46 protein-coding genes and 5 pseudogenes are annotated in these 57,671 nt (G+C 39.2%); 20 read left to right on the top strand and 31 right to left on the bottom strand.

What is annotated here, in order from left to right; translation table 11 throughout:
- Positions 1-846: 846 nt before the first annotated feature.
- From tolB to ACFILY_RS04290, 11 genes and pseudogenes are all read right to left on the bottom strand, one after another.
- Positions 847-2,172 carry a Tol-Pal system beta propeller repeat protein TolB gene (gene tolB, locus ACFILY_RS04340; protein ID WP_375630936.1) on the bottom strand — a complete coding sequence of 442 codons (1,326 nt, stop codon included), beginning with the start codon at positions 2,170-2,172 and terminating at the stop codon, positions 847-849.
- Between the two features lie 38 nt (positions 2,173-2,210).
- A complete protein-coding gene (locus ACFILY_RS04335) occupies positions 2,211-3,635 on the bottom strand; it encodes a cell envelope biogenesis protein TolA (RefSeq protein ID WP_375673268.1) in 1,425 nt (474 codons plus the stop codon).
- 109 nt (positions 3,636-3,744) lie between these two features.
- Positions 3,745-4,200, bottom strand: coding sequence for a protein TolR (gene tolR / locus ACFILY_RS04330; protein WP_273790463.1), 456 nt, complete (start codon positions 4,198-4,200; stop codon positions 3,745-3,747).
- 14 nt (positions 4,201-4,214) lie between these two features.
- Entirely contained in the window at positions 4,215-4,928 is a 714-nt protein-coding gene (gene tolQ, locus ACFILY_RS04325) for a protein TolQ (RefSeq protein WP_273790464.1), read from the bottom strand.
- A gap of 1,680 nt (positions 4,929-6,608) precedes the next feature.
- Positions 6,609-7,049, bottom strand: coding sequence for a tol-pal system-associated acyl-CoA thioesterase (ybgC, locus tag ACFILY_RS04320; RefSeq protein ID WP_273790465.1), 441 nt, complete (start codon positions 7,047-7,049; stop codon positions 6,609-6,611).
- A gap of 224 nt (positions 7,050-7,273) precedes the next feature.
- A complete protein-coding gene (gene ruvB, locus ACFILY_RS04315) occupies positions 7,274-8,368 on the bottom strand; it encodes a Holliday junction branch migration DNA helicase RuvB (RefSeq protein ID WP_273790466.1) in 1,095 nt (364 codons plus the stop codon).
- Positions 8,369-8,381: 13 nt separating this feature from the next.
- Positions 8,382-8,996, bottom strand: coding sequence for a Holliday junction branch migration protein RuvA (gene ruvA / locus ACFILY_RS04310; protein ID WP_375626548.1), 615 nt, complete (start codon positions 8,994-8,996; stop codon positions 8,382-8,384).
- Positions 8,997-9,009: 13 nt separating this feature from the next.
- On the bottom strand, positions 9,010-9,525 hold the full coding sequence (gene ruvC, locus ACFILY_RS04305) for a crossover junction endodeoxyribonuclease RuvC (RefSeq protein WP_375637576.1): 516 nt from the start codon (positions 9,523-9,525) through the stop codon (positions 9,010-9,012).
- 1,266 nt (positions 9,526-10,791) lie between these two features.
- Positions 10,792-11,107, bottom strand: a pseudogene (locus ACFILY_RS04300) (DUF1465 family protein); the annotation flags it as partial.
- Between the two features lie 21 nt (positions 11,108-11,128).
- The gene (locus ACFILY_RS04295) at positions 11,129-11,647 is read right to left on the bottom strand and encodes a DUF1465 family protein (RefSeq protein WP_375630932.1); all 519 of its coding nucleotides are present in this window, start codon (positions 11,645-11,647) and stop codon (positions 11,129-11,131) included.
- 179 nt (positions 11,648-11,826) lie between these two features.
- A complete protein-coding gene (locus ACFILY_RS04290) occupies positions 11,827-12,969 on the bottom strand; it encodes an OpgC family protein (protein WP_375630931.1) in 1,143 nt (380 codons plus the stop codon).
- 365 nt (positions 12,970-13,334) lie between these two features.
- Here ACFILY_RS04290 and ACFILY_RS04285 point away from each other — a divergent pair, with 365 nt between their 5' ends.
- Together ACFILY_RS04285 and ACFILY_RS04280 are read left to right on the top strand one after the other, a co-directional pair.
- Entirely contained in the window at positions 13,335-13,997 is a 663-nt protein-coding gene (locus ACFILY_RS04285) for a thiamine phosphate synthase (RefSeq protein WP_375637575.1), read from the top strand.
- A gap of 311 nt (positions 13,998-14,308) precedes the next feature.
- Positions 14,309-15,049 (top strand): TIR domain-containing protein, encoded by a 741-nt coding sequence (locus ACFILY_RS04280; protein WP_375630929.1) that lies wholly within the window; start codon positions 14,309-14,311, stop codon positions 15,047-15,049.
- Between the two features lie 272 nt (positions 15,050-15,321).
- Here the strand turns inward: ACFILY_RS04280 and ACFILY_RS04275 are convergent, their stop codons facing one another.
- On the bottom strand, positions 15,322-15,630 hold the full coding sequence (locus tag ACFILY_RS04275) for a type II toxin-antitoxin system RelE/ParE family toxin (RefSeq protein WP_273790474.1): 309 nt from the start codon (positions 15,628-15,630) through the stop codon (positions 15,322-15,324).
- Positions 15,608-15,796, bottom strand: coding sequence for an antitoxin (locus tag ACFILY_RS04270; protein WP_375613201.1), 189 nt, complete (start codon positions 15,794-15,796; stop codon positions 15,608-15,610). The genes ACFILY_RS04275 and ACFILY_RS04270 overlap by 23 nt, the downstream gene beginning before the upstream one ends.
- 497 nt (positions 15,797-16,293) lie before the next feature.
- Here ACFILY_RS04270 and ACFILY_RS04265 point away from each other — a divergent pair, with 497 nt between their 5' ends.
- From ACFILY_RS04265 to ACFILY_RS04220, 10 genes and pseudogenes are all read left to right on the top strand, one after another.
- Complete coding sequence (locus ACFILY_RS04265; RefSeq protein ID WP_375630928.1) at positions 16,294-16,659, top strand: helix-turn-helix domain-containing protein; 366 nt, start codon at positions 16,294-16,296, stop codon at positions 16,657-16,659.
- A 344-nt stretch (positions 16,660-17,003) separates the two neighbouring features.
- The gene (locus tag ACFILY_RS04260) at positions 17,004-18,047 is read left to right on the top strand and encodes a tetratricopeptide repeat protein (RefSeq protein ID WP_375637574.1); all 1,044 of its coding nucleotides are present in this window, start codon (positions 17,004-17,006) and stop codon (positions 18,045-18,047) included.
- A gap of 607 nt (positions 18,048-18,654) precedes the next feature.
- Complete coding sequence (locus ACFILY_RS04255; RefSeq protein ID WP_375637573.1) at positions 18,655-19,023, top strand: helix-turn-helix domain-containing protein; 369 nt, start codon at positions 18,655-18,657, stop codon at positions 19,021-19,023.
- Positions 19,024-19,653: 630 nt separating this feature from the next.
- Entirely contained in the window at positions 19,654-20,052 is a 399-nt protein-coding gene (locus tag ACFILY_RS04250) for a hypothetical protein (RefSeq protein WP_375637572.1), read from the top strand.
- A gap of 347 nt (positions 20,053-20,399) precedes the next feature.
- Positions 20,400-20,783 carry a helix-turn-helix domain-containing protein gene (locus tag ACFILY_RS04245; RefSeq protein ID WP_375637585.1) on the top strand — a complete coding sequence of 128 codons (384 nt, stop codon included), beginning with the start codon at positions 20,400-20,402 and terminating at the stop codon, positions 20,781-20,783.
- Positions 20,784-21,213: 430 nt separating this feature from the next.
- On the top strand, positions 21,214-21,789 hold the full coding sequence (gene efp / locus ACFILY_RS04240) for an elongation factor P (RefSeq protein WP_015856958.1): 576 nt from the start codon (positions 21,214-21,216) through the stop codon (positions 21,787-21,789).
- 11 nt (positions 21,790-21,800) lie between these two features.
- On the top strand, positions 21,801-22,592 hold the full coding sequence (locus ACFILY_RS04235; RefSeq protein WP_273790481.1) for an inositol monophosphatase family protein: 792 nt from the start codon (positions 21,801-21,803) through the stop codon (positions 22,590-22,592).
- Positions 22,562-22,747 (top strand): annotated as a pseudogene (locus ACFILY_RS04230) (inositol monophosphatase family protein); the annotation flags it as partial. The gene ACFILY_RS04235 and the pseudogene ACFILY_RS04230, both read left to right, overlap by 31 nt.
- 40 nt (positions 22,748-22,787) lie before the next feature.
- The gene (locus tag ACFILY_RS04225) at positions 22,788-22,916 is read left to right on the top strand and encodes an inositol monophosphatase family protein (RefSeq protein ID WP_375673272.1); all 129 of its coding nucleotides are present in this window, start codon (positions 22,788-22,790) and stop codon (positions 22,914-22,916) included.
- 122 nt (positions 22,917-23,038) lie between these two features.
- Positions 23,039-23,299 carry an inositol monophosphatase family protein gene (locus tag ACFILY_RS04220; protein ID WP_375637571.1) on the top strand — a complete coding sequence of 87 codons (261 nt, stop codon included), beginning with the start codon at positions 23,039-23,041 and terminating at the stop codon, positions 23,297-23,299.
- Between the two features lie 332 nt (positions 23,300-23,631).
- Here the strand turns inward: ACFILY_RS04220 and ACFILY_RS04215 are convergent, their stop codons facing one another.
- From ACFILY_RS04215 to rpmE, 5 genes and pseudogenes are all read right to left on the bottom strand, one after another.
- Positions 23,632-25,407 (bottom strand): hypothetical protein, encoded by a 1,776-nt coding sequence (locus ACFILY_RS04215; RefSeq protein WP_375673266.1) that lies wholly within the window; start codon positions 25,405-25,407, stop codon positions 23,632-23,634.
- Positions 25,367-25,534 (bottom strand): hypothetical protein, encoded by a 168-nt coding sequence (locus tag ACFILY_RS04210; RefSeq protein WP_375630923.1) that lies wholly within the window; start codon positions 25,532-25,534, stop codon positions 25,367-25,369. Before ACFILY_RS04210 ends, ACFILY_RS04215 begins: the two co-directional genes overlap by 41 nt.
- A 929-nt stretch (positions 25,535-26,463) precedes the next feature.
- A pseudogene (locus ACFILY_RS04205) lies at positions 26,464-26,710 on the bottom strand (ABC transporter); the annotation flags it as partial.
- A gap of 260 nt (positions 26,711-26,970) precedes the next feature.
- Positions 26,971-27,155, bottom strand: a pseudogene (locus ACFILY_RS04200) (ATP-binding cassette domain-containing protein); the annotation flags it as partial.
- Positions 27,156-27,400: 245 nt separating this feature from the next.
- Positions 27,401-27,622, bottom strand: coding sequence for a 50S ribosomal protein L31 (rpmE, locus tag ACFILY_RS04195; protein ID WP_005774581.1), 222 nt, complete (start codon positions 27,620-27,622; stop codon positions 27,401-27,403).
- Positions 27,623-27,808: 186 nt separating this feature from the next.
- On the opposite strand from rpmE, the gene ACFILY_RS04190 reads away from it, so the two are divergent.
- On the top strand, positions 27,809-29,599 hold the full coding sequence (locus tag ACFILY_RS04190) for an ABC transporter transmembrane domain-containing protein (RefSeq protein WP_375637569.1): 1,791 nt from the start codon (positions 27,809-27,811) through the stop codon (positions 29,597-29,599).
- 1,959 nt (positions 29,600-31,558) lie between these two features.
- On the opposite strand, the gene ACFILY_RS04185 is transcribed toward ACFILY_RS04190, so the two are convergent.
- From ACFILY_RS04185 to tkt, 5 genes are all read right to left on the bottom strand, one after another.
- Positions 31,559-31,900: a hypothetical protein gene (locus ACFILY_RS04185; protein ID WP_375637568.1), complete on the bottom strand. Its 342-nt coding sequence runs from the start codon at positions 31,898-31,900 to the stop codon at positions 31,559-31,561.
- Between the two features lie 755 nt (positions 31,901-32,655).
- The gene (locus ACFILY_RS04180) at positions 32,656-33,687 is read right to left on the bottom strand and encodes a class I fructose-bisphosphate aldolase (RefSeq protein ID WP_273790486.1); all 1,032 of its coding nucleotides are present in this window, start codon (positions 33,685-33,687) and stop codon (positions 32,656-32,658) included.
- 109 nt (positions 33,688-33,796) lie between these two features.
- Positions 33,797-34,990, bottom strand: a complete 1,194-nt coding sequence (locus ACFILY_RS04175) for a phosphoglycerate kinase (RefSeq protein ID WP_375630978.1) — start codon at positions 34,988-34,990, stop codon at positions 33,797-33,799.
- Positions 34,991-35,511: 521 nt separating this feature from the next.
- Positions 35,512-36,519 carry a type I glyceraldehyde-3-phosphate dehydrogenase gene (gene gap / locus ACFILY_RS04170; protein WP_375611739.1) on the bottom strand — a complete coding sequence of 336 codons (1,008 nt, stop codon included), beginning with the start codon at positions 36,517-36,519 and terminating at the stop codon, positions 35,512-35,514.
- A 202-nt stretch (positions 36,520-36,721) separates the two neighbouring features.
- On the bottom strand, positions 36,722-38,728 hold the full coding sequence (tkt, locus tag ACFILY_RS04165) for a transketolase (RefSeq protein WP_375637567.1): 2,007 nt from the start codon (positions 38,726-38,728) through the stop codon (positions 36,722-36,724).
- 334 nt (positions 38,729-39,062) lie between these two features.
- On the opposite strand from tkt, the gene ACFILY_RS04160 reads away from it, so the two are divergent.
- Together ACFILY_RS04160 and ACFILY_RS04155 are read left to right on the top strand one after the other, a co-directional pair.
- Positions 39,063-39,338, top strand: coding sequence for a DUF4164 domain-containing protein (locus tag ACFILY_RS04160; protein ID WP_005774573.1), 276 nt, complete (start codon positions 39,063-39,065; stop codon positions 39,336-39,338).
- A 12-nt stretch (positions 39,339-39,350) separates the two neighbouring features.
- Positions 39,351-39,734, top strand: coding sequence for a cell division protein ZapA (locus tag ACFILY_RS04155; RefSeq protein ID WP_273790489.1), 384 nt, complete (start codon positions 39,351-39,353; stop codon positions 39,732-39,734).
- 1,474 nt (positions 39,735-41,208) lie between these two features.
- On the opposite strand, the gene pyk is transcribed toward ACFILY_RS04155, so the two are convergent.
- Complete coding sequence (pyk, locus tag ACFILY_RS04150) at positions 41,209-42,645, bottom strand: pyruvate kinase (protein WP_375637566.1); 1,437 nt, start codon at positions 42,643-42,645, stop codon at positions 41,209-41,211.
- Positions 42,642-43,130: a DUF1036 domain-containing protein gene (locus ACFILY_RS04145; protein WP_273790491.1), complete on the bottom strand. Its 489-nt coding sequence runs from the start codon at positions 43,128-43,130 to the stop codon at positions 42,642-42,644. Before ACFILY_RS04145 ends, pyk begins: the two co-directional genes overlap by 4 nt.
- Before the next feature lie 262 nt (positions 43,131-43,392).
- Here ACFILY_RS04145 and ACFILY_RS04140 point away from each other — a divergent pair, with 262 nt between their 5' ends.
- Positions 43,393-43,653, top strand: a complete 261-nt coding sequence (locus ACFILY_RS04140) for a DUF2312 domain-containing protein (RefSeq protein WP_005774567.1) — start codon at positions 43,393-43,395, stop codon at positions 43,651-43,653.
- 538 nt (positions 43,654-44,191) lie between these two features.
- Here the strand turns inward: ACFILY_RS04140 and rimJ are convergent.
- The 4 genes from rimJ to ACFILY_RS04120 form a co-directional block, all read right to left on the bottom strand.
- A complete protein-coding gene (gene rimJ, locus ACFILY_RS04135; RefSeq protein WP_375630918.1) occupies positions 44,192-44,755 on the bottom strand; it encodes a ribosomal protein S5-alanine N-acetyltransferase in 564 nt (187 codons plus the stop codon).
- A gap of 572 nt (positions 44,756-45,327) precedes the next feature.
- Positions 45,328-47,190, bottom strand: coding sequence for an ABC-F family ATP-binding cassette domain-containing protein (locus tag ACFILY_RS04130; protein ID WP_273790552.1), 1,863 nt, complete (start codon positions 47,188-47,190; stop codon positions 45,328-45,330).
- Entirely contained in the window at positions 47,190-47,576 is a 387-nt protein-coding gene (locus tag ACFILY_RS04125; RefSeq protein WP_273790493.1) for a hypothetical protein, read from the bottom strand. The genes ACFILY_RS04130 and ACFILY_RS04125 overlap by 1 nt, the downstream gene beginning before the upstream one ends.
- Positions 47,577-47,676: 100 nt before the next feature.
- Positions 47,677-48,312 carry a thiamine diphosphokinase gene (locus ACFILY_RS04120; protein WP_273790494.1) on the bottom strand — a complete coding sequence of 212 codons (636 nt, stop codon included), beginning with the start codon at positions 48,310-48,312 and terminating at the stop codon, positions 47,677-47,679.
- A gap of 147 nt (positions 48,313-48,459) precedes the next feature.
- Here ACFILY_RS04120 and ACFILY_RS04115 point away from each other — a divergent pair, with 147 nt between their 5' ends.
- Complete coding sequence (locus ACFILY_RS04115) at positions 48,460-50,037, top strand: M48 family metalloprotease (protein WP_375630917.1); 1,578 nt, start codon at positions 48,460-48,462, stop codon at positions 50,035-50,037.
- 309 nt (positions 50,038-50,346) lie between these two features.
- Here the strand turns inward: ACFILY_RS04115 and ACFILY_RS04110 are convergent, their stop codons facing one another.
- The gene (locus tag ACFILY_RS04110) at positions 50,347-51,258 is read right to left on the bottom strand and encodes an RNA polymerase factor sigma-32 (protein ID WP_015856975.1); all 912 of its coding nucleotides are present in this window, start codon (positions 51,256-51,258) and stop codon (positions 50,347-50,349) included.
- Between the two features lie 577 nt (positions 51,259-51,835).
- On the opposite strand from ACFILY_RS04110, the gene ACFILY_RS04105 reads away from it, so the two are divergent.
- From ACFILY_RS04105 to ACFILY_RS04095, 3 genes are all read left to right on the top strand, one after another.
- Entirely contained in the window at positions 51,836-53,416 is a 1,581-nt protein-coding gene (locus tag ACFILY_RS04105; RefSeq protein ID WP_375630916.1) for a hypothetical protein, read from the top strand.
- Positions 53,417-53,437: 21 nt separating this feature from the next.
- A complete protein-coding gene (gene fdxA, locus ACFILY_RS04100; RefSeq protein WP_273790498.1) occupies positions 53,438-53,779 on the top strand; it encodes a ferredoxin FdxA in 342 nt (113 codons plus the stop codon).
- 304 nt (positions 53,780-54,083) lie between these two features.
- Entirely contained in the window at positions 54,084-54,668 is a 585-nt protein-coding gene (locus tag ACFILY_RS04095; protein WP_273790499.1) for a CarD family transcriptional regulator, read from the top strand.
- Between the two features lie 903 nt (positions 54,669-55,571).
- Here the strand turns inward: ACFILY_RS04095 and ACFILY_RS04090 are convergent.
- Positions 55,572-56,293, bottom strand: a pseudogene (locus ACFILY_RS04090) (tyrosine-type recombinase/integrase); the annotation flags it as partial.
- Between the last annotated feature and the right edge of the window lie 1,378 nt (positions 56,294-57,671).

Here is a 57,671-nt window from a genome sequence, read left to right as displayed (position 1 = left end):
TCTTTTTGTTCTTTAAGATGAACCTCCTCTCCGCTCTCAAGTGATGAAAATGATCTAGCCTCTAAACAATTAGGATTTTCCTAACGTATTCCTATGACGAATCACCCATGGAATTCGCTTGAAACTTAAGGCTCAACAAACATGCACTCCCCTAAATATTCGCCACGCACTTAAAAACACTTAGAATATATCAAGGAGGTTTATACGTCCTATTTATACGCCCTATATCACCACACTTCAAAGGACAGTGTTTTTACAACATCACAGAATAAAAATAAGCAAATGGAAAGCCAGAGCTGATTGTTTAGCAAAGTATTGTACAAAAAGGCGGTACATCTCTCTAATCTGTTGCGGATAAATTTTTGACTTTATGGCATTAACTTTATGGCATCGTATATTTCTAAAATAACGTCATTTATCTTAAAAATCTGTCCTTTTGCTCTTACCAATCAATCAATATTCAGACCTAAAACAACCGCGTACTTGAATAAAACACATCAAAGAGCAACAGCCCCCCTGACAAGAGGACTCTTCACAAACAAAATCGAAGAGGAAGTTTAAAAAAATATATATAGCGACACTTTGAATAAAAAGTTGAAATCTAGAGATCTTAGAATTTTCGGCTCTATTTTTTCAAGGTATTGTTTTGAATTTTTTTAAGCATTTTCCCCCAAGGAAATTCCATTATCGATCAACAACCGTAGATGATAGATGAAACCTACATAACTCCCCATGCACACTATAATCAATTCCTTCTTTTAAATAATTTAAAAACTATTGAGATTGTTTAAACTTGAGACTGTATAGACTATATTCCTTCTATATTCTGTTTTTAAGCATTTTGTTTTATTGTATATTGAGCAAAGGCGACCATGCTGGATCTGAAGCATCATTGGGGGTGGGTAATTGACGTTCATTGCGACCCGTAATATCAATCGTATAAATTTTTGGTCCCATACCGGGATTTTTGCGAAAGAACATCAGCACACGACCATTAGGGGCCCAAGTTGGTCCTTCATTGTGAAACCCCGTGGTTAAAATTCGTTCTCCTTGTCCATCAGGGCGCATAACACCGATAGAAAATTGTCCGTTTAATTGTTTTGTAAAGGCGATATAGTCACCCCGTGGAGACCAAATAGGTGTTGAATAACTCCCATCGTTTGAAGAAATACGCTGAATATCACTCCCATCCGCATTCATTTTATAGATTTGCGGCTTTCCACTACGATCTGAAGAAAAGACGATTTGTTTTCCATCCGGTGAATAAGAAGCAGAAGTATCAATAGCAGAAGTTGTTGTAAGTCGCGTCATCGTACGGGTTCGTAAATCCATGGTGTAAAGATTGGCACTCCCATCATTTTGTAACAAACTCATGATAACTTTTTGTCCATCAGAAGAAAAACGTGGAGCAATTGTCATGTTATTAAACGTTCCGATCAACTCTCTTTGCCCCATTTCAATTTGTTGGAGATAAACATGAGGTACTTGATTGTCCTCATAAGCCATATAGGTCATTTCTTGTCTTTTTGGGGAAAAACGCGGCGTAAGCACCAATTCACTTCCATCAGACATATAAATCAAATTTGCGCCATCTTGATCCATCATTGCTAAGCGTTTAATGCGTGCATTTTGGGGTCCTGTTTCATCGATAAAAACAATTCGTGTATCAAAATAACCACTTTCTCCTGTCATCTCACTATAGATCTCATCTGCGATCATATGTGCCACACGCCGCCAACGTTCTGTCGCGGTATAAAAACGCCGTCCTTTCAATTGTCTTTGTCCAAAAACATCCCATAAACGAAAATCGACCCTCAAACGTCCATCGATTTCTCTCATGACTTGCCCAGTAACTAAACCTTGCGCTTTTATTTTCTGCCAAGAAGCAAAATGCGGTTGTTTATTAGGATTAGAAATGTTTTCAAAAAAATTTGCTTTATCAAGCGGTAAAAAAAGCCCCGACCGTTCAAGATCGGCTGTCACCACAGCAGATATTTTCAACCCAATCGAATCATTGGAAATAAAGTCTGTAATTGCAATGGGAATGGGATTAAAATCAGCGCTCGAAATAGTTCCTTTCAATTGCGCATAACCCGATGAATTACTTGAAAGCCACAACCCACAAGTGACAATAAACCAAGCAAAAACTTTATGTCTCGTTATAGTCATCATGGAATGTGTCCTTTCGTTAAGCGCTTTTTTCTCGTTTATCATCTTATTTCTTGGAGGGGATCAACACTAAAGTCAAAACCTTGCCCCCATAGATCATATTGATCACGTGGGAGATCTGCATAAGGTTGGCATGAAAAGACAGCAGCGTACACCTGCCTTATCATAATAGCTTGTTGACTCTCAAGGCCGCTTACGGGATCAATGATAGGATCACCCACAACCATCCCTTCACGGTCTAAGTAAAATCGCAACCGCACAACCGGACGGTTTTTTAAATCGCCGCCAAGCGCCACAAGTTTAAGCTTCTGTTGAATACATCCCCCCGCAATATTGACCAATGTTTGTGCCATTTTTGTGGTATCATTAATATTTTTTCTTGCACCCAAAGCTTCTGGTGTATGAGAACGTTTTGCCCCCCCTCCTTGTGACCGCGCACGATTAAGCAAATTATTTTCCTCCAGAGCTAAAATATCTTCAATGGTCTGTTTCTCTTGGTTTTTCTTGTTAAGCTTTGGCGTATTTTGATTCAATGCAGCCTCATTCTTCCTTGGAGATTTTTCGTCAAACTTTGGTTTAAACTGTGGAAGAAGAGATTTTTCTGGAAGTACAATTTTGGGCGCTTGATGAACAATCTGCTCTGCTGGTACTTTTGGGACCGTTGGAGCCAATTCTTTTGGCAATATCATCTCTTCATTTTTGTGCGCAGGCTTGAGCGCAACCTTAGAGGCATCTTCCGGCACTCTCAAAGGCGTCTCAGGCGCAACCTTGGGCGCATCCTCCGGTGCTTCCAAAGGCATCTCAGGCGCAACCTTGGACGCATCCTCTGGTGCCTCCAAAGGCATCTCAGGCGCAACCTTGGGCGCATCCTCTGGTGCCTCCAAAGGCATCTCAGGCGCAACCTTGGGCGCATCCTCCGGTGGTGCCTCCAAAGGCATCTCAGGTGCAACCTTGGGCGCATCCTCTGGTGCCTCCAAAGGCATCTCAGGTGCAACCTTGGGCGCATCCTCCGGTGGTGCCTCCAAAGGCATCTCAGGTGCAACCTTGGGCGCATCCTCTGTTTTTGCTTCTAATAATTCTGGTTTTGTAAGTTCTGGTGCAAATGTTTCTGATGTGTTCTCGCTTGATGGTGGCGATGCTGTTTCAACGGGACGCGGCTTTTCCTTTGGTTGAAATGGTGCAAGACTATCTATTTGTCCCTCTCCAATATGGCGTGCATCTTCTTTCTCTTGTGGCTGCATAGTTGGTTTTATGGCAGGGATTGCACGGATAGGAGCCTTCACGGCTCCTTGTTGAGAAGAAAACTCGTCCACTAAAGGAGCAAGAGTAATGGGAATTGCTTCCAATGGTTGTGGTAAAGAGACAGAGCTTGTAAACTGAATGGCTCCCCAACTGAGAAAAATGACATGGACCACAAGGGATAAAGCCAAGCCTCGTTTCATACTATGATAGGAGTCTTTATTCATTCTTTATGCCTTATTTATGCCTTACATTTTTTCATTTTTAATCACTCTATGCTCTTTTTAAAAAAAAAATTAAAAACAACCGGTTATGCGCAATTTTATTACTTATTATTTATTGTGCTAGACTTGCTAACGCAACTTGAGAAAACCCCGCTTTTTGAATATCCGCCAGCAGTTTTAATACCTGCTGATATTCAACAGTTTTAGCAACCCGCACAAAAACCCGTTGATCTTTTTGTGTAGCATCTGCTTCCAGAAGAGTTTTCAGGTGTGCAATCAGGGCCTGTGACGTTTCATAATAATCTTGATTAATGGCAAAGCGCCCTTGCGCGTCAAGTGAAACCGTAAGGGGTGTCTTTTGAGCTCGTACGGGACCCGCTTGACTACGAGGCAAATCTAGAGGAACACCGTTCACTAAAAGGGGAGCAGAGACCATAAAAATAATCAACAAGACCAGCATGACATCCACAAAAGGAGTGACATTGATCTCACTCATCAGTTGGCTTCGTGAATGATGCCGCCTACGTGTATTTTTGCGAGAAGAAGAAGAAGCAACAGAAACGCCCATGGATAAGCTCCTTTTTATAAAGAGGAAGGTGCTGTGCGTGTTTCATCAATACGCCGCGATACAATTGTTGAAAATTCATCGGCAAAATTTTCTATTTGTGCAATGATGCGCGCACTTTCATGAGTCAACTTGTTATAAGCAATAACGGCTGGAATTGCTGCAAACAAACCAATAGCGGTTGCCAAAAGCGCTTCTGCAATCCCCGGCGCGACAATGGCAAGTGATGTATTTTGAGAAGCTGAAATAGAAAGAAAAGACTCCATAATACCAATAACTGTTCCAAAAAGTCCGATAAAGGGTCCCGCGGATCCCAGTGTCGCAAGAAAACTTAATTTTGATTCTATTTTTTCACTTTCACGTCCCAGCGTCAAATCCATAGCCTTATCAATTCTGCTCTGCAAACTTTTCGATGTATGGGTCCCTTTTTCAAGAGATTTTTTCCATTCAACCATTGCTGCTATAAAAACTGCGGATATACTATTTGTACGTTGACTTTTGCATGATGCATAAAGATCTTCTAGCGCTTTGCCGGACCAAAATGTACGTTCAAACTGCTTTATTTCACGCCGTATTCTCCGATACGTAAAAATTTTATCAAAAATAATTGCCCAACTCCAGATGGAAGCGAGCAGCAACCCAATCATAACACCTTTCACGATCCAACTCGCTTGCATAAACAAATGCAACATTCCAATTGTTTCCGGATTTGTTAGTTCACCATGCGGCATAATTTTTGTCCCTCTAAATGAAAGGTGTATTTTTAAAAGTTTTATAAAACAGATTATTTTATAGTTTCTAAATTTAAGTAAAAACTCTAGTCTCACATAAATCCATGCGCTAAAACAAGACTTGTTTCTTAAATTTCCTTAAAAAGTGATGACGAGAGACATCCCTCAATGCAGGCCCCTCCTCATTTCACAACAGCATTTATGAAAAATATAACGATAAGAACTTCTCCATAAATACTATAAAAATAAAAGATATAAAAATGCATAATATAAAATCTATTATGCACCACCATCTTTACGCTTATGATAAAGAACGCTAAATCATCATACGCGTTTTAAGCTTAAAATGCTGCAATAAGTCTTAGCACTTGAAAAGATTCATAAGAAGCATTTTATTCCTTTCTTAAGTGTTTTTGTACCCACTCATCAACCCCGCTTGTGATATGTAAGAAAATGTTTTTAATTAATTCGCAGCAATAGAGCTTGAAAAGAAAAAATCTTACAAGTTTCAGAATTATCTAAAAATTGCAACGCAATGAATTATCATTATAAATAAATATGTTATCATCATGAAAAATTATGCTTTGCCTCAGGCTATTGTTTCTCTCATTCTTTAATAAGATCACACCATCGGGCAAAAAAACGACACTAAACCACCCTACCACACCTCACGACAATGCGCCTCCCCCATGCACCCCTACAAGTCCTATATAATCTAGTGTAAGTCTCATGTAATCTCATTGTGTTGTGAATTTGCCTCTTTCAATGCCTATCATCTCTCTGGCACTATGGTATAACGTAAAAGCTTCTGTGATATGAAAAAAGCCTTTTCACGTCTTTACTTCATGAAAACCAGCTTCTTCGCTCTCTTTGCTCACTTGCGATATTTGATCGTTATTGCATTGAGAATGATACATAAGGAACATTTTTACAATTTTTTCAATGATTTATATTGCTCTCTTATGATGTGTAAGCAAATGATTTTAATTGTTTCAACATGAACAGATTTGAAATGCAAAGTATTTTACTCTCATTACTCTATTGGAATTTGTACCCGTGAGAAGTGATAATTTATCTTTCTCAGTCAATATATTATATAATAATATGCTTTTGAAACTTTAAATCAAGAATGCATTTCTGCTTTATATACATTGATCTCTCACTCATTTACTACGCTTAGAAGCGCACATAAAGTGATGCATTATAGATAGAAATGGATGAAACACGCGCTCTTGTGATGCCAAATGACAATCCAGTAAAAAAACAAATCAAATTGCTTAAAAAAAAACCTTTAAGTATTTTGAGACAATTTTCAACCTAATGGCTTATTATCACTTTATTGCAATATTGCGCTGGGTATGTGCATTTTTATAAAAACAAATCTTAATCCATTTTTTATTTATTTTTTTGTACTTTTCGCTGTTTTCCGATGCCAACAAACCTTTCTTCAAAAGAAAGAAAATATCTTGAGTTTATAGCAGAAAATGGATGAGGCGTGTTTAATTTTGTGAAATATCATCTTCAATTTATTGTAGTGTTGTAGCAGAGCTGTTTTCTTTTGCTGTATCGTGTAACCTTGTTGGAAAACATTTAGGCTATGATAAATGTATAGTTTTAGATTGTAGATTACTTTATATCTGCCGATCTCTCCTAAAGCTGCTGGTTCAATGAATAATACTTTTAACCAAGTATTTTTGCAAAAAGTTCTTTGGGTAAACGTCGCGGTTTTGCCTCCTCATTAATCAGAGCAATTTCAACTTTGGCTGTTACCAACGTGGTCATCTCATGCAAAATAGATTGCTCCATAAAAAAGCGTGCCCCTTGGATATGAGTAACACGTGTTTTAACGACTAAAAGATTATCAATTTTAGCTGGTCTTGAAAAATTAATTTCCATATGACGAACAACAAAAAACAGTTTTTCTCCCTCAACCCCTGCTGCTAACATCTTATTATTAAAACCGGCATCTCGTAAAAACTCTGAACGTCCTCGTTCAAAAAACTCAAGATAACGCGCATGATAAACCACACCGGAAAAATCTGTATCAGCAACATAAACGCGGACCTGAAAATTATGAAAAGCGTTTGTATGATTGCTCTTAAAAGGTGTTATTTCTGTCATCGACTTCATGCCCCATAAAATCATCTAATATAGCTAATATAGCAAATTGTTTATCAATCAAAAGATTGAACACATTTTTGTGTTGAAGTTGTGGAAAGCAAAAGCAAAAAACCCTCAATAGTGCCAAACTTTTTCGACCAGAATATGTTAAAGGAAGCACGTCTCTTGTATTTTATGACCTTGCTATAAATTGTTCAAATAGTTTCTTTTAATGAAGAAATGCCTTAGTCATCTTCCCCATCCCATAAAGACGTCTGAAGTAATGAATTGTCTTGAGCATCAGAAAGTTGAGAACGCCTTTGTATAGACGTTGTAGAGGCTGGAGCAGAAAGCCCTAAATGGCTCCAAGCCTTTTCAGTTAGAATGCGTCCACGAGCAGTTCTTTGAATAAAACCTTGTTGGAGCAAATACGGTTCAACAATATCTTCAATGGCATCGCGTGGTTCTGATAAAGCAGCAGCAATCGTTTCAATCCCCACCGGTCCCCCTAAAAAAGTTTCCGCAATCAGGAGCAAGTAGCGACGGTCAAGCGGATCAAGACCAAGATGATCGACCTCAAGGCGCGAAAGCGCTTCATCGGCGATTTTTTGGTCAATTTGTTTTGCTTGTTTAACCAAAGCAAAATCACAAACGCGCCGTAAAAGCCGTCCGGCAATACGAGGGGTCCCCCGTGCTCGGCGTGCAATTTCATGGGCACCATCATCACTAATCTTGACGGCAAAAAGCCGCGCATTACGCTGCACAATATATTCCAATTCTTCTATCGTATAAAAATTGAGACGAATTGGGATGCCAAAACGGTCTCTCAGCGGTGTGGTCAAAAGCCCCAAACGTGTGGTTGCCGCTACCAAAGTAAATTTAGCCAGATCAATTTTCACCGAGCGTGCGGCCGGCCCCTCCCCAATGATCAAATCAAGTTGATAATCTTCCATGGCTGGATAAAGAATTTCCTCAATCGCCGGATTTAAGCGATGAATTTCATCAATAAACAAGACATCACGTTCTTCAAGATTGGTCAAGAGAGCGGCTAAATCTCCTGCTTTAGCGATGACCGGCCCTGAAGTAGAGCGAAAATTAACGCCTAATTCTTTTGCCATAATCTGTGAAAGCGTTGTTTTTCCCAACCCCGGTGGCCCTACAAACAAAACGTGATCCAGCGCTTCTTGCCGCGTTTTTGCTGCTTCAATAAATATTTTTAAATTAGCCCGTGCCGCTTCTTGACCAATAAAGTCATCGAGAACTTGTGGTCTTAAGGAACGATCTGGATCGTTAGGAAGGGAGGCGGAACCCAGAAGGCGTTTATCTTCATCTTTATGCATTGTTACCTTGATTTTAAGTAGGAGAAGAAAGCAATTTGAGACTATGGCGGATCAGCAGGGCAGAAGAAACAGTTTCCCCCTCAAGAGCGTTCATCGCAAGAGCAAGAGCACGGGATGCATGCTCCCGTTCAAACCCTAGCTTCATCAACGCGGAAAGCGCATCATGCGCAGGTTGATTGGTCATCTCACGCTGAGGAACCGAAACAGTCTTGAGCGCTTGTTCAAAGGGGAGTGTTTTACTTTTCAACTCACCCACAATTCTTTCACTGACTTTTTTACCAACGCCCGGCGCTCGACTAATCATCGCAACATCGTTTAAAGCAATAGCCTGTGCAAGTTCATCTGGCGATAAAGTACCCAAGATTGCCAAAGCAACCTTTGCCCCTACTCCAGGAACATTTTGTAGAAGACAAAACCACTCCTGTTCAGCTCTTGTAGCAAAACCAAAAAGGCGGATTGCGTCTTCCCGAACATGCGTTTCAATAAAAAGGCTTAACGCCTCCCCAACAGAGGGTAAAGAAGGACGCAGCCGATTTGACACAAAAACAACATAACCCACACCGTGCACATCAAGAAGGATATGATCATCAAAGATATGTTCAAGAGTGCCCTTTAATTTGCCAATCATGTTGCCACCCCACTCATATCGCTATCCTTGCCTGATAAGATCGGTCAATACTGTTACGGTGCATACTATGACAAAGAGCAAGAGCAAGAGCATCAGCCGCATCACTGCTATCAAATTCAGCCCGTGGGAGGAGAACTTTGACCATCATATGGATTTGTTCTTTAGCCCCATGTCCAACACCAATAACCGATTTTTTCACTTTGTTGGGCGCATATTCAAAAACAGGAAGATTTGCTTGCGCAGGAACCAGCAGTGCAATTGCACGTGCTTGCCCAAGTTTTAAAGTTGCTGTAGCATCTTTATTGACAAACACATGTTCTACAGCAGCTTCATGGGGCATAAATTGATGCACAACCTCTGAAAGACCTTTGTGGATCTGACATAGTCTGGAAGCCAGCTCACACTTTACATCAGAAGAAACCGTCCCTGCTGCAATAAACTGAAGACGATTACCCGCAACATCGATAACGCCCCACCCTGTACGCCGTAATCCGGGATCAATGCCTATAATACGAATCGTCTCTGCCATAAACTACAGTCTATACACTTTTCCCCCCTGTGAATAAAGATGTGAATAAAGACAAGACCACAAAGAAAACAGCAACCCAAGACAAAACCAGTAAAAAGATAATCATCCCCCCAAATTTATACAATTATAACACGCAACGAACAGCATCTTTATGAAGCATAACTGAAATCAATCAAAACCATTCACACATCACAAGCAAGCACCCTATCAAGCACCCTCTAAAGCATAAAAATTCCCTTTCTATATCATATCCAATGCCATAACGGTTAAACATCGCAAGCGAGAAAATAGAGCAGTGCTGGATTGTACATTCATAAGTGTAAAGAGGCTATGAAACGGATGGTACACACTTTGCGAAAACTTTTTACATTATAGCATGGCGCTACCATAACAAGACAACACGTTGATTTATAAAGATAATTAATTATTTTGTATGTTGCATAAGAATCCCGAATATCCTAAGATTTTCTCATTACAAATCTGTTTATATTGAAGCAATCAAAACCATTCTCTTACATATGAAACGTGGGATTGCCGTATAGAGTGAAACTGTACAAGAAAGGACTAAAAATAATGCTTCTAATGAATTGTCTCAAGTTCCAAAGGCTGCCGCAACATTGGGGACTGGCAAAGATGATGATAGTGCCGGCTTTCTCCTTTGCAAGCATAAAGATGAGAGAGGCTCAACGGATATGAATAAGAACTGAGAAATATTTTTGAATATACTCATCACACCACAATGACATTGCGTAGAGAGGGACATTTCATAGAGAGGGACATTGCATAGGGGCACAAGGAACCCATGGGACATTCATTATATGGCACTATATGGCATTTTATTTTGGATATTTTATTTTACGCGAAGGAAAATACCTTCCATTCAAAACAAAAGAAGCCCAAAAACTGTAACAATGTGTATCATCCTCATTAACACACACTTTACAGCAGCTTTATAGGCATAAATTATAGAGCATAAATAAATTGATGTACAAGCCCCTACTCTATCTTAGAGCCAGATCATTATCATAACCAAAACAAAGTCACACGATAGATCAACAGAAAGTGTTCCAACTGCAATCAACCAAAGCCGATTTCCCACAAAACCAACCATACTCCATCCCATGCCATATTCGAAATCAATACCTATACCCTTCAGCTATAAGCTCAAGATATTTCCTACGCTCAAATAGAAATTAGGCAGAAAAAAGCACTCTAGATTAGTTTTAGTTGTGAAATTTCGGTTGTAAAAAAAATGGGTATACTGCTCTAAATATCGCAAGAAAGAAGCAAGGAGCTATTATTCTCAGAACGCCCAAAGGCTGTTTTGAGCAATTCGATTTGTTTTCCCACTGGATTATCATCGTTCAAGATAAAGCCGCCGCTTATTGACCAAAGTGCTTAAACTACAGCAGCATCTCTAAATGAAAAAAATGCACGCTTCTAAACGCAATGAATGAGAAACAAATTGGCGAAAAACTTCTGGCAATTCATGCCAATGAGGGGTTTCAAGTTCCAATGCTCAGTGTATGAAGTGACACTTTTACAATGTCTTTTTTATTTGTTCTGATGACATTTCCCCTTCGCACAAAGCAAGGGAGTACCTCTAAGAACGCCCAAAGGCTGTTTTGAGCAATTCGATTTGTTTTCCCACTGGATTATCATCTTCTAGAGCACAGGAGGCCGCAGTTTCCCACCCAGCACGCATATAGGTTATCCGCGCTTCTAAACGCAATGAATGAGAAACAAATTGGCGAAAAACTTCTGGCAATTCATGCCAATGCGGGGTTTCAAGTTCCAATGTCGGTGTATGAAGTGACACTTTTACAATTTCTTTTTTTATTTGTTCTGATGACATTTCCCCTTCACGCTCTGCGCGAAGAAGAAGGAGTTGAGAAGCGATTTGCATAAGTCGTGTACTTAAATACATAGCCTCTTTTGCATAGATTGCAGAAACCTCTGCCGAAAGAGAGCGTGCTACTAATTTCCCTTCTGAGTCAATATACGCTGCGGTTTTTTCAATCAGCGCCATTGTTTCTTCATAGAGACGATTAAAAGCATTTTCAAAAGCATTATGCTCAATCATGATAATAGGTTCATCATATGGACGTTTATGTACACTCACGCTTTTATACTCCAAGTATCAGCACAAAATTATACCACTCAACGAACAGAGTATTAAAAAGTTTCTTTTGTTGCTGTATAGAACGCTTTTTTTAAAACTGCTACCTCTTTTAATTTTTTTGCGCAACGCACTTTTTATACTAAGGTTAACGTGCCCAACAAACACTATAGGAATGTTTTTTATAAACGGATCATTTTCCTTGAAAATGACCACTGCCAAGATTGCCGTTTTTCACAATAATAAGCGACTCCAAATTGCAAAGCAATACCCGTTATTATTAAGAGGGTATCGGAAAAAAACGTTTCTGTCATCACTGTTTTTATAATTTGTCCAAACATCGCAAAAATGGTTCCCGTTACAAAGACCGGTAAACTATGTTTTCCTAAAATTGCTAAAGGATGTTTCTGAGAGACATAAAACCATTTATTGATGCACGGCAAAGAAAGAATGAGAAAGGCTAATGCAAGAACATGGAGTAAACGTGGCAAGCTTAAAAAGGTTTTATTAAAGTTCAACAATGGGGAAGACCAGCCAAGCCACCCCAAAATGCCCCACCAGTTTAAGCGAACCCATAACAGCGCCAACAAGAGATACGCTGCCGCACAAACAATCCAAAAAGACTGAAAAGCGATTTTTTTTCCTTGCTTAAGCGCTAAAGTACTGGTCAATCCTATGACAAATAAGAATTGCCAAGACAAAGGATTTAAAAACCACTTTCCCTTTAAAGGATAAGAAGGAGGAGCAATTTTATAAAATCCGCAGATAAGATACAGTGTAAAGGAGCCCAAAAGCAGCCATTTTGTCTGCTTACAACTCAAATAAAGGATAAAAGGCGCAAAAAACATCAAAACGATATAAAGAGGAAGAATATTATTATATCCCAATTGATGCCCAAAGCTTAAGGTACTCAAAAATGCGATACCAGGCTCTTTAAAAAAGAGTCCCACATTGTTCATCGATAAAAGTTTTTCTGTTTTCCATAATAAAAAGGCAGCAAAAAAAAGACTTAACGTGACAAAAGTAGTAAAAAGATATGCACCATAGAGCTGCAGAGCTCTGTACCAAAGTTTTCGGATAATAAAAGCAAAGGATTTTTGCTGTAACCGTCCATGAAAGCTTAACCCAAGAGCAATCCCTGAAAGCAAAACAAACACTTCTGCACAATCAGAAAAACCGAAATTTCTATGAGTAAAAGACTCATAGATCGTTCTGGGAATATGGTTGATGAAAATCGTCAATAAGGCTAAAGAACGAAAAACATCAATACGTGTATCACGGCGAAAAGGTTGAGTATTATGCTCAAGAATACCTTGGTATTTCATCAGTGGACTCCCACACGTCACACCCCCCTTGAAGTCCCATAAAAATGGTGCTTACCCTTATTGCCAACAAGCATGAACAGGATGAAATTTTAATCTTTAAGTGTCAAGTTTCATTTTAAGCGTTTATTTTTTAAAAGGCAAAAGTTTTTTAAAGGCAAAAGAACGAAAAGCGTCCATACGTGTATCACAACAAAAAGGCAACATATTATGCTTTAAAACACTTTCATTTCTCATAAGAAGGCTCCCACACACCCACAAATCCTTTAAACTACGTGCAAATGGTGGTCACTTTTATCACAAATAAGCATAATAGAATGAAACTTTAATTTTTAAGCGTTATTTTTTCTAAGAAACAGGGATTTGACATGACACAACAAAAAAATAAACCAATTGATCCACCTCTTTTCCCTCAGTTGATTTTAACACTTGATGTTCGGCGCAACACCCCAAAAACATTTTTGCAGCAAATTTTGCAAACAAAGTCTTTTGCATGCGTCATCCTCTATGATTCTGAAAAGTTGAAAGATGATGGCTCTTTTTTACAACAACAAGCGCAAACTTACGCAGAAGATATTCAACATCATGACGCAGCCCTTCTCATCGCTGATGACAGCCGCATTGCTGGGCGCATAAAGGCTGATGGATTGCACATAGAAGATGATCTTAACGCTCTTGAAAGCTTCAAAAATCAGCAAAAGGAACAAAAAATCATAGGCTTTGGCAATTTACGCAATCGCCATAGTGCTATGCTTGCAGCGGAAACAGATGTTGATTACCTGTTCTTTGGAAAACTCGGTGCTGATAAAAAACCCCAAGCGCACCCCCGCAATCTCCAGTTAGCAACATGGTGGGCAGAAATTATGCAAACCCCCGCCATTATCCAAGCAGGAAGCGATTTTTCAACCTTTGATGAAGTCTTAAAGACTGGATGTGAATTCATTGCTGTAGAAGAAGTGATTTTTGGGAACGACAACCCCTTAATACTGCTTAAAACAATGCAAGAAAAATGTGAGAACACCCCCTTGTAATATAGGAAGAAAATTTATAAATAAAGCGTTAACTTTCGTGTTTCTTATATAGAGAACATAATGGAATATATAAATAGGAGAAAAATTCGTTTCGTTCATTCACAATTCAATCAGATCGCTTCATCACGCAGTAAAATTTCCCATCATTTAGTCAAGTTTTCCCACGTTTCAATCAATTGAATAGAAGGTGACCGTCTCTTTTTGTGCATTGTATAAGAAAATGAAATCATAAAGCTATTTAAATTCAAATAGTTATAAAAATAAATCAACATTTTATATTAATAACCAGCGATATTGAAAGAATATAAACAGTGAAATATAGCGGAACCTTCGAAGACCTTAAAGATATAGTTAAAACAGCTGGATATAAAATCATAGAAACTAAGTCTCTATCACTTAATTCTTCTAAAGGATATCAGATCAAAACCTCCGAAGGAGGCGTTATTAATTGGTATGAAAGCACAGGAAAACTTCAAGTTCAAGGCAAAGAAAACATAAAACAAAAGTTAATAGAAGATTTAGCAAAGCATCTAGAAGAAACATCAACGATTCCTTCCTCAAAAACTGCCCCCAATCCCTCAAATAAAAAAATCTTTATCGTTCATGGCCATGACCATATTGCTCTAGAGCAACTTGAACTTATTCTTCGCAGGCTTGATCTCGAACCATACATCTTAAAAAATACTGGTGGTAATGGTTTAACCCTCATTGAAATTTTGGAAAAAGAAGCTTGTAACGATTCTATAGGATTTGGTATTGTGCTATTTACTCCCGATGATATAGGCTATGCTAGATCTGACAAGGAAAAAAAAGAACAATTTCGTGCACGACAAAACGTTATTTTTGAAATGGGCATGTTAACCGCTGCACTTTCTCGCAAAAATGTCGCTATTCTAAAAAAACAAGACCTTGAACTCCCTTCAGATTTTGGTGGGCTTAAATACATTCCTTTTAAAGAACACGTAAAAGAAACACTTCCGGATCTTATTGATCGACTATGTGAAGCCGGCTACAATTTAGATGCAAAAAAATTTGCTACAGCATCACGTTAAATTTGAATAATGCTTATGTTTATTTTTTAAAGCGCACGCCCAAAACCACATGCCACCCCACCACATTCCACAGACACACATCCTATAGCACAGAGAAACGATCACCCCCCCCTTCTTCAAACAGCAAGCGATTGTGCAAATTTTAATGAAGAGACCGCGCGTGAATTCACTACCGTGGAAGAAATCATTTTAGTCTCTTTGATAAACGCGGGGCTGATGTCATGATTTTGGTAATTGTTCCAGAAAGGTTTAAGAGGCAGCCTCTCATTAGATTAAAGAAAAATAGGAAATTCACGTCGGGCATGTACTACAGCTACAATTTCGATTTGATGTGCAGCTACTCGATACAATATAAGGTAATTTGGATGCGCTACAATTTCTCGTAATCCTAATACCTTCTCACTCTGTCTGTATAAATATGGATGTTCAGCCAATGGCAGTACGGATGCTTCCAAAAACCTTTTCATTCGGCGCGCAGCAGATGGATTTTCGCGAGCAATATAGGTAACATCTGACGCAAATTGTCGCGCGCCGAAGACAACCAAACAACCGGAAGCATCACTTGTCCTGTTCAGCTTCAAGCTGACTGATTATAACTTCCATTTCAGCCATAACCTCATCATGCGGAATAGGAGGATATGGATTTGCAAGACTGCTCGCTACCTTATCGCGCAGCCATGCAGTGTAGCTGCTTTCCTGTTCAACGGTTTCGAACTCTGAAATTAGCGGAGAAAGGGTGGGCTTCATAATATATGTCCTTTCTATTCCTGAATATTGGAGATAATTACTCTTGTCTATGTTGTCAATATTAGCGAATTGAAAATGTTTAACTTTTAAGCGTCCAAAGTTCTTTTGATCTTAAAACTTAAGGCTTTTTAACCCTCTCAAAAAACACGAAGGCTAATGTCATGATTTTGACAATCATTCCAGAGAGATTTAAGAAGCGGATAGCCTCTCATAAAAAAACAAATTTTGTAAGTAAAAAACTATTTTTATTGTAAATTTCCTAAAATTACTTTATGAATTAAAAGATGTTTTGGTCGCATACGCAACGACCAAGAGGGTCTTGAAAGCCCGAAAATCTAAACATGAATTTACCCCACTTTGTGGGTATCCCGGAATTCCGGGAGTTTTTGCTATGTCCAGGTGCTTTAAGCACTAAAAGCAAAAAAAGCTGATTAGATTTCAGTACTTTCAAGCTCCCGGAATACTCATGCGAGGGCGCTCGCAACCGGCGGGGAAAAATGCAATCTCAAAATCTTAATATTGATCTTTTTATTGGCAAAAAAATTCGTTTGAGACGAAAAATGCTAAAAATGTCTCAAACAACTTTAGGACACGCTTTAGGTGTCACTTTCCAACAAATTCAAAAATATGAAAAAGGCTTAAATCGTGTCAGCGCAGGGCGTTTAATGGAAATTTCTGATATTTTGAATGTTCCCATTGCCTTTTTTTATGCCGATATCATTACAAAACAACAGCCCCCATATCATCATGATGAAATCGCATCAAGCACAGAGGAATACCTGCTGCTCAAAAGATTTAGAGTTCTAACAACGGTAAAAAAGAAAGCCTTTTTACAGCTGATCTCTGATGAGAATGCAAGCTAACATCACACGGATAGCGTGCGCTATTCATAAGCATTCATACGTATTTTAAAAAGCAACCTCCATTGTAAGCATTTTTTCATTTTATGGGGATAAGCCATTGATATAATAGAAGATAAGCATCTTTACATACGATAACCCCTCATCATTATTATTTTTAACAGAACTGTTTTAAACAGTCTGTCTCTCGTCGACATTTATGCTACTTTTTTAACTTACCCAACCCTACCTTGAACCAAGACGAAAAACTGAGAGATAAAAAGTAATATAGAAATGAAATTCTTATACGGCTTGTAATGATGAAAAAAAAATGTGAAAATTCTGATCGGTAATGAGGAGAAAACACCATGATCAAGAGAAGCGTGAAGCTGCTTATCTTAGGCGTGATTGGGCTTGCAAGTTCTGCTGTAATTTCAGCGGGAAACACTGAAGAAATCTCAAATTCTGAAAGCTCTTTCAATACGATTCAAGAAGCTTCAAACACTCAAGAACCCTTTCAGCCCTTAAAAGCTGGAGACTATGACCAAGCCTATGACTATTACATCCAAGGTTATTATTTAAAAGCTTTTCGTGAAGCACTCCGACGTGCTGAAAAAAATGATCCTTTTGCACAAACTCTTCTTGCCCGAATTTATATGGAAGGATGTGCTGTTCCTATTGACGGTGCGCGTGCTGCTTTATGGTTTGAACGCGCTGCAAAACAGGGGGAACCCCAAGCACAACTACGCTATGGACTTATGTTGTTTGATGGTAACTTTATAAAACAAAATCAAGGACTTGGTGCGCAATTCATTCAAAAAGCTGTCAAAGCAGGCGTCAAGGAAGCCTATTTTTATTATGGACAACTGCTTCTTTATAAAGCCTCACAGGAAAAACAAGCTCTCCCTGGTGTTTCTTCCCAAAGTCGTGAAAATGAAGCAATAGAGCAAGCCTTAAAATGGTACTTAAAAGGTGCTGCTCTTGGGGATGCTGATGCTGCTTTTTCTGCTGCAAAAATTCTTTCCTTAGGCACGTTAAAGCGACCAAAAGATGATCGCAATGCCCGCAAGCTCATGGAGGTAGCGGCTCAAAACAATCACTTAAAAGCTCAACTTCATTTAGCACAATGGCTTGTACAGGGGCGTGGAGGAGAAACAGATTTTCAGCGTGCTTTTCATTTACTTCAAAGAAATGCTATCAACATGGTAGCACCAGCACAGATTTCCCTTGCAAGGCTTTATCGAGATGGCACAGGAACAAAAGGCGATATAATAATGGCAGCGGCATGGTATATGCTCGCAAAGGAGGCAAAAATGCAAGCTCCTGATCTTGAAATAATGCTCCAAGGCATGGATAAGGCACAACTAGAAAAAGCGCACAAAGAAGCAATAAAGCTCCTTCCTGTTTTTTAAAATACTCCTCTCTGCATCAAAAAGATAAAATTTATAGAAATTCCGGGAGATTTTGCTCTGTCCAGGTGCTTTAAGCACTAAAAGCAAAAAGGCTGATTCGGATTCAGTATTTTCAAGCTCCCGGAATACCAACGCGAGGACGCTCGCACTCGGAGGGGGCTTTAAAATGCGAGCCAAAAATCTTGATAACGACATTTTCATTGGTAAAGAAAACGCACTGGTATCATTTGCTTAAGCAAACAATACCCAATAAGCAAAAGAGCTAGGCTATCCTGAAAATTCCGAAAGCTCTATTTTTTCATTCTTTTTTCTTGGACGAAAAACACGCCGCCTCTCAGTAAAAAGCTATTTTTTATTGTAAATTTCCTAAAATTACTTTATGAATTAAAAGATGTTTTGGTCGCATACGCAACGACCAATAGGGCCTTGAAAACCCGAAAACTCAAACATGAATTGACCCCACTTTGTGGGTATCCCGGAATTCCGGGAGTTTTTGCTATGTCCAGGTGCTCTCAGCACTAAAAGCAAAAAGGCTGATTTGAGTTCAGTATTTTCAAGCTCCCGGAATACCAACGCGAGGGCGCTCGCAACCGGCGGGGACTTTAAAATGCGAGCCAGAAATCTTGATAACGACATTTTCATTGGCAAAAAAATTCGTTTGAGACGAAAAATGCTAAAAATGTCTCAAAAAACATTAGGTCAACATTTAGGTGTTACTTTCCAACAAATCCAGAAATATGAAAACGGCTTAAATCGTGTCAGCGCAGGGCGTTTAAAAGAAATTGCCGATATCTTAAATGTTCCACTTGTTTTTTTCTATGCGGACACCTCAGCAAAACAACAGCCCCCATACCTTCATGATGAAATCGCATCAAGTACAGAAGAATACCTGCTGCTCAAAAGATTTAGAGTTCTAACCTCGATAAAACAAAGAGCCATTTTACAATTACTCTCTGATCAAAATGAAAGCTTTTAACATCATAATATAGGGCGCTACACTCTCTATTCTTGACTTGCCTCCCACCCCTCAAAGGACAGAAGCCCCTTCCCTATCCAGTTGGGAAACAATCCGTCTTCTCAGAACAGAACTCTTTTAGCTTCCCATTTTATGTGGTTCATTTCACAAGATTATCCGGACAAGCTCCCTCAAATATTCACCACACACTCTCATAAAAACATCACATGTGCAAAATTTGATACCTTATAGCACCACACCTCAAACGATAGTATTTTACAGCAAACAGGATAAGCATTCATACGTATTTAAAAAAAGACATCCCTCAAAAAGCAATGCTTGAAAATTTTTTTGATCAATCTGGAATAACACTTAACACATCATTTTATAATGGTGATAGAGGACATGATCTTAACATGCAAACGCAAAAAATTGCTTTTTTATCATAATCACTAAAAGCAGCTGTTTATTAAAATATACGCCACCAGAAGCACTTCAAGCAGCCTTTACAGCTGAAACCATTATTCATTGATTAATTAACTGATTGATTAGATACCGATATGTTGTTAATGTGCTATAAGTAAAGTTGCTCTTATTTCTGGAAGAGGAGCTTCGCAAATAAAGAGCAACAATAAGTAAGGGGAATTAAAGATGTTAAAATATTTATTGCTGTCACCGGTTGTGTTGGTGGCTGGTTGCGCATCTGTAGGCAATTATTCATCAAATTATGTTGATCAAAGTCTTACAAAGCGTCAGGCACAATTAGTCGCTAACAAATTTATTAGCGATATCAAGAGATCTCTACCACCAGCTACAACCACACTTCTTATAAAGAAAAATAATACAGCAGACAGCTTTACTCCTTTATTTATCAATCTGTTGCGACGGAATGGATATAATGTGATCTATACAGATCAACCTCAAAAGCAGCAAAACATGGGTGTGAATTTGAGTTATAGAATACAATTAAATAGTAGAGTTATAGTGTCTCTTCTTCAGTATAATGTGAACGGAGAACCACGTGCTCATATAAGTACTCAGCCCAGATGAACCCGCTATTTAATGTAAACATTCTCTATATTTTACACGTAAAGACTTAAAAGCTCTTGCGAAAGGCAAAGAGATTTGCACCTCAATAAAAAACCTCATTTTTAGCCAGAGTGGATAAATTTTATTATAGATTGTGACAATACAAAATAGTGTAAATTATAGCTTTAAGATTAAAGAAGAATACTAAAAATAATGAAAATGCCCCACACCCTAGTGAATTGTTACGCGAAGATGTAAATGCAAAACTTGGACTATCTGTGATTGAAGCAGCTGAAGAGTTTTCTATATCCCGTGTAGCATTTTCTAGGGTCTTGGTAAAATCCTTATAACGACATTTTCAGTGGCAAATTCATTGGCAAAAAATTCGTTTGAGACGAAAAATGCTAAAAATGTCTCAAACAACTTTAGGACACGCTTTAGGTGTCACTTTCCAACAAATCCAGAAATATGAAAACGGATTAAATCGTGTCAGCGCAGGGCGTTTAAAAGAAATGGACGATATCTCAAATGTTCTACTTTCCTTTTTCTATGCTGATATCTTAACAAAACAACAGCCCCCGTACTCTCATGATGAAATCGCATCAAGTACAGAAAAATACCTGCTTTTAAAAAAATTTAGAGTCCTAACCTCGATAAAACAGAAAGCCTTTTTACAGCTGATCTCTGATAAGAATACAAACGAACACCCCGCGATAACACACACCACGCTCTATCCCATGAGACACTCATAATAAACTCCGTATTCACATATTCTTAATTAAAAACACCTCATGGGTTTAGGGAACTTATATCATTACCATCAATTATATCATTGCCATCAATGATGATATTTTACGACACAACGGGATAAATTTCCCCAAAAATTCTAAAAAATTTTTGTGCAAATTTTTAAAAAGCTTGCGTCTGAGCGCTTTTTATGGTCTTGCAAAGAACTGAAAAGCAAAAATACATAAAGGTCCTTTTTTACTTAAGCTTTTCTCTTTGCAAAAAGCAGGAGAAAGCCCATAAAGAGCACACAGGACCATGAGAGAGCCGCAAGGTTAATCAAAGGGATTTTAGCCCGAAAATAACAAAAGAGCTTGACTGTTAAAGGCAGCAAAGAAAAGCACCATAAAGACAACAAGAGAGTTCTTTTTGCAAGAATAGAATTGGATAGAAACGATGAAAATTAATGGCAATGAAATTCGCCCTGGTAATGTGATCGAACATCAAGGAAGTTTATGGGTTGCAGTTAAATGCAACGCTGTAAAACCAGGAAAAGGTGGTGCATTTAACCAAGTTGAAATGAAAAATTTGATTGATGGTACAAAACTTAATGAACGATTTCGCGCTGCTGAGACCGTTGAACGCGTGCGCCTTGAACAAAAGGATTTCACATTTCTTTATCAACAAGGGGATGCTTTGGTCTTTATGGATTCAGAATCTTATGAACAACTTGAACTTCAAAAGGATTTTGTTGGTGAACGTGCTGCGTTTCTCCAAGATGGGATGACTGTCACAGTTGAACTTTATCAAGAAAAGCCTATTGGCATCTCACTTCCTGATCAAGTTGCTGTCACGATTGCGGAAGCCGATCCTGCCATCAAAGGACAAACGGTTACCTCCTCTTATAAACCCGCCATTCTTGAAAACGGGATTCGTATTCTTGTTCCCCCCTTTATGAATGCTGGTGAACGTATCATTGTAGACACCAATGAGTTGATTTATTTGCGTCGTGCAAATGAAAAAGATAAATAAAGGAATAAAAAATGGCCCATTCTGCAGTCATGAATGTCATGGTGCAAGCTGCAATGAAAGCAGGACGCTCGTTGGTACGTGATTACGGTGAAGTGCAAAATTTGCAAGTGTCTTTGAAAGGACCAGCAGATTATGTCAGCCAAGCAGATCGCAAAGCGGAAAAAATTATTTTCAATGAATTAAGCAAAGCGCGCCCCAAATTTGGTTTTCTGATGGAAGAGTCAGAAGAAATCATTGGAGAAGATTCACAACACCGTTTTATTGTTGACCCTTTAGATGGCACCACAAATTTTCTCCATGGCATTCCTTTTTTTGCTGTTTCCATTGCCTTAGAAAGCCAAGGGAAAATCGTTGGTGGTGTCATTTACAATCCCGTGAATGATGAACTCTTCACCGCAGAACGCGGGTGTGGTGCTTTTTTCAATGACCGACGCTGTCGCGTTTCTGCACGGCGCAGACTAGAAGATTGTGTCATTGCCACAGGCATGCCTCATTTTGGTCGCCCAAATCATGGAGCCTATCTTATTGAATTACGTAATGTGATGGCAGAGGTTGCCGGACTTCGCCGTTTTGGTGCTGCTGCGCTTGATTTAGCTTATGTTGCTGCTGGAAGAACCGATGGCTTTTGGGAAGATAACCTGCAAATTTGGGATATGGCTGCTGGAATACTGATGGTTCGTGAAGCAGGTGGTTTTGTCACCGATAAAGAAGGCGGTAGCGATATATTCCGCAAAAAAAATATCATTGCCGGCAATGAACACATTCGCCTAAAATTAGAAAAAACCCTCAAAAAAGGCATTTAAACCTCAGAAAAGATCTAGCAGATTACGTCAGCCAAGCAGATCGCAAAGCGGAAAAAATTATTTTCAATGAATTAAGCAAAGCGCGCCCCAAATTTGGTTTTCTGATGGAAGAGTCAGAAGAAATCATTGGAGAAGATTCACAACACCGTTTTATTGTTGACCCTTTGAGATGGCACCACAAATTTTCTCCATGGCATTCCCTTTTTTGCTGTTTCCATTGCCTTAGAAAGCCAAGGAAAAATCGTTGGTGGTGTCATTTACAATCCCGTGAGTGATGAACTCTTCACCGCACAACGCGGGTGTGGTGCTTTTTTCAATGACTGACGCTGTCGCGTTTCTGCACGGCGTAGACTAGAAGATTGTGTCATTGCCACGGGAAATGCCTCATTTTGGTCGTCCAAATCATGGAACCTATCTTATTGAATTACGCAATATAATGATGGAAGTTGCCAAACTTCGCCGTTTTGGTGCTGCTGCTCTCGAATTTAGCTTATGTCGCCGCAGAAAAAACCGATGGTTTTTGGGGAGATAACCTGCAAATTTGGGATATGGCTGCTGGAATACTGATGGTTCGTGAAGCAGGTGGTTTTGTCACCGATAAAGAAAGCGGTAGCGATATATTTCGCAAAAAAAAATATCATCACAACAAAACGCCCCAAGAAGCAACAACGACATCAGAAGCCAACATCCTCCCCTACTTCTCTTAAGAAATCACCGCCTACACAGCAAAAAAGATTGACTATAATTTAAAATATCCCCTCTCTGCTAAGGGCTATCACATATGCCTCTCATAGTTTTCACCTCTACATGACAACAGAAATTTTAGCAAATCCATTGATTTATACAGCCATTCCCCCCCCTTCATTTAACCATTATCTCAGATAGTCTATGAAATACTCTCGAGATTTATAGTAACAAAAATCTTTGTTTTCCAAAATTGCTTTCTGCATTTCACTTGCAAGCTGCTCTTTATCTTTTTCAACAACCTCTTTCAGCGCCTTTATCTTCTCATTACCGAAGATAATTTTTAATTTTTCTTTTAATTTTTTTCCTCAACAAGCTTCTCCCAAAAGATCAATCGGTTATCACATATCTCATTTGCTGCTTTTATCCATTCTCTGGCTCCTAATTTGTAAACTTTTTCAAATGTTGGATTCCCCTCAGCTATGGAAAGATCTTTTGCTCTATTTGTGTCATTCTCTTTACAAGTATTGATTACATCTCTAACTGTGACAGAATGGCAACCATTATCAAAGGCAACATAGCCTTTTTTCACTGTTTTAATAAGCTTCTTATAGTAAATGAAAGTTTCTCTTGCCGCCTTATAATCACTGGAAAAATCACACAACAACAACAACACTTTCTTTTTACAATATAATAATAAAATACACTCACCAGACCAAGATTCCGAAAGCTTTAGCATTTCCTCTATCTCTTCGTGTTCTGTACTTATAGATATGTTGTCCCACAAAGTATCTGTAAATTTTTTCTTTTTATCCTCCCCTGTAGAGTTTTCCTTTTGGTGCTGTTTGCATTCAGCTGTAATCATATCATCAAGAACATATAACCACCAATGAAGTAATAACATCGTAGGTTGACTCCGTTTTTTGTTCGTAAGAGGATCTACAAACTTTTGCAGAGTTATTCCATTCTTTCTCATTAATCGCACTGCTTTTACAAAAAATTTCCTAAAATACGAGGTATCCAAGAGACTACATATTTTTTTGTAATGTTCATAAGTAAGTTTTTTTTCGAGTGCTTGTTTGTACAATAAACGCACTTCGTGCTCCCCTCGAACACAAATATCCTTTACAAATGGAAGCCGATCTCCACCGACTTTCATATCTTCCCTAGGATTTTTTATCCCCAGTACGTCTCTTTCCCATAGCCTTACTCCCTCATCCCATTGTTTCAACCATTCCTGCGATACTTTTTGAGTTTTTTTAACAAGCCTTTGTTCCCCTTGTGCAATAATATCTTGATATCCAGCGCACTCTTGCTCTTTTCGCTCAAGTTGGTCAGTCAATTGAAGACACTTCTGTTCCCCTTGTGCAATAATATCTTGATATCCAACGCATTCTTGCTCTTTTCGCTCAAGTTGGTCAGTCAATTGAAGACACTTCTGTTCCCCTTGTGCAATAATATCTTTATGTCCAGCGCAATCTTGCTCTTTTTGCTCAAGTTGGTCAGTCAATTGAAGACACTTCTGTTCCCCTTGTGCAATAATATCTTTATGTTCAGCGCACTCTTGCTTTTTTTTCTCAAGTTGGTCAGTCAAGTGAAGACACTTCTGTTCCCCTTGTGCAATAATATCTTGATGTCCAGCGCAATCTTGCTCTTTTTGCTCAAGTTGGTCAGTCAATTGAAGACACTTCTGTTCCCCTTGTGCAATAATATCTTTATGTTCAGCGCACTCTTGCTTTTTTTTCTCAAGTTGGTCAGTCAAGTGAAGACACTTCTGTTCCCCTTGTGCAATAATATCTTGATGTCCAGCGCAATCTTGCTCTTTTTGCTCAAGTTGGTCAGTCAATTGAAGACACTTCTGTTCCCCTTGTGCAATAATATCTTTATGTTCAGCGCACTCTTGCTTTTTTTGCTCAAGTTGGTCAGTCAATTGAAGACACTTCTGTTCCCCTTGTGCAATAATATCTTGATATCCAACGCAATCTTGCTCTTTTTGCTCAAGTTGGTCAGTCAATTGAAGACACTTCTGTTCCCCTTGTGCAATAATATCTTTATGTTCAGCGCACTCTTGCTTTTTTTGCTCAAGTTGTTCAGTTAAATGCTTGTTCTGATAAATTGCCAATGCAAGCATTAAGCTTCCCCCACAACACACTATCATTGCCAAACCGAACAAAAAATCCACTGAGTATCCCAAATACCACGACTTCCCCATCCATATGATGCACAAAATCATAACGCCGAATCTTCCGCTCCCACATTTTTTCCCCCATTTCCAAATGACCTTAATTGTAGCTATTATGAAAGCTATTGCCAATTTTATGTCTTCTTCCATTCTTGCTCTCTTTTATTCCCACCAATATTTAACGCAGCTCTTTTATCGATTTCTCGATATTGTATCATTATGTGTACATATGATTTGAAAATAACTACATATTATATTTTAATAAAAACAATACATAAAATATAGATATTTTTTCTGGTAAAATAAAACAATTTGTATTTAATTGTACTGCTCTAATGATTTATGCACTTTTAAGAAGAGCTTTATAATTCTTAAAATGCACTCCCACAATATTGGTTCAAAGTACTCAAAAGCCTAACACAGCAAAACATGGCTGCGTGCTCACCTTGTTTTATAACATCGATAAAAAGCGTCTCTCTGCTCATTTATCGGCTCTTTTTTAGTAAAGCGACATCATCATACACTTTCCTAATCCCCTCAATATTACTACAGCCCCTAAAACTTGAGACGCTTCATGAAGAAGACTTATTCTTTCTTTAAGTATTTTTACTTCACGCGAGCTCTCTCTGCTTGGTATATGCAAGAGACATGGTTTTGACTAATGCAACATAATCAAATTTGAAACGAGAAATTCCATGTAAGATCTTTCATGAAAAACAATGAGTTATCATTATAAATCAACGTGACAGTGCTGTTATAAAGAGAACTCCTCGCTCATCTTAATAGTCCATAGCGATTTAACTGGATATCGTTTTATATTCTATACACAGAAGTGTCTTTATAAAAATACTTCATCTCAGGCAAAAAAAAAAGAACAGCCTATTAAAAAAGAAAAACATCTCAATACTTGCCTTTCTTTTTTCCATGAGAGTTTCAAATTGATAAGCCTGTCTGAAAAGAGTGCTGTTTATGCCCTTAAAAATACTGCTCTTGTATCAAGATCACTTACTCAGATGAGAATTGCAGTTTAGCCAAATGCGCATAAACATTATTTTTTATAATGAGTTGTGTGTTCCTTCTTCCACAAAAGCGCCTTTATCCATCACGAGAATACGATCAGCTTTTAAAATTGTTGCCAAACGATGTGCAATGACCAGGATTTAGGATTTTGTATCAATCCTTCTAAGGCATTTTGCACCAACTTTTCACTGTTTGCATCTAAAGCAAATCTTGCTTCATCAAGTAGCAAAATTTTGATTTATAATAATAATTCATTGTCTTGTATGTTGAATGAGAATCCCGAATACCGTAAGATTCTCTCATTTCAAACCTGTTCCATGGTGAACCAATCAAAACCATGTCTTTTGCACGTACCAAGCGGAGAGAGCCCGCGTGAATAAAAAAACTATTAAGAAAGGACTTAAAATGCCTATAATAAATTATCTCAAGTGCCAAGGGCTGTAGCAACATCCACGAGTTGGCAAATACAATGATGGTGCCGGCTTGCAACAAGAGGGCTGCATTTCTTAAAATCGCCCGTGCAATACCGATGCGTTGTTTTTGCCCCCAGAAAGCATAGTACCACGTTCTTCTACTTGCGTATCAAAGACGTTTGGTAAAGCTTGAATAAATTCAAATACATTGGCAGCTCTAGAAGCGGAAAATACTTCCTCTCCATGGGTATGTTCAGTTCCAAAAAAGAAGAAAAGTTTGCAATTATTTTATTTCAAGTCTTTATACTCTAGGGAAGAAAGGATTTTTGCGTGTATTTCAAAATGATTTTTGAATTTAAAAAACGCAACCACAATGATTTATAGACCCATCTGTTTATGTCGGATGCGTTTTTGAATTAATATTTAAAGTGCACTCTTTGATAGGATCAAAAACTCATCGTTTGCAATCGTTTTGTTTAAAACCCTTGTACCCCATAAAGAGGAGGCTTTTACATGCCAATATTACCAAAACGATTTTTGAATTTAGAAAGACGACCACCACGATCTACGAGCGTTTGGGAGCCACCTGTCCATGCCGGATGCGTTCTTGGATCAATATCTAGATTAAGAGTATCGCCTTCTTTTCCCCAAGTAGAGCGCGTCGTATATTGGGTTCCATCCGTCATAACAACGGTAATTTTGTGATAGTTGGGGTGAATATTCGCTTTCATGCGTCAAACCTTTTGCGTTTATAGAATGAAATAGCACTTGCTTGTTTTTTTAAGTGCACTTCCTTTGTCTTTTTGATACATTGATTAAAGTATTTATTCCTATAACTGAGCACGCATCAAAAAACAAGTGTTCAAGATACATCATTGTATCAAGTGTTACAAATCCAATACAGTGAGCAAAATTTTATGACATTACGTTCTCGTTCAGAAAAATCGACAAAGTCTTCCCCTAAGAAATCTTCATTCTCTTCGCTTGCAATTTTTGTTCCTTATCTTTTGCGCTATCGTTGGTTGTTTATCTTTGCTTTTCTAGCGTTATCTGTTGCTGCTCTTGTCACATTAGCTTTGCCTGTGGCTATCCGCCAAATGTTTGATCATGGGTTTTCTACTTCAAGCCATGGACATATCAATTTTTACTTTGGAATTTTGTTTATCTTAGCCTTGTTTCTCGCATTTGCTTCAGCAGCCCGTTATTACTGTGTTATCACCTTGGGAGAACGGATTGTTGCCGATTTACGGCGTGATGTGTTTGTCCATATTATGAAACTTTCTCCTGCTTTTTTTGATCGGTCACATTCAGGAGAGATTGTTTCAAGGCTTCTCACAGATACCACACAAATAAAATTAGCTGTGGGCTCTACCGCCTCTACCGCTTTACGTCAGCTGATTATCGTGATCGGAGCCGTCGTGATGATGGTGATCACCAATGCTAAATTGTCTTTGTTGGTTTTAGCGGCTATTCCTGTTGTGGCCATTCCCTTGGTAGTCTTTGGACGTAAAGTTCGCTCTCGTACCCGCGCGGCGCAAGATCGTCTTGCAGATGCCAATGCTGTTGCTACAGAGCAGGTAAGCGCTATTCGCACTGTGCAAGCTTTTACCGCTGAAAAACTCGTTACAATACGTTTTTCACAATTGATAGAACGTGCTTTTCAAACAGCACGTGCTTCTGTAATCTTGCGCTCCTTTTTTACGGGGTTTGCAATTTTTTTGGTTTTTAGCAGTGTGGTTGCTGTTTTATGGATTGGATCGCGTGATGTTTTGAATGGAACGATGACAGGAGGAACATTAGGGCAATTTGTCCTTTATGCGGTTTTTGGAGCTTCTACTTTTGCGCAATTATCGGAACTGGGAGCAGAATTAATCCAAGCAGCAGGCGCTGCTGAACGGCTTGCCGAATTGTTACAAGAGCAACCTACTATTGTAGCACCTAAAAATCCTTTATCATTAGAGCAACCTGTTCGAGGTGAACTTGTTTTTGATCAGGTTGATTTTACTTATCCTTCTAGACCACAAGAGAAGGTTTTACGCTCGCTTTCATTTTCTGTAAAAGCAGGCGAAACGGTTGCTTTTGTTGGGGCTTCCGGAGCAGGAAAAAGCAGCATTTTTTCTTTGATCCTTCGTTTTTATGATCCGACAAATGGAACAATTCGGTTGGATGGCATGGAAATTAATCGCCTTTCTTTACAAGATTTACGCAGTGCAATTTCCTATGTTCCACAAGATGTCGCCATTTTTGATGGAACATTGCGTGATAATATTATTTTTGGAACTGAAACTACCCATGAAGAGGAAATTCTTGCTGCCGCTAAAGCGGCTAATGCACTTGAATTTATTCAAGCTTTACCAGATGGCTTGGATACGCAAGTAGGAGAACGTGGTACCATGCTTTCTGGGGGGCAAAAACAACGCATTGGTATTGCACGGGCAATTTTAAGAAATGCGCCCCTGTTACTACTTGACGAAGCAACATCTGCTTTAGATGCAAACAGTGAAAAGTTGGTGCAAGACGCTTTAGAAGGATTGATGCAAAATCGAACAACATTGGTCATTGCGCATCGTTTGGCAACAATTTTAAAAGCAGATCGTATTCTTGTGATGGATAAAGGCGCCCTTGTGGAAGAAGGAACCCATGCCGAACTTGTGGCAAAAAATGGCGTTTATGCTTACCTCGCAAAACTCCAATTTTCGCCTGAGTAAGTGATCTTGATACAAGAGCAGTATCTTTAAGGGCATAAACAGCACTCTTTTCAGACAGGCTTATCAATTTAAATCTCTCATGGAAAAAAGAAAAGCAAGCATTGAGATGTTTTTCTTTTTTAACGGGCTGTTCTTTTTTCTGCGCAAGATGGAGTATTTTTATAAAGACACTTCTGTGTACAGAATATAAAATAATACCCAGTTAATCTCTATGGGCTATTAAGATGTGCAAGGAGTTCTCTTCATAATAGCACTTTCACATTGATTTATAAGGATAATTCATTGTTTTTCATGAAAGATCATGAATACCATAGGATTTTCTCATGTCAAACCCTCATAGTGAGTCAAACAAAATCTCTTGGCTTGCACATCACAAGCAGAATTGGCGTGTGAAGTGAAACGGTACAAGAAAGAGGTAAAATACCTCCCTTGCCCCTTTACGTTCTAAGGGCTGACAAAAGAGTATATGCTGGCAAAAAGTATAATAGGTGCTCGCTTTCTTGAAGCCTTTATGCGGGCTTACTTGATAGGCTCTAGGGACACAAGCTCTATCCTAAAGACTGACCACACTCTTTAAAAAACTGAATATTAAAATTTTTTCATGCCCTCTCTCACCGCTCTAAACAATAGTGTTTACCGAAAATCATGACAAATTGTAACTCACAAATACGCTTCTCTCTATTGCAAGAGTATCCTTTTATGCTCTTTCAAAAACACGAACACTTTTTGAATATTGTTTGCAGATCCGTCTTATTGAAAAAGAGCAAAGACTTTTTTAGCACTTTTGGGCTTCTTATAACTTTTGTATGAGCGCGTATAAGCAACAGCTTTTATAATAAACTGGCTTTTGGCAAAATTGTAAAATTTTATCAAATTTATTGTTTTTAAATATCACCACGACTACTGTTCTGCTCTTGCAGACACGCAACCTCAAAACACTTTCTCTTTGCTCACAAATCGTCTCTCCAGCTCTCTCTTTCAGGCATAGCCCATAAAAATAAGGATAGAGTACTTCGATTGAACACCATCTTCTCACACCACCACCAACGCCATCATTTATATTTACAGCTCTCAACTTTATAGCCACCCCCTGTCGTGCTTTAAGAAGGCATTTTAACGATGATAAGAACATGTACAAAGAGGATATATCTTTAGGGTATTTATGTTTTAAAGCTTGCACGAAATCGTAATTTTTTTGTATAGCGAGTCAAGCATATGCAGAACTGACACCCTAACCATTTCAAACCATTCAGCTGTTTCAGGAACAGATAAGCCAAGTTCTACGATTATATCTTCAACCACGAATTCACCGAAGTACGGAGGATTTTCACCATTTTTTAGCGCTCCCTCTTCAGTGATCCTCTAGATAATTAACTCATTCAGCATCTATACCAGCAAAGCGAAATATTACGTGCTAATTTTCCTTTACATTCATTAGCCAAGCCCCCTCAAAATGACCTTTTAATAAATAGAGCTAAAAGGATAAGTCTTCAAAACCATTTGGTGAGATAGCTATATCAAGAGCACCTAAAATACGCCTTAGTTTCTAAGAATAGGCGATTTTCCCCCTTTTATTGTATCAGTCTTGTAGAACTTTAAACCCTTTATCTTCAAATCAAAAAATCATAATTGGATTATATTGCATAAAGATGCTTTTTCTCATTTTTCCATTTAACACACGATAAGTTACCATTTAGGCACGATGAGAAGCTTGCCCCTTATATCATGATTTCAAAACCGCATGAGAAAAACAAAATAAGCCGTTTTGCTGTCTTAAGGTCAAGGATGCCGTTAGGCGCAACTTGTAAAGGGTTGCCTTGAGGCTTAAGGACCCAAGGCTTGTTAATCCCTTCATTAAAAACGCGGGTCTGATGTCATTATTTTGGAGAGCGATTATTAAGAATTTGAGAGGCAGACAGCCTCTCATCTTGATTTGTATGCAAACGAAGTGCACTCTATTTATTCAGGGAGAATAAGAACATACCCAGGAGGTGCTAAACGGAATAAGAGAGCGTCGTAACCCCACGCAGCAGACAGGGAGCAAATAGAAGAAACGCCTTCAGCAATTGCCATGAGTAATGCGAACGATATACCGGCTTCATCTGCTGTTGCTTCGCGGCGTTCTATGAGATATCCGAAAAAAAACAAAAAGCACCCTATTCCACTCACCGACCCAAAGACTTTTAATGCGGTATGAACCGGTCCACGTATGTTGAGCAAGATAATAAAAATTATGAAAGTAAATACTGTAAAGATCCCTTCGAATACCCCACGCACCATATTGCACAATTTTCGCATCATAATTGCAGAAAAGCTCTGTTCTGCGTATCGATTTTTTCTTTTGATGCTTATCTTCTTAGAAGATATACTGTTATTTTTAGAAGATATACCGTCCACAACTCCCCCCGTTTTAAGCCAAGATGCTATGAAGTTAGTTATCTTTAATTATATCATCAAAAAATACAAGAAAAATTTATCCATTTTAACGAAAAAATAGGTGTTTTATTGAGGTGCAAATCTATTTTGTTAGCAAGAGTTATTCAATTCGTTCGCCAATAGAAAAACTACCCCCATTGAAGAGGAAGCTATCCTGACGCAGAAAAGCTTCATAAGCTGTATTCCAATCCGCTCAGAAATCGCAACTCTCTAATCTACCCGCTTAATCCACCTTTGAAACTGCAATCAAATAAATTCTGCTGATGACAAGTAATAATAACATGAAAAAGAAAAAATATCACAATATCAAACTCTTCAATACAGTATGAGCTTTCTGATTTTCACTCAAAAAGCAAGTGCCCACCCATGAACGACACCATACTAAAGTGCTGTGCATTCACAAATTTCCTAGCATTATCTCCCCTTCTCGAAATTGCACCTCTCCCGCAATCTTATCTCTCGATAGCACCCATTAAAGACTTTTAAAAGGTCCAAGGAAAAAACTCTCTGAGAAAGCTTTCAAGTCTAAAATGCCCCCGCCATTTTTATCATGATGAGGGCACAAAAAATCACGCAGAAACATGCAAAATCTCTCCGCATTTAAAAACAGGGCTTGTGCTTCAATCGCACGCTTTTTCTTGTTCTTTTGTCCATTGTCCCAAAGCCGCAAGATGATTCATCCGAGCCCGATGACGAAATGCCTTCTGTGCAACAGCAATATTTTCATCTTTTCCCGCCCATGCTTTTAAGGCAGCTGCTTGCAGTGCTCGTCCATAGGAAAAGGTCAATTTCCAAGGCAATACGCCCAAAGAATTCATAGCAGATAAATGCGCCGTTGCTTCCTGATCAGACTGCCCTCCAGAAAGAAAAGCAATTCCGGGAACAGCGGCAGGAACAGTCTGTTTAAGCACTTGGACAGTCTTTTCAGCAACTTCTTCAACAGAAGCCTTGCGAGCATCCTTTCCATCAATCACCATATTGGGCTTTAAAATCATCCCCTCCAAAAGAACACGAGCTTCAAACAATTCTTTAAAGACAGCCTGCAAAACAGTGCGTGTCACCTCAAAGCAGCGTGTAATTGAATGCCCACACGATGATCCATCCATCAACACTTCCGGCTCAACAATGGGCACAATATTGAACTCCTGACATAAGGCAGCATAGCGTGCAAGAGCTTGTGCATTTTGTCTTATGGCGCCTCTTGTTGGCAAAGTGTGTTCATCAATAGCAATTACCGCACGCCATTTAGCAAAACGTGCTCCCAAAGCATAATAATTTTTTAGCCGCTCACGAAGACCATCCAACCCTTCGGTAATTGTTTCTTGGGGAAAAGCAGCCAAGGGTTTTGCACCGGTATCAACTTTAATCCCTGGCAAAGCGCCTGAATCCCGAATAAGATCCGTCAACATTTTCCCAGTTGATGCTTTTTGCCGAATGGTTTCATCAAATAAAATAACCCCAGAGATGGCGTTTTCCATCGCTTCTTTTGTACTAAAAAGCATTTCACGATAAGCACGGCGCTTATCTTCATTGGATTCAACACCAATGCTTTCAAAACGCTTTCCAATGGTCGCCGTACTTTCATCTGCCGCCAAAATACCTTTACCTGCATGCACCAAAGCAAGTGCAATATCTTCAAGCCGTTCATTCATAAAAAATTCCTCTTTATTTTGTCTTAATTTCTAAAAATGCGCAACACTATCAAAAAACACTCTACACGACTGTATAGTTTTTCTTTAACCTTCCCTTCAAAGAAGCCCTTTAAGCCTGCATGAGGGCAAGAATACCAGGAAGAGTCTTTCCTTCCATCCATTCCAAAAAAGCTCCTCCAGCAGTCGAAAGATAAGTAAAATCATTGGCAACACCGGCATGATTAAGGGCAAAAACCGTATCGCCCCCTCCCGCAATTGAAACCAACTTTCCCGTCAAACTACGTTCTGCTGCATGGCGTGCAACGGCAATGGTTCCCTTATCAAAGGGAGACATCTCAAAAACACCAAGGGGTCCATTCCACACAAGAGTAGCAGCTTCATCTATCGCAGCATTGATATGCGCAATAGAGCGCGTCCCAATATCCAATATCATGCCATCTTGTGGAATATCTTCAATGTCATAAAGACGATGCGGTGCATCTTTTTCAAAACGAAATCCAACGACAGCATCCTGAGGGAGCAGAAGCGTACAGTGACACTCTTGCGCTTTTTTAATGATTTTTTTTATCGTTTCCATCAATGCATGTTCACACAGTGATTTTCCTACATGGATACCTTGTGCAGCTAAAAAACTGTTAGCCATCCCCCCACCAATAATTAAGGAGTCAACTTTTTCCACCAAATGATTGAGCACAAAAAGCTTACTAGAAACCTTTGCTCCTCCCACAAGGGCAACCACAGGACGTGCTGGATTGCCAAGTCCTTTTTCTAATGCCTGCAATTCACCTTGCAAAGAGCGTCCTGCATAAGAAGGCAACAAATGCGTTATTCCCTCCACCGAAGCATGGGCACGATGAGAAACTGAAAAAGCATCATTAACATAGAGATCTCCATTATGAGCCAAAGCTTCTGCAAAAGAACAATCATTCTTTTCTTCACCAGCATAAAAACGAACATTTTCAAGCAGTAAAACACCACCATTTTGTAATGACTCAACTGCAACCTGCACCGCCGAACCGATACAGTCCGGAGCAAAAGCAACCGGCTGATTAATGATCTTTTCCAGCACTTGCACAACAGGACGAAGTGAAAACTCTTGCTCTACCTTTCCTTTGGGGCGACCACAATGAGAAAGCAGAATAAGTTTAGCACCACACTTTTGTAGCTCAATGAGTGTCTCTTTATGCCGTACAAGACGCGTCTCGTCACAAACTTTGCCCTGTGCCATAGGAACATTAAAATCTACGCGCACCAGAACACGTTTGCCCAAAACATCAACATCATCAAGTGTACGAAACCCCATCACTGCTTCCTCTTCACTTTCCATTGTTTCAAATAAAAACGCATCCAACAACCCTGCCCACTTTTCTTTCCACTTATCCCCCTCTTTGCTTTTACAAGAGATCCACGACAGCCTATCTCTCACCCTTTGCTTAATAAAAATCCAAAGCTTTTATCGTCAAATGTACAAAAGCCCACCATTGCTCTTAATCTTCATATTCCATTGTGGCAAACAAATGCATTGGCTCAACTTGATCTCTATTAAAGCTTCCTTTTACTTCTAGGAAAAAGAGTTTACATCTCCTGTTTCTGTTTTCTAACGTTTTCTCAAAAGGTATCTCGTTCAGATCTTACTTTTTAAAAGTTTACTCTTTCATGCATCTTTTAAAAGCACGTATTGACACAGTATTAAAACAAAACACATCATCAATTTTTCAATAGCCTCTTCTCTCTAGCGCATGAGAACAACAGCCTCTATCTGTTTTTCTCAAAATTGCACAAAAATGAGACTTTTCCCTATAAAAAGAGGACCCTGAGGTCCTCTTATATTGTCTTAGCAAAAGCCACTGCCGTATCACTCATACGGTTAGAAAAGCCCCATTCATTATCATACCAAACCAGAACGCGACAGAGCTTACCATCAATCACTTTGGTTTGATCATTGTGGAAAATAGCTGAATGAGGATTATGATTAAAATCACAACTCACGAGTTTCTCTTCTGTAGTGTCCAAAACGCCCTTCAAAGAACCCTGTGCAGCAGTAGCAATAGCTGTATTAATTTCTTCGATTGTTGTGGAACGCTTAGCGATAAATGTCAAATCAACCACAGAAACATTAGGGGTCGGAACACGAATCGATACACCATCAAGCAATCCCTTTAATTCTGGCAAGACCAATCCCACAGCTTTTGCCGCTCCTGTTGAGGTAGGAATCATAGAAAGAGCTGCCGCACGTGCACGATAAAGGTCCCGATGCATTGTATCCAATACAGGTTGATCACCCGTATAAGAATGGATTGTTGTCATAAAGCCCTTTTCAATGCCGACCGTATTGTGTAAAACTTGTGCAACAGGCGCCAAACAATTGGTTGTACAAGAAGCATTTGAAACAACGCGATGCTCGCTGCTTAAAGATTGATGATTAACCCCATAGACGACCGTAAGATCTGCTCCTTCAGAAGGCGCAGAAATAAGAACACGCTTTGCCCCCGCATCTAAATGAGCACTTGCTTTATCACGCGCAGTAAAAATACCCGTACATTCCAAAGCAATATCGATATCCAAATCTTTCCAAGGCAATTGAGCAGGATCACGCTCTGCGCATACCTTTATTAAACCACCTCCCACATCAATAGCATCCCCTACCACCTTAACGATCCCAGGAAAACGCCCATGAACTGAATCATAGCGTAATAAATGGGCATTTGTTTCCACCGATCCCAAATCATTAATTGCAACCACTTCAACATCTTGTCGTCCACTTTCCACAAGTGCACGTAAAATATTGCGACCAATACGACCAAACCCATTAATTGCAACACGAACTGTCATTTCACATGTTTCCTCATCAATTTTTTAAGCACAACATTTAAAACACAATAAATGGGTATTTCACCAATCCAAAATCATTAATTCCCACAATGTCAATATCTTGATCACTCACTCACTTATCCACAATAATGCACAAGATCATCCACAATACTGCACAGAATATGATGCCCTACAATCACCCCATTCATGACAACACAAGCTGTCACTTTGTCTTTTCCTCTTTAATCTTTTCCAGCTCTTTTTCAACGGTGGCAACAACATTTTCCCAAGTAATACCAAAATGCGCATAAAGGGCATCAATTGTTCCACTTGCCCCAAAGCCCTCCATACCAATAAACACACCATCACAGCCAATAAAACGGTCCCATCCTTGGGCGACAGCAGCTTCAATGGCAATTTTAATCGGTGCATCTCCAATGAGAGCACGCTGATAGGAGAGAGATTGTTGAGAAAAAAGTTCAAAACAAGGCACAGAAACCACACGCGTTGGGATGCCTTTTTCTTCTAACACCGCATGTGCCTCCACTGCAATTTGCAATTCTGAACCAGAAGCAAACAGCGTCACTTGTGCATCATCGCTAGCTGTTAGGAATTCATAAGCACCAAGCATACAGAGATTTTCTTCTTCATACTCTTGACGCAAAAGCGGTAGATTTTGTCGACTTAAAGCCAAGGTAGAAGGCGTCCCGCGTGCTTTCAAAGCCAATTGCCAACACTCGACTGTCTCCATAGCATCGGCAGGACGAAACACAAAATGATTAGGCATTGCACGCAGGCAAGCCAAATGCTCTACGGGTTGATGGGTCGGACCATCCTCACCAAGACCAATAGAATCATGAGTCATGACATAAATCACCCGCAACCCCATGAGAGAAGACAAACGCATAGCAGGACGCATATAGTCAGAAAAGCATAAAAAGGTTCCCCCATAAGGAATAAAGCCGCCATAAAGGGCAAGACCATTCATCACAGCTCCCATTGCATGTTCGCGAATTCCATAATGCAGATAGCGCCCTGAAAAATCTTCAGCAGAGATACTTTTCATCTGGCTACTTTTTGTATTATTAGATCCGGTTAGATCAGCCGAACCACCAATAGTCTCAACAACGACCTCATTGATCACTTCAAGAGCCATTTCCGAAGCTTTACGCGTAGCAACAACGGGGCGCTCTTCAACCAATTTCTGTTTATAAGTATCAATAGCGCCATCAAATCCGCCCACGAGATCGCCCCGCATCAATCTTTCAAACTCCACACGCTCTGAGATAGGAAGATCAGCAAATTTTTCTTCCCATTTTTGGCGTTTTTTAGCAGCATTGAGACTAGCCAAGCGCCAATTATCGAGAATATCGGCTGGAATAACGAAAGGCTCAGCATCCCACCCTAAAGCGATACGGGTTTCAGCGATTTCTCGTGCGCCCAAAGGGGCTCCATGAACTTTATTGGTACCCGCTTTATTGGGTGCTCCAAAACCAATTGTTGTTTTACAAGCGATCAAAGTTGGTTTATCGGAATTTTGTGCCGCCTCAATAGCCCGCGCAATTGCTGCTTGATCATGCCCATTGACTTTATGTGTCTCCCAACCAGAAGCTTTAAAACGCGCAATCTGATCTGTACTATCAGCAAGGGAAATCTCTCCATCGATAGAAATATTATTATCGTCCCACAACACAATAAGCTTATTGAGTTTCAAATGACCGGCAAGGGAAAGTGCTTCTTGAGATATCCCTTCCATAAGGCATCCATCGCCCACCAACGCATAGGTGTAATGGTTGATAAGATCACCAAAACGGGCATTTTGCAAACGCTCTCCAAGAGCCATCCCCACGGCATTCGCCAACCCTTGTCCGAGAGGACCAGTCGTTGTTTCGATTCCCGCCACATGCCCATATTCTGGATGCCCAGCAAGCTTTGCTCCTAATTGGCGAAAATTTTTGAGATCTTCAATGCCAATATCTTCATAACCAGAAAGATACAAGAGAGCATAAAGCAACATAGACCCATGTCCTGCTGATAACACAAAACGATCACGGTTAGGCCAGCGAGGTTTTTTGGGGTCATGAGCAAGGAATCTTGTATAAAGAACCGTAGCAATATCGGCGGCTCCCATTGGCAAGCCTGGATGACCAGAATTTGCTTTTTCAATCGCATCAATAGCAAGAAAACGGATAGCATTGGCCATCTGATTCTGTTGGTGGGTGTTTGTCATGAATAATCGACCATTTCGTTAAATACGTTATTCTGTTGCTTTTTCCGTATTCTCTTAAAATTCTCAAGAAATACTATTTTCTAACCATTAGCGTGAGACTTTTTGCCACCACTTCAATAACATTAATAACATTCCCCTCACGCGTCCTGTATATCCATGTCATTTATGCCAATACGCGCAAAAAATCCAGCTTTTAATTTATATCTATCCCCTGCTTTGCTTGCTAAAATATCTTACATACTTAAAAATAAAATGCACACAACACAAGAGTGAAAGTGATTCGTTTTTGCATAACACATTGATAAAGGATACAATTACCCAAAGGATAAAAGCAATGAACCAAGAGACTACAGTTCTACAAGATGCTTTAGAGCACCTAGAAAAGGCACTTAGAACTTTAGAGATCACCATAATAAACCGTAATGCCGTTATTGATAAAAATAACGAATGGGAAGAAGAAATCCAACGAATGAATGCTGACCGCAGCCATCTTGCCCAAGCGCTTGACAAAGCTGAAGCCCAAATTGAACGCTTAGAGTCCGTAAACAAAGAAGTTTCCAAACGTCTTATTAAAGCAATGGAAACAATTCGTGTTGTCATTGATAGATAAAGGTTTGAATGTATGGAAACTGTTTCCGTTACCATTGATGGTAAAATTTATCGCATGGCTTGTGACAAAGGACAAGAACGTCGTCTTATTGCGCTTGCTGCTCAATTAGATCAATATATCACACATTTAAAGAACAATTTTGGTGAAATTGGCGACCATCGTTTATCGGTTATGGCTGGCATAATGATTATCGATGAAATGGAAGAAATAAAACGAGAAAATAAAAAATTACAAGAAGACTACAATGCTCTTTTACGACTCCACAACGAAAGAGACCGCACCATGGGGAAAATTATGCGTGACACCACACAACGCATTGAAAATCTCACCAACCAATTGCTCAAAGATGATCAAAACCACACAAACATTCAAGAACAAGAACAGGAAGATTTCTAAAAAGTACATCAGCGCATAATAAACCAGAGACTTGACTTGTCCGCCACATCTCACAGGATAAAAATTCTTAAACCCACACCAGTCTGTAAACAGTCTGGTTTCTTATAGGAAGGATTCCAGCTACTCACGACTTATGGGATTAACTTAAACCTCAACAAGAAAGCCCTACCCTGAATATTTCACCTCCGCACAAACGCTTCCTATATCAAGGAGGCTGCCTTATATCACCACATTTCAAATGAGATGTCTTTTAACAGCGCAATAAGATAACAAAACCAACATCATTGTAAAAAAATCATATAAATGACAACAGCAACAAACAAATAAAGCACCCTTCGAAAAAAAGAGCTATATTCATGTTCCCTATGAATGCATGTCCAAAATCCTTGCCCCTAGATAATATCAAGCAGATTCAATATATTAAAAAAATAACCTTATCTATTATACCGTAAAACACCGCCATTTAATAATATAAGCACCATGGAGTCTTTGCACCTAGAATGTCCATCCGATGAAACCCACCGAAAAGAACCGTATCATTTATAAACCAGCGTGAATTAAGTATTTTCATCCTTTAGAGCAAGAAAAAAGTCAAAACCGAAGAGTATGTTAATCTCATACAACCTCAAACATCATAAACAACAATAATAGCTCTTGAAAACATCCTCTACCGCTATTTTTATCCTTATAACAAATAATCCATATTCCTCTCCCCACCACCCAAAATCTCCAAGCTTAATAAAAGAGCAAGTCGGCACCATCATTATAACCAGCCCTCAATATTGCGACAGCCCCCTTGGCTCTTAAAACGGTTCATAAGAATTATGCCTTTCTTGTACAATTTTTACCCACATGTCCCACCCGCTTGTGACGTACAAGCAAAGAGTTATAATTAACAAAACATAAATAAATTGAAGAGAATTTTACGGAATTCGGGGTTCTAATTCAAGTTTAATAACGATAAATTATCATTATAAATCAATATGTTGCAAATGATCAGACAAAGCATATTTTAAAAACACATTCACCCATCACTTTTTCTCATAACATACCAGTACGATTTTTTAGGCACATAATTTTAATTTTATTCAATTCTGTTTGCAAAAGTTTAAAATGAGAACAATTTCAAGGCTCTCATTCAAAAAGAAAAAGAATAAATTCTCATTATCAATGAACATCTCGCTCGTATAAACTCAATAAAGCAATCCCCAATATGCCTTAATGAAATAAAAGGGGGGCTCCCATTAAATGCCCTACCGTAAAAGCAGCTTCCTCAGAACTAAAACAAAATCAACAGACAACATCACCGCATCTGCTCCCATCCCCAAACTGGACGACCTAATGCAACACCTTGCTATCTTACGATAGGAGATAAAAGAATAATGGGTTCTATGGAGGCATTCACAAGAGGCGCGCACCCGTTGTTTTTAAAGCCTGTTCAAAGGCGCATGAAAAAACACCATGCGTAAACGGCTCAAATCCCTTTCGTTCCATCTTGAGAGACAGAAGCAATACGCAAGAGATTTGTCGCACCGGGCGTTCCAAGGGGAACCCCAGCTGTCACAAGGAAGCGATCTCCTCCTTTGCAAAAGCCTTCCTGAAATGCAATAGCTGCTGCACGATCAACCATATCCTCTAAACTCCGTGCATCTTGCGTGACCACACAATGAAGCCCCCAAACTAAAGCCAAACGCCGTGCTGTTTCCACAATGGGCGATAAAGCAATAATCGGTCTATTAGGGCGTTCACGAGAGGCGCGCACCCCCGTTGTTCCTGAAGCCGTATAGGCAACGATAGCGGATAGAGCAAGTGTTTCAGCAATCTGACGTGCAGCAAGAGAAATCGCATCCGTTCCTGTTGATTCTGGTGCTGGATGTTGTGCCCCAACCTGAGCGGCATAAGTGTGATCCTGTTCGATTTGCCGCGCGATTCGGTCCATCATAAGCACAGCTTCTTCAGGATAGCGACCAGAAGCAGATTCAGCAGACAACATCACCGCATCTGTTCCTGCATAAACTGCTGTAGCAACATCCGACACTTCTGCGCGTGTGGGAACAGGAGATGTAATCATTGATTCGAGCATTTGTGTTGCCACCACAACAGGCTTTCCTGCTAAACGACAAGCTTTTATGAGCTCCATCTGAAGTGCAGGGACCTTTTCCAAGGGCATTTCCACTCCAAGATCACCCCGTGCAATCATAATACCATCGGATACCTCAATAATTTTCTCTATATGCTCCAAGGCTTGAGGTTTTTCGATTTTAGCCATCAAAGACACCTTGCTTTTCGTCAACCGACGCACCGCCATAATATCTTCTGGACGTTGAATAAAAGAAAGAGCAACCCAATCAACAGGCTGCTGTAAAAGAGCCTGAAGATCCTCCTTATCTTTTGACGTCATCGAATCAAAAGGCAAAATTGTATCGGGAAAACTGACACCCTTTCGATCAGAAATACGGGTTCCAGAAACCACGCGACACTGTACAGAATAACCATCACAAACTTGCGCACGCAGTTCCACCCTTCCATCATCAATCAACAACCGATCCCCTGGTTTAACAGCCGAAAATACATCCTCATGAGGGAAAAAAACACGCTGTGCATCACCAAGAACATCGCGATTATCTAATGTAAAGCTTTGCCCAACACGCAAATCTTCTTGCCCCTTAGCAAAACGCCCCACACGCAGTTTTGGCCCCTGAAGATCCACTAAAATACCAATGGGGCGTCGAACTGTTTTTTCAACTTCTCGTATAGACTTGACCAAATCACCCAGCATATCACGATCAGTATGGCTCATATTAAGACGAAAAACGTCTGCCCCTGCCCTAAAAAGCTTCTCAATCATCAAACGAGAAAAAGAAGAAGGACCAAGAGTCGCAATAATTTTTACTTTACGTGCACGTTTCACGGTGGAGAATTTCCTGAAAGAGAAGGTATAACTGAATTGTTTAACAAAGACTCATCCGTCAACTGTACCATCCAACTGGTTTGATTTCCGGTATCGATCTCTTTAAATTCAGCCTTTTGATATCCTCGAGGGAAACAATCATGAACCCCTTGAATGGTAAATTGGCTATCTTGTACACACATGGTCACAGAGCCTGCCCAGTTCCCTTTTTTTTGTGCCCCTTCCGCATAAAAATAATAAAACCGTGAAGCAAGAGGCCCCTCAATTAAAGTTTTACATTCCGTCACTGGTACCGTCCACCAGCCTTCGCTCACCCACCCTGAAAATGTACGATATCCAAGAGCAACCCCTACAGACTGTTGGGTTGTATTACACACTCTAAAGTCAGCTTTTGCAAAAACAACGAGGGGAAACAAGAGCAAAATACTCAAGAGAAAAACTTTTAATCCTTTCTGAAACACCCAATATCGTTTTTTTAAAATCACAAAACTTCCTCTATAATGTCAAATTCTCAAAACAAATTACACATTTCTTTTTTAAAAGCTTTTCAAGTCTAAAACGTATATTTTCATATTTTTCTTTTTATAGCCCTTTTATCAATGCATATATCTTAAAAATTTTACAAAATATTTAAAGTCAATTTGTAAAAAAGCTGTGTAGCTTGATTTACTTTTTATTTTCAAGCTTTTTTAACATAAATTCGTCGTCGAAAAACAACTTTAAATATATAACTTGGAGAAAAATACAATGAACGATACAGTAACCGATCAAACACACGCTATATCCGTAAACCAATTACGCTCTTTTATCGAACGTATTGAACGACTAGAAGAAGAGAAAAAAACCATTTCTGATGATATTAAAGACGTTTACACTGAACTTAAAGGCTCTGGCTTTGATAGTAAAGCTGTTCGAAGCATTATACGGCTGCGTAAAAAAGAAGAGCATGAAAGAATGGAAGAAGAAGCAATCATTGAACTTTATAAAAATGCGCTTGGTATGAATTAAAACCATTGATAACATTGGAAATTTTCTTAAGAAAAGAAAATACAAAAAACAAATGGCAAAAAATAAATGAATGTATAAAAATTTCACCCAACAATAAGCCGTTTGTGTAACTTGTAACGAGACTATCGGTCACAGAATACACAATATTGCAACAGCCCTCACATTTAAAAGGATTTATACAGAGAATTTTTATTCTTATTCTTCAATCATTGTTTATCCACATAAACCCTCACTTGTATGCCAACCCAGTTTGTGATGTGCAAGAGAGGTGTTTTTTATGATTAAACATCAATAAATTTGAAGTGAGAAAGTCTTCCGATATTGAGGACTCTCTTCAAATTGAAAAAAAATGAATTATGATGATAAATCAATTTATTATCTACGAAAAGAAACATATGAAAATGGTCAGCAGTTGAAATCCGCTAAACGAGATTCTAAACTATTTATAAAAGAAGAGGTGGTTAAAGATCTTAATCTTTGAGGATAGGGAGAAATTCAGCATATTTACACATTTGATAAAAAGACCCTTAACAAAACTTTATTGGAATCTATTAACGGACTCATAAAGATCATTGATTCGAGAGGTTAGAATGTGATCTCTCCATTTTCCAGAAATCATCAAATAGTCTTTGGCATAGCCCTCTTTTTCAAAATGAAGGCGTTTTAATAAACGTTCGCTTTTTATGTTCTCAGGTCTATAATTTGCCATCACTCTATGCAGATGATAAACATGAAAGATATGGCGTATTAGAGCCGATAAACTCTCAAACATGAGACCTTTGCCTTGTTGTTTTTCATCAAGAGAAAAACCAAGATGACAGGCTTGAAAAACACCCCGAACCACATTTGTAAAATTCACAACACCGATGACTGTGTTTTCATTTTTTAATCGTACAGCATATCGATATGCTTGTCCCTGTGCACTTTCACAAGCAAATGCATTGGCTCGTGTTTCCCAAGCTGTTAGGGTATGGTAATCGTCAGATCTAACAGGTTCAAAAGGATGCAGATGATTCGCATTACGGAGGTAATAAGAAGACAGTTCAGCTGCATCTTCTAAACCGATCAATGTAGAAATTGTTCGCTTTGTTTTAATTGCCATCATTTTCTCCTCCTAGACAATGTCACAATAACACGTTGATTTATCTTAACAAATCATCATTTTTAAACTCAAATCATAATGTCGAATACAGTAAGCTTTCCTCATCACAACACTTCTTACGTTAGAATCAATGAGGATCATTTGCTTTTCCATCATAAGCGGAGGTGGTATGTTTAAAGCATAAGGTAAAGACAAGGGAATATTTCTTATGAATGCTCTCAAGTTCCAAGGGGCGCTGTAGCAACATTGGGGACTGGCAAAGTATGCAAGGGAACTGGCATATTTCCATATACGAAATTTTGGAAAAACTCACGGCAAAGATAGTTTTGTTTCTTTGCCTTGTAAGCTCAGAGCATGCTTGTTTTGCGCTATCATATCACTGTCCCCCCGTATACAAATCCCAATGACCATCACCTTGAGGTGCTATATGTTACAGTGCGATCTAAAAAGTCTCTGCCATAACTCGTCAACAACACTGTTCGCGCAAAATCAGCCATAAGATCTTGTAACAAATCAAAGAAAAGCGATGATGCAATACGAATTAAAATGCTTAGATATTAATATCTAAAACATTACCGTGAACACGCTTCCATTTCTTCGCGTAAAATTTCAAGCTCTAACCATTCTTCTTCTTTTTGTGTGCAAGTATTTTTCTTTTTTTCCAACGTTGTTGATAAACGCTCAAAACGCTCTTTATCACTGCGATAAAGGGCTGGATCAGAGAGTTCTTGCTCAATTTTTTTGATTTCGTCCTGCAAAACAGCAATTTCTTCAGGCAATTTTTCCAATGCATAAACCTGCTTATAAGACAATTTACTTCGTGTTTTTTTCTCCCGCCCTATCAAGCCATGATCTGTTGATGTGTCCTGCTTTGAAAGCTCTCCCGCATGAGATTTTGAAGGTGCTTTACGCTGCGATAATTCTGTTTTTTTGCGTTGTAAACGAAGAGCATGCTGGTTTTGCGCCATCATATCACTGTAGCCGCCCGCATACAAAACCCAATGACCATCACCTTGAGGTGCCAACATATGCGTTACAGTACGATCTAAAAAGTCTCTGTCATGGCTGACCAACAATACAGTTCCCGCAAAATCAGCAATAAATTCTTGCAACAAATCCAAAGTTTCCATATCCAAATCATTGGTCGGTTCATCAAGAATCAAAAAATTTGCAGGACGAGAAAGAAGTCGTGCAAGCATGAGGCGTGCTCTTTCTCCCCCGGAAAATTCTTTAAGGGGAGTGCGTGCTTGTTCCGGTGAAAATAAAAAGTCTTTCATATAAGAAACCACATGCCGCTCCAGCCCATTGATCACAAGAGTATCACCTCTTCCCCCCGTTAAATAATGCGCTAAAGTTTCTTCTTCATTTAAAATACGTTGCTGATCAAGCAATGCCATAGAGAGGTTATAGCCATGCCTCACCGTTCCACTATCCACGGCTTCTTGCCCAATTAATGCAGAAAGGAGCGTTGTCTTTCCGATTCCATTGGGTCCTACCAACCCGATTCGATCACCCCGCTGAATGCGCAAAGAGAAATCTTTCACGATAATGCGATCACCATAGGATTTTGAAATTTTCTTTGCTTCAAGCACCAATTGCCCAGAATCATGACTTTTTGCTGCTGTCAAAAGTGCATTTCCCGGCTGCCCTTTATAGGTTTGATGACGCTGTCTTAAGTCTTTTAATTCGCCTAAGCGCCGTACATTACGCTTACGCCGTGCGCTCACGCCATAACGCAACCATTGCTCTTCACGAGCAATTTGGCGCCCCAATTTATGCTGTTCGATGGCTTCTTCTTCCAGTGCTTTATCACGCCAATTTTCAAACTCAGAAAAACGCTTTTCCAGTCTTTTGGTTGTGCCACGATCAAGCCATACCGTTGACCGCGTAACATTTTCTAAAAATCGCCGATCATGGGAAATCACCACAATCGCTGAACGCAAAGAAGCCAAAACAGCTTCCAGCCATTCAATGGTTGGTAAATCAAGATGATTGGTTGGTTCATCTAAGAACAAAATATCGGGTTTTGCAGCAATGGCCCGTAACAGTGAAACACGCCGCTTTTCGCCTCCCGAAAGCGTTTCCAATTTTTCCGCCCCAGAAAACCCTAAATTTGTGCGAAGCGTATTGATCCACTGGACATCAGATGTATCGTCCAGCCCCGCTTCCATATAAGCATTAATATCTTCAAATCCTGAACAATCCGGATTTTGTGAGACATAACGGAGCGTTACTCGCGGGTGGCGAAAAATTTCGCCACCATGAGGTTCTAATATTCCTGCGGCAATTTTTAATAGGGTCGATTTTCCACAACCATTACGGCCGACCAGCGCAATACGCGCCCCCTGCTCAACCGATAAACAAGCTTGATTGAGCAAAGGCGTTTTTCCAAAATTTAAGAAAATGCGGTCAAGCCGCAGAAGCGGCACCGCCATTAACGAACGCGGCGCGGACAAGGTGCTTTATACATCACCCCTCTTGCATCACGGTAAGCACATAATTGTCGTACAGGAACTCTCTGTCCACAAGGTGCTTGGTAAACATGCCCTCTACGACCACGATACGTGCACAATTGTGATACCTGTCTTTGTTGTTTTCTTTGATTTGCAGCTGCACCTGTTACTGTTCCAGCCAAAGCACCAAATGCTGCACCGGTCAGTGCTGCTCCAGGCGTACTTCCAGCAATAGCAGTTCCAGCCAAAGCACCGATTGCTGCTCCTCCTACGCCGTAACGTGCAACGCGTTCATCGTTTGTAGTACAAGCGACTGAACTGAAACCAATGGCTGAAACAACGGCCACTTTAAAAATTGATTTTAACATATCAAAACCTTTCCTTCTCAAGATCAATACATATATCGTTTATGTCGGCACTTCATCACTAGGCCCCCCCCTGCCTTATTCAAAATATATTGGAAGAGCTTTATGGAATAGGTACAGACACTAACAATATAGCTTTTCCAGAACCTAAATGGCAAGAAAAGGTTCCACAAATACGGTTAGAAAGTGTTAAAGAAGAGCCAAATGACACATTTTTGTCACAAATTGGCCATTTTACCCCTTTAAGAGTTAAACCTTTTAAATCAGAAAAACCGATAATACTAAACAAACATCCCTTAGGCAAATCATACGAACAAGGTTTTGACAAAACCGGCCAACCTTCTTCCAAACCGCTTGTCAACAACACTGAAATACCCCTTTCAGCCATCATCAACGCTTGCGTTATATGAGAAAGGCTGTGATCACTTCGCTCCCCTCCCAAAGCACCGCACAAAATAAGCTTTTTAGCGCCATTTTGCAGCGCTCTTTCACATGCCAGAGCACTATCTGTCATATCTTTATCAGAGGGAAAAACTTCACGCGGAACATGACTATATTGACGTATTAAATTCTCATCTGATGAATCAAAATCCCCTAACCACAACTCAGGCGTCGCATTAAGCGCTGCCGCATGACGCATACCACCATCAGCAGCAATTACCCGACTGTTTTGAATTTGATTAAGCAAACGATCAGTGATATGAACATCCCCATTTAATAATATCGTAAATGTTGTCATGCCATACTTTGCCTTTCACAAAATTTTCTTTACAGTGCATCTTTTTATAAGTGAGAGTCATTTTTTATAAACAAAAAGCATGATATAGCCAAACGAATCCTTATCTCTAATGCCTTTCTTAAAGAAACATACGATACAAAGATACAAATGCAATTTGCCAAATTACTCCGCAGAAATAATGTGCACCATGGTCCAACGCACCCCATTTTTCACCGCAATTTTCTTTTTCGCTCGTGCCTGTATAAAGCCACTCTCATAAGTTTAACGTTTCTCCTTTCGGCTTGTCATACACCACTTTCTCAAAATGATAGGCTTTCTTCCACTTCTTCTAAAACGATCAAACGTACCAACAACCACAATATCTATGTCACATTAAGCGCTCTGCAACACCCACGTATTCTGCAAATGTATGGTGGCGCTTATCATGATGCAAAACTTGAACACCTTTTAGCAAAGATTGTCCGTAAACTGGCAGTTGCATCACATAGTTCTCATCAAAGCTATTCTGTAACAATTTTAAACTCAGAAACTGTCAATGCCTTTGCGCTCCCCAATGGCTCGATCTACATCACTCGTGGTATGCTGGCATTAGCCAATGATTCTTCAGAAGTTGCAGCCATTTTAGCCCATGAGATAGCACATATCAGAGCCAATCATGGCATTTTACGCCTGCAAAAAGAAGCCCAATTAAAGATGACCAATCACATGTCTTCACGTCTTCTTTCTTCTATTGGCAAAAAACTTCATAACCCTATGCAAAACAAGCAACAACTCGCGCAATTTTCCCGCAATCAAGAGCTGGAAGCTGATTCCCTTGCACTCGAAATGCTCCAACAATCAGGATATGATCCATTTGCTTCACCGCGCTTTCTTCAAACAATGGAAGCCTATAGTGCTTTTCGTAATATCTCCGGCACCCAAAATGCCTCTCTAGATTTTCTAGCTTCTCACCCAACCACCCCTCAACGCATTCGGCTTGCGATAGAAAAAGCGCGTAAAATCAGTAAAGGGAATAGTACAATATCCGATCATGATTCTTTTCTCAAAAGCATTGATGGCATGATTTTTGGAGGAGGCTTTTATACAGGTTTTGTACGAGGCAACCAATTTATTCACCCACAATTGCGCATAGCTTTTTCTGTTCCAAATAATTTTACAATAGAACATTCAGCACACACTGTTTGGGCCAGTGGACCAGATAAAATTGCGATTCGTTTTGACGCTATTCCACATCCTGCTGAAATATCTGCGAGTGATTATTTGAAAAGCGGCTGGATTCTCGGGCTAGACCAATCATCTATCCGCCCCATCACAATTCAAGGGCTCCCCAATCAAGAATTTACGCGTCAAGGATTCCAAAGCCAAAGTTTACTTGGAGCACAGGCCTATGCTACCAATGATCAATGGCAATTTGATGTGGTTGCCATTCCATTCAACAACCACATCTTTCGTTTTTTGACGGCCGCTCCACATAATTCTCGAAATTTTGCAGAGGTTGCCAAAAAAACGCTACAAAGCTTTCATTCTCTTTCATCTTCACAGTTAAAAAAATTGCAGCCCTTAAAAATCCGTGTTGTTCGTGTTAAACAAGGAGAAACCGTTGCAAATCTTGCAGATAAAATGCAATACACACCATATAAAGAAAAACTCTTTCGCATCCTCAACGCCCTCTCACCAACGCAAACTTTACCCGCAGGTACCAAAGTGAAAATTATTACAGAATAAGCCCTTTTTCTCATCTGCTACAGTTTTAATTCTTTTCTATCTGTATCACGCCCTCCCCCTTAAAGCATATTCGAAAATAAGGAGGAACACTTTAAAATCCAATTTCATCATGCCTCTATAGGCCTCCGTGTGATACATATTTCCTCCAACTAACTCTGCCCCCTGTCTTCCTCTGTTTACCAGTAGCGCCCCCAAGGAGGCATATTCCTAAACAAATATGCCCCCCCCTAAAACTGACTTCATCATATTCTCATATGCCCCCACTCAATATATTCTCTTTCCTCCTCCCCCCCCAAAGCATTTCACTGCTTATATATCGTAAGCGTCTTCTGAATGAACCGTAAGGAGAGCAGAACGCAATTTTTGCAAAGCCCTAGCTTCAATTTGACGCACGCGCTCTTTCGAGATTCCTAACTTTTCACCCAAAACTTCGAGAGTCGCCCCCTCTTCATTTAAGCGACGAAAGCGAATAATTTCCAACTCCCGTTCGTTGAGAATTTGCAACGCATCGTAAAGCCACTGTGTACGCCGTTGACCATCAATGACTTGCTCAATTAAAGCATCAGGAAGAGGACTATCATCCACCAAAACATCCATCTTAGCAATGGGATTATCACTATTCTCAGAAACAGAAACACTCAAGGAATTATCAGAACTGGAAAAACGAAAATCCATCGTTTCAACATCGCGCACGGAAACGCCAAGCTTTTCAGCGATTGTGCGAAAAATATCCTGTTTTGACAAAGCACTATCATCTTGTATCAGTTTTGCACGCAAACGCCGAAGATTAAAGAAAAGTGCTTTTTGCGAAGAACTCGTTCCCCCTCGAACGATTGACCAATTTCGCAAAATATAATCTTGAATAGAAGCGCGTATCCACCACGTTGCATACGTTGAAAAACGCACTTCCCGATCAGGTTCAAAACGTGCAGCTGCTTCCAATAGTCCCACATACCCTTCTTGGACCAAATCTCCCAATGGCATTTTGAAACGTTTAAAGCGATTAGCAATAGCAATCACTAAACGCATATGAGCCGCTGCAATTTGATGCATGGCATCATCATCACGTTTGTCTTTCCACCGCAGAGCCAAATCATGCTCTTTTTGTCGTTCAAGATAAGGTGCTTGCATAGCAGAACGCATCATATTACGTCCTAAGCTTTTGTCTGCATCGCTATAATTTTTGCTGCTTTTATAAACAGCATTTGAAAGATTACCCATAATAACCCCTTGCGATTAAAATTATCAAAATTGATTTGGCAACGACATCATTGTTCTTTGCTTAAAAAGAACGCAAAAGTTGTTAACTTCTGTACCTACTACTTTAACGTGTAATTTTATAATCGCAATTGTTTTTTTTACTGTCATGGTAAAACTTCTTGTCATAAGACACAATTTCACCTGCAAAATGCCTTTACAACATGCCTTTTAGCCTATGAAATATTTGAAAAAACTTTCTCTCCACTTTTCATGACAAAACAGCAAAAAAAATAAAGTGATCACGCAAAACAAATGCTGTTTTTTGATAACCAATTCCGTTTCCTTTTAAATTGAAGAATTTATTCATGCTTTCAGCTTTACAATACAACTAATAAGTGTAATTTGCAAATATAAAGCATCTAAACTGAATGAAAACTGAATAAAAAAAGAATCATTCAAGTTTTAAAGGCGCAAAGAAACAGCAAAAAATGACAAGAGTGATTGAAGCAAACGCAACAAACGTGTTAAAGAAAGAGCACCATTATGAAATTGTCGCAAAAAGCTTTTGACCAGTGTCACACTGAGAAAGAAAATGATCATGGATAGCAAGATTGTTCAACAGAATGAGATTCTTCAAGATGATATTCTCATTGAAAAACACGGAAGGGGTAAATTTGAAGGTTTTCGTTTTTATGCCAACAAAAACAGTACCGATCAAATAGCTGAGAAGCAAATTTCAACAGAGAATGAGAATTTGATTCTTGCTTTTTCCAAACGCGCGACACGTTTTTGTGCTTGTGCAAATGGAGATTTTACCCTCAGTTCTGATGGAATTGTGCGCTGGATTGGTCAACCCGTAGGACAACTTGTAGCAACAGAAGATTTTTTCAAACCAAAACTGATTGTTTTAGCAGATGAACAACTCACGGGAGAATCCCGCAATAACGTTGTGAAGCGATTAGAACGCTTTGTCACCTTTCATTTTGAAACGACTTTAAAACCCCTGTTTGATTTGCGCAATGCTGATAATTTAACGGATTCAACAAACAGTCTTGCTTTACAACTTTTTAACTCTTTAGGGATTTTACCACGCCGTGAAGTTTTAGACATTGTCAAAAAACTTGCGCAAGAATCACGTGCCGTGCTTCGGCGTCTAGGCGTGCGTTTTGGCGCTTTTCACATCTATGTTGCCGGAATGCTTAAACCTGCTCCGGTTCAAGCCATTACTCTCCTGTGGAATCTTCAAAATGCGGGACAAGATCAAACTGGTTTGGGTGAAATTTTTTCAGCATTATCTGCTGGTCGAACCTCTTTGATTGTTGACCCTACCTATAACCGCAAATTTTATCAATTAGCCGGCTACCGAATCTTAGGACAACGTGCTGTACGGATTGATATTTTAGAACGTCTTGCCAATCTCATCCGCCCCGCACTTCATTGGAAACAAGGAAGTGATCCCAGACCCGATGGAGCCTATGATGGCAAAAGTTTTTTTGTTACACCAGCCATGATGTCCATTCTTGGGGCCAATGGAAACGATATGGAAGAAATCCTCAAAGGACTTGGTTATCAATCGTACAGCATAAGCAATACTGTTTTTGAACAAAATCTCTTTGCACACCAAGCCTCTTCCCCTGTCAATAGGACAATGCAAGATGTTCCTGCAGCAGAATGCGTTGGAAGTCAATGGCAAACAATAAGCGATTTAGAAACAACACGAGAAGAAAAAAATACCTCATACCCAAACACTTTATCCTCTGGTATTGAAAAACATCTCCATAAAACCAATCGCTTACCAGCAGCTGAACCTGTTGGGAATTTTGCCAAATCCCCTCGCTCTACAGAAGAAGGTAAAGTTATTTTATTATGGCATTATAAGCATCAATTTCACCACCACGCACAAAAAAAACATGATAAATTAGGAAATAAGTGGCAAAATAAATCGAAGAACGCTGTAAAAAAAGCGGAACACACAAATGAAAATCCCCCTCAAGAAGCACTATCACAAGCAAAACGCTCTCATAAGTTCCACAAATCCCAAGGAAAACATGCAAATCATAAGCCTTTTCACAAAGAAAAGCGCCTTAATCCTGATTCACCTTTTGCGAAACTAGCTGTACTACGCGATCAACTCACCAATCATAAAAACACGCACCCACTTTCCTCTAAAGAGAATTAAAGTAACAAATGGAGTTTGATCTTGACCCACGTAGTAACCGACAACTGCATTCACTGCAAATATACGGATTGCGTTGAAGTCTGCCCTGTTGATTGTTTTTATGAAGGGGAAAATATGCTTGTTATTCACCCCGATGAATGCATCGATTGTGGTGTTTGTGTGCCAGAATGCCCAGCAGAAGCGATTTTACCTGATACAGAACCAGGATTAGAAAAGTGGTTAGAACTTAATCTTCATTATGCAAACAAATGGCCTAATCTAACCACCCGAAAAGATCCCCTTTCTCAAGCAAAAGAAATGGATGGCGTTCCAAATAAATTAGAAAAGTATTTTTCAGAAAATCCAGGAAGTGGCGAAGAGTAATGATACAGTGTACACCCTCCTCCTTCAACGACTGAAAGACTTCTCTTGTAAAAATAAAAAAATCCTTAAGCGAAATGATTGATTCTTTTAAAGTTTGATGTTAGTGTTATTTTAACATGATCATCTTTCTAAGTATTTTTCTTTGCTTTTTACAGTAAAGCAATGTATTTTTTTTGGATTTAAAAGTACTCGGCTTTTATGCTCACTTAATTGGTACAATATACTTGGTTAAAGAAAACTCAACCCTCAGGTTTATAACCTGTTTTCCGATACATTTGTTGATCATAAGGGAGTAAACTAAAATATGGCATCCCAACATGGAACGTCTTCCAAGACCAAAGAATTTGCAACCTCTGAATATATCGTCTACCCTACACATGGAGTAGGACAAATTATAGCGATTGAAGATCAAGAAGTTGCAGGACATAAATTGAAACTTTTTGTCATTCATTTCGCGAAAGATAAGATGGATGTCAAAGTCCCCATTGCAAAAGCCCTTTCCGTTGGAATGCGTAAATTATCTGCTAGTGACTCTGTCGAACGTGCCTTAAAAGTTTTACGTGGAAAAGCACGTGTTAAACGGACCATGTGGTCACGTCGTGCACAAGAATATGATGCCAAAATCAACTCAGGAGATCTTATTTGTATCGCCGAAGTGGTCCGTGATCTTTTCCGCTCTAATCTACAACCTGAACAATCTTACTCTGAGCGCCAACTTTATACAGCTGCTCTTGAAAGAATGGCCCGCGAAATTGCGGTTATTAATAGTCTTTCTGAAACAGAAGCTATCAATCTCATAGAGATGCATCTCTCCAACAAGCCGGAACGCGAGTTTAAAACTGAGAGAGAAGAAACAGATGAAAACAGTAAAGCTGTCTACGCTGCGTAATACACTCTTTCATCATAATGATGATATCTCGATAAAACCAGCGAAAGCTGGTTTTATTTTTTAACATCCTCTCTGCCCTTAAGGACAAAGTTTCTTAACCAGCGCCAATCTATAAACAATCTAACTTTTCGACAAATTCCTCCTCATTTTCTTTCTTCATAGATAACAAACTGATTAATCATCATAATCTAGCATTATTCATATTAAATTAGAATCTTGAATATGGTAAGATTACTCATTTCAAATTGCTCTCATGTTGAATTAATCAAATCACTTGCTTGTCAATCACAAGCGAGGCTGATCTGTGGGTAAAAACTGTACAAAAAGAGCAAGACACTGTCTCAAGCACCAAAGGATATACCGACATTGGAATCTGGCAAGATGTGTAAGGGGGCGGGACTTGATTTTTATTAAGCGTAAAGATCATAGTGCCGTTTATACACTACACCGAGATTTTACCATTTACCCTTCTACAAAACCATTATAACATTCAAAAACGCCGTCATAAAATGGATAGCACAAATATTGAAAAATATTCCTTTTAAAAAACGCGTGACGGTACAACATAAGCATATTTTGTCGTGGGCGCTCTATTTTGCATGAGAAGCATTCCCCCATTAAAGAACGCGATAAAAAAAACATGAACTAAAACCATCATCTCCATTCTGTAAAAGGCATTCCAAATACTTTTGAAAGCAGTAACGCTCACTTAAAAAATAACAATAAAAATGAACGTTGGCATTGCCCTTTCAATTTTATATTTTTCCCAAATGAGGTTATATTCTCATTTCAGAGATTACGAGATATACGCAATATTCTTACTCCAATCGGACACATAAAATCTAGAATGATTCATAGAACTCTTAAAAGTCTCAATCTCTGTTTCAAACAAACCGCTAAAGATTGGATATTCTCAGCAGGAATTGTCCATATATCATCTTCAATCTGATCTTCACGAATATGACGCAAAGGATTAGTATGAACGCCTGTCAGGATAAGTAAACGCAAAGCCAGTTGTGTTATGTTTTGTGTTTTACAGAGTAACTGATAAAAAACCGGCACATCTCTCCAATCCATAGCTGGTCTATTTTACGTTTTATGACGTTGTTTCCCTAAGAGCGCGCATGCTTTTATCGTTTCTTGTAAATCAACATCAAAACCCAAGGCAACCGTATGTTTAAGACAAAGATTAAGACGCTTCAGTGCTGTCTGAGCTGTTCCAGCTTTTGCATGCCAAATGGGAGAAAGCGTATTGCGTATCTCAGTTTGCGTAATCTCTGAAACGGGCAGACAGCCTAATTTAGGGAGAATATGGAGGCGTAAGTGTAAAAACCAATCACAAGCCTCACCATCATTTTTTAATTCAGCTTTACGGCTTTCAAAAGCATCTAGAGCAATATCTTTTAAATAATGGAGATTACTTATTGCCTCACGCTTTATGTTTATTGCGTTCTTTAATGGGATCACGCCCCTCACGTAAAACAGCCCGCCACCCAGTTGCCAATTACGGGCTTGTTTTAAAGAAACATCTCTCAAGGCACCCAAGCCCATTTCGCAGCCCCCGGAAAGGTATAACGGTAAATCCATTGACACCACCCCCATCTCTTACGTTTGTGAAGAAGCAAGCCGGCACCATCGTTATATTTGTCAGCTCGTGGGTGTTGCGCTACAGCCCTTGGCTCTTAAGACAATTCATAAGAGTCCTTTCTTATACAAATTTTATCCACACACTCATCCCGCTTGTGACGTGCAAACGAGTGGTTTTGATTGATTCTAGATAGAGAGATTTGAAATGAGTGAATCTTACGTTATTCGGGGTTCTAATTCAATATGAAAACAGTGAATTATATATATAAATCAATGTGTTGTCTAGTAATGAACAGATAACAAAAAAATCATAAACTTAGGTAAGCACCACCATAAAATCACTCATAAACCAGCTATGAACTGGAGAGTCGTACCGGCTTTGATAAAATACTTTGCTCATCCCCATACACAACACATTTGGTTTTAAGTTTACTTATTTTTACAAGCTGTTCGCAACAAATCCCTTATATTCACAAAAATAAGAAAAATATATGGACAATTCTTAGTTCAAAAATATGAAAAGACAGCGTGATATTCATAGAAAAGTCTCATGTACCTTTATCAATCAAAAGCACTAAAGATCATTGAATGTGTACACCTTCTGTCTTGTAACGGTTGTCTCTTTTCTGCTCATAAGAAAGCACGCTGGCATCAGCATACACTTAATCCCAATGTTACAACAATTCTTACATTTGAAAGTATTCATTATAGACATTTTTTCCTTTTTTATAGAGTTTTTACTCACATACCATCCCCACTTGTGACCGAAAAGCAAGTGATTGTCATTGATTCAACATGAGAGAAATTTGAAATGAGAAAATCCTACGATAGACCTTCCATTCAAGGCGCAAAACAACAAATGATCTTTATAAATCAATGTGATGTCGATCTCTATTTTTTTAAGGAGAATCACATGTCACAATATAAGCCTATAGACAACCATTGCCTTAAATATTCTCATAAAAAACACCGATATGCTTAAAGCCTTACATAGATCAACTGCCTTAAACGATGATATTTTACGGTCTAATAGGATTCTCTCTATAATCAATAAAGATTAAGTGCGATACAAAATGATTCTATTACTGAGCTAACTTATATCAATACCCAAGCTCTTAACGAAGTCATCATAAAAGACACTGATACAAGTAGCCCTTTATAGCCTCTCAAGAAAACAAGAAAATCATCTCCCACAATAGAATCATTTCTCTACGGCAAAACTTTATCCCACATATGTTCCCAAGAAAAAGCGAAAAACGCATCTTACCCAATGCATTCACTAATGAATCAAGAGAAACTTACCACTGAAAGAGATAAAACGCTAAAGTTTTAACCACTAAAACAGAACGTCCACGATACATTCCCTGTTCCACATCGATAGAAGACGATGCAAGAGAACCTCAACATTCATCTTAA

The sequence above is a fragment of the Bartonella sp. CL25QHWL genome (assembly GCF_042195335.1).
Classification (GTDB): Bacteria; Pseudomonadota; Alphaproteobacteria; order Rhizobiales; family Rhizobiaceae; genus Bartonella.
Note: the sequence above shows the minus strand (reverse complement) of the source record. Positions and strands in the feature narration are given on the sequence as shown.

Coding starts and splice junctions, on each gene's coding strand:
- ruvC (WP_375637576.1), bottom strand. CDS start 9,525: ATGGCAGAGACGATTCGTATTATAGGCATTGATCCCGGATTACGGCGT.
- ruvA (WP_375626548.1), bottom strand. CDS start 8,996: ATGATTGGCAAATTAAAGGGCACTCTTGAACATATCTTTGATGATCAT.
- tkt (WP_375637567.1), bottom strand. CDS start 38,728: ATGACAAACACCCACCAACAGAATCAGATGGCCAATGCTATCCGTTTT.
- tolB (WP_375630936.1), bottom strand. CDS start 2,172: ATGATGACTATAACGAGACATAAAGTTTTTGCTTGGTTTATTGTCACT.
- ACFILY_RS04105 (WP_375630916.1), top strand. CDS start 51,836: ATGGATAGCAAGATTGTTCAACAGAATGAGATTCTTCAAGATGATATT.
- ACFILY_RS04265 (WP_375630928.1), top strand. CDS start 16,294: ATGCAATCTCAAAATCTTAATATTGATCTTTTTATTGGCAAAAAAATT.
- ACFILY_RS04210 (WP_375630923.1), bottom strand. CDS start 25,534: ATGTGGGAGCGGAAGATTCGGCGTTATGATTTTGTGCATCATATGGAT.
- ACFILY_RS04255 (WP_375637573.1), top strand. CDS start 18,655: ATGCGAGCCAGAAATCTTGATAACGACATTTTCATTGGCAAAAAAATT.
- ACFILY_RS04185 (WP_375637568.1), bottom strand. CDS start 31,900: ATGATGCGAAAATTGTGCAATATGGTGCGTGGGGTATTCGAAGGGATC.
- ACFILY_RS04250 (WP_375637572.1), top strand. CDS start 19,654: ATGTTAAAATATTTATTGCTGTCACCGGTTGTGTTGGTGGCTGGTTGC.
- ACFILY_RS04290 (WP_375630931.1), bottom strand. CDS start 12,969: ATGAAATACCAAGGTATTCTTGAGCATAATACTCAACCTTTTCGCCGT.
- ACFILY_RS04235 (WP_273790481.1), top strand. CDS start 21,801: ATGGCCCATTCTGCAGTCATGAATGTCATGGTGCAAGCTGCAATGAAA.
- ACFILY_RS04270 (WP_375613201.1), bottom strand. CDS start 15,796: ATGAAGCCCACCCTTTCTCCGCTAATTTCAGAGTTCGAAACCGTTGAA.
- ybgC (WP_273790465.1), bottom strand. CDS start 7,049: ATGACAGAAATAACACCTTTTAAGAGCAATCATACAAACGCTTTTCAT.
- ACFILY_RS04130 (WP_273790552.1), bottom strand. CDS start 47,190: ATGGCGGTGCCGCTTCTGCGGCTTGACCGCATTTTCTTAAATTTTGGA.
- gap (WP_375611739.1), bottom strand. CDS start 36,519: ATGACAGTTCGTGTTGCAATTAATGGGTTTGGTCGTATTGGTCGCAAT.
- ACFILY_RS04190 (WP_375637569.1), top strand. CDS start 27,809: ATGACATTACGTTCTCGTTCAGAAAAATCGACAAAGTCTTCCCCTAAG.
- ACFILY_RS04125 (WP_273790493.1), bottom strand. CDS start 47,576: ATGTTAAAATCAATTTTTAAAGTGGCCGTTGTTTCAGCCATTGGTTTC.
- ACFILY_RS04260 (WP_375637574.1), top strand. CDS start 17,004: ATGATCAAGAGAAGCGTGAAGCTGCTTATCTTAGGCGTGATTGGGCTT.
- rpmE (WP_005774581.1), bottom strand. CDS start 27,622: ATGAAAGCGAATATTCACCCCAACTATCACAAAATTACCGTTGTTATG.
- ACFILY_RS04335 (WP_375673268.1), bottom strand. CDS start 3,635: ATGAATAAAGACTCCTATCATAGTATGAAACGAGGCTTGGCTTTATCC.
- ACFILY_RS04180 (WP_273790486.1), bottom strand. CDS start 33,687: ATGAATGAACGGCTTGAAGATATTGCACTTGCTTTGGTGCATGCAGGT.
- ACFILY_RS04160 (WP_005774573.1), top strand. CDS start 39,063: ATGAACCAAGAGACTACAGTTCTACAAGATGCTTTAGAGCACCTAGAA.
- rimJ (WP_375630918.1), bottom strand. CDS start 44,755: ATGGCAATTAAAACAAAGCGAACAATTTCTACATTGATCGGTTTAGAA.
- ACFILY_RS04215 (WP_375673266.1), bottom strand. CDS start 25,407: ATGCTTGCATTGGCAATTTATCAGAACAAGCATTTAACTGAACAACTT.
- ACFILY_RS04175 (WP_375630978.1), bottom strand. CDS start 34,990: ATGGGGTTTCGTACACTTGATGATGTTGATGTTTTGGGCAAACGTGTT.
- ACFILY_RS04155 (WP_273790489.1), top strand. CDS start 39,351: ATGGAAACTGTTTCCGTTACCATTGATGGTAAAATTTATCGCATGGCT.
- ACFILY_RS04115 (WP_375630917.1), top strand. CDS start 48,460: ATGCAATTTGCCAAATTACTCCGCAGAAATAATGTGCACCATGGTCCA.
- ACFILY_RS04120 (WP_273790494.1), bottom strand. CDS start 48,312: ATGACAACATTTACGATATTATTAAATGGGGATGTTCATATCACTGAT.
- ACFILY_RS04285 (WP_375637575.1), top strand. CDS start 13,335: ATGACACAACAAAAAAATAAACCAATTGATCCACCTCTTTTCCCTCAG.
- ACFILY_RS04140 (WP_005774567.1), top strand. CDS start 43,393: ATGAACGATACAGTAACCGATCAAACACACGCTATATCCGTAAACCAA.
- ACFILY_RS04110 (WP_015856975.1), bottom strand. CDS start 51,258: ATGGGTAATCTTTCAAATGCTGTTTATAAAAGCAGCAAAAATTATAGC.
- tolR (WP_273790463.1), bottom strand. CDS start 4,200: ATGGGCGTTTCTGTTGCTTCTTCTTCTTCTCGCAAAAATACACGTAGG.
- ACFILY_RS04095 (WP_273790499.1), top strand. CDS start 54,084: ATGGCATCCCAACATGGAACGTCTTCCAAGACCAAAGAATTTGCAACC.
- efp (WP_015856958.1), top strand. CDS start 21,214: ATGAAAATTAATGGCAATGAAATTCGCCCTGGTAATGTGATCGAACAT.
- ruvB (WP_273790466.1), bottom strand. CDS start 8,368: ATGCATAAAGATGAAGATAAACGCCTTCTGGGTTCCGCCTCCCTTCCT.
- tolQ (WP_273790464.1), bottom strand. CDS start 4,928: ATGCCGCATGGTGAACTAACAAATCCGGAAACAATTGGAATGTTGCAT.